We start from the raw sequence: 57,671 nt of genomic DNA, 5'->3' as shown, positions 1-57,671 counted from the left end.
CTGACAAGTACAATCATTTCTAATAATTCATCAATGCCTTCTCCTTTTAGTGCTGACACAGGGACAAAAATTGTATCTCCACCCCATGCTTCAGAGACAAGTCCATGATCTGTTAGCTCTTGCATCACACGATCAGGGTTCGCACTTGGCTTATCCATTTTATTCACAGCAACGATAATCGGAACCTCAGCAGCTTTCGCGTGGTTAATCGCTTCAACTGTTTGTGGCATAACACCGTCATCTGCTGCAACCACTAAGATAGTGATATCGGTTACTTGTGCACCACGAGCACGCATTGTTGTAAATGCAGCATGTCCAGGTGTATCCAGGAATGTTATTTTCTTGTCTTTGGATACAATTTGGTATGCACCAATATGCTGTGTAATGCCTCCAGCTTCTCCTGCAGTTACTTTCGTATGACGAATTGAATCAAGAAGTGTTGTTTTACCATGGTCAACGTGACCCATAATTGTCACTATAGCAGGACGGATTTCTAAATCACTCTCATTCACTTCTTCTTCATACTTTTCAAATTCAGTTACCTCAAAGACAATTTCTTCTTCAACTTCTACGCCATATTCCCCAGCAATTAATTCAATTGTATCTTTATCAAGATCTTGATTAATTGTCGCCATGACGCCTAATAAAAGAAGCTTTTTTATGATCTCAGAAGGTTCTTTACCAAGCTTGCCAGCTAGTTCTCCAACGGACAGACTATCTGTGAAAGTAATTTTGCTTGGAAGTTCCTTTTTGGGTTGCGGTGGTGGAGTAAATTGTTGATTTTGCTGCCCGCCTTTGTTTCTTTTATTATTCTTTTTATTTTGAGTGTTATTATTTTTGTTGTTACCCCTATTTTGGTTAAAGGGTTTTTGTTGAGATGGTGAAGATTGTTTTTTATTCGAGTTATTTGTTGTAGTTGTTGCTTGGTTAGTTGCTTGATTAGTTGTTTGTTTAGTCACAGTAACCTCATCTTTTCTCTCTCCGGTTTGGGGCTTACTTTGAATACTTGTTTGCTTTTGAACAGTTCTTGGCTGCTCTTTTGTAGTATTCTCTTTTTTCTCTTGGTTATTTTGTGTTTTAAATTTACCGTTTAATTTTACGATTACAGAATCTTCAATTGTTGACATGTGATTACTCACTTCAACATTCATTTCCTGTAAAGTAGTTATTACCGCTTTGCTTGATACATTATATTGTTTTGCGTATTCATATACTCTCATTTTTGTCATGCATTCACCCCCAAGAAAATTAATCGAGCATGGTTTTTAGCTTTGCAGCAAAACCTGAATCTGTAATAGCTACAACCACTCTTGCATCCTTCCCTATTGCATGACCAAGTAAGAAGCGGTCTTGCACAGTTACAACTGGCACTTTATAAGTTCGGCACTTATCTTGAACCTTTTTAGTTGTATTTGCGGATGCATCTTGAGATAGAAGAACGAGTTTAGCGCGAACCTGTCGTACTTCCTTTATGACGAGTTCTTCACCAGAAACTATTTTTCGTGCTCGATTTGCTAAGCCTAATAATGACATCCATTGCTTTTGCTGATCCATACGTATTATTATTTCTCCTTCTCAGCCAATAAAAGCAATTCTTCATAAATTGGATCTTGAATTTTTACTTTTAAGTGATTGGCAAGAATGTTTTTCTTTTTTGCTTGTAGAATACATTCTTTTTCTAACGTGATATAAGCACCGCGTCCATTTAGCTTGCCAGTTAAATCAATTGAAACTTCTCCTTCATTGCTACGCACAATTCGAACAAGTTCCTTTTTTGGCTTCATTTCACCTGTTGCAATGCACTTTCTTAATGGTATCTTTTTGCGATTAATCAATTGAATTCACCTCTTACTCACTAAAATGTGAATCAATTTTTAAAAGCGGTTCATCTACTTCATCATCTTCACTTATTGATGCAGCAAGCGGATAAATCCCTGCCTTTTCAGCATCAGATTCACTTTTAATATCTATTTTCCAACCTGTTAATTTTGCGGCGAGACGAGCATTTTGACCTCTTTTTCCAATCGCTAGTGAAAGCTGATAGTCTGGAACAATAACAGTCGTTGCCTTGTCTGCTTCATTTACTAAAACATCGACTACTTTAGAAGGGCTAAGGGCATTTGCTACAAACTCAACAGGATCCTGAGACCAACGAACAATGTCAATTTTTTCACCTTTTAATTCATTGACAATAGCTTGGACACGTTGACCTTTTGGACCAACACATGAACCTATCGGATCAACTTCAGTGTTGTCTGAATGAACTGAGATTTTCGAACGATCCCCTGCTTCTCGGGATACAGATTTAATTTCTACCGTACCATCGTAAATTTCAGGTACTTCAATTTCGAATAATCGTTTTAAAAGACCTGGATGTGTTCTAGAAACGAATATTTGTGGACCCTTTGTTGTTTTCTCTACTTTTGTAATGAAAACTTTGATACGATCATGAGGTTTGTACTGCTCGTTAGGCATTTGCTCACTAACTGGAAGTAGAGCCTCAATTTTCCCTAAGCTTACGTATATAAATTTAGAATCAATACGCTGAACAATTCCGGTCATTATATCTTCTTCACGATCGATGAATTCACTGTAAATAACACCGCGCTCAGCTTCACGAACTCGTTGAGTGACAACTTGTTTTGCAGTTTGTGCAGCAATACGACCGAAGTCTTTGGGTGTTACTTCAATTTCTACCACATCGTTTACAGAATAGTTCGGGTTAATTCTATGAGCTTCTTCAATTGAAAGTTCCAACCTTGGGTCATAGACATCATCGACTACATCTTTTCTTGCGTAAACACGCATTGTTCCAGTATCACGATTTAAATCGACTCGAACATTTTGAGCTTGATTAAAATTGCGTTTATACGCAGATATTAATGCAGCCTCAATAGCTTCAATAATAATATCTTTACTAATGCCTTTCTCTTTTTCAAGAATTGACAAGGCATCTAAAAGTTCACTACTCATTTTAACGGCTTCCCCCTTATAAATAGGCTATTTTCGCGACATATTGATTCGTCAAAACATACGAAAAGAGCTAAAAAACGAAGTAAATCAATTAAAAAGTAACGGCTAAGCGTGCATTTGCTACTTTCTCATAAGGTATTTCCACTACTTTTTTTCTCGTCTTAATCGTTACAGTGACCGTAACGGTTTGACCATCAAAATCAGTTAGTAAACCTTCAAATACTTTTTCTCCGCCTATTGGTTCGTATGTTTTAATATTTACATGTTTTCCAATAGCCTTTGTAAAGTCCGTTTCTTTCTTTAGTGGTCTTTCTGCACCTGGAGATGAAACCTCTAAGAAGTAGTTATGAGTAATCGGATCTAACTCATCTAGCTTTTCACTTAATCGTTCACTTACAATTCCACACTCTTCAATATCAACGCCATTCGAAGAATCTATGAAAACGCGCAGAAACCAGTTCTTTCCTTCTTTAACGTATTCAATATCTACTAATTCCAAATTCATCTCATTTACAATTGGCATCAATAATTGTTCTACGATTTCCGTCACTTTTTTGCTCATTCTCTTCCTCCTTGTGAACAGAGCCAAGTCGACACCCTTACTAAGAAAACTAGTTACTAGTTACAAAAAACCTACCTATAGGATTGGTCATTTTTTCTCTTGAAAGGAAAATTCACTTACTGCTGAAAAACCCTGCCTTGTGAGCAGGGATTTTTGTATGTAAAACAACACTATCCGAACTCTTCTTAGAGGACCCAATACAATACGAAAGAGTGGGTTTCCCCACTCTCTTCCTCTGCTATCGTTAGCATTTCCAATATGAGCATAACATAACCCGTTTTTTATTGCAACAACCTCAGCATTTGAGCGGCTAATGGATCAGTCACTCCTTGATCACTTTAATGAATTGATTACACTTAAGGAATTAGACCCTTTATTTTAAAATAAAGAAAGCTGATTTTGATCTGGTAAAGATTCTAAGCATCCATGATTATCTAGATACTCAATTATCGTTTTTGAAACTTTTCCTCGTTGTTGAAGGTCTTCTTTTGATAAAAACTCACCATTTTCTCTTGCTTTTAAAATGTTTATTGCTGCGTTTGTACCAAGTCCAGGAATGGAATTGAATGGTGGAATAAGCGACTTTCCATCGATAATAAATTCGCTAGCACTCGAACGATAAAGATCTACCTTACCAAATGAGTAGCCACGTTCACACATTTCAAGCGCTAATTCTAACACAGTTAACAAGTTCTTTTCTTTCGTTGATGCTTCTAACCCTTTTAAATTGATTTCATCGATTTTTGCTTTGATTGCAGTTGAACCCTTTACCATTGAGTCAATATCAAAATCATCTGCTCTTACCGTGAAATATGCCGCATAGTATAAAAGGGCGTGATGAACTTTGAAGTAAGCGATTCTTACTGCCATTAACACATATGCAGCAGCATGTGCTTTTGGAAACATGTACTTTATTTTCAGACAAGAATCGATGTACCAATTCGGAACTCCTTGTTTCTTCATTTCCTCTTCCATTTCGTCTGTTAATCCTTTACCTTTACGAACAGATTCCATGATTTTAAATGCAAAGGATGGTTCTAACCCTTGATAGATTAAATAGACCATAATATCATCACGACAACCAATTACTTCGCTCAGAGTGCACGTACTATTGTGGATGAGTTGTTGAGCATTTCCGAGCCATACATCGGTACCATGTGATAGACCAGATATTTGAACAAGCTCTGAAAATGAAGTTGGTTTCGTATCCTCTAGCATTTGTCGTACAAAGCGAGTACCAAATTCAGGGATACCAAGAGTTCCAGTTTTACACATGATTTGTTCTTCTGTTACACCTAATGATTCTGGACCACTAAAGATTTTCATCACTTCTGGATCATCAGTTGGAATCGTCTTCGGGTCAATTCCACTTAAATCTTGAAGCATTCTGATGACTGTTGGATCATCGTGTCCTAGTATATCTAATTTAAGCAAGTTATCATGGATTGAGTGGAAGTCAAAGTGAGTTGTTTTCCACTCTGATGTTTTGTCATCCGCCGGAAATTGAATCGGTGTAAAATCATAAATATCCATGTAATCAGGTACAACGATAATTCCACCTGGATGTTGGCCGGTTGTACGTTTAACACCTGTACAGCCTTGCACTAGTCGGTCAACTTCAGCATTTCGCATCACTATGTTGTTGTCGTTTGCATAGCCTTTCACATATCCGTAAGCCGTTTTCTCAGCAACAGTTCCGATTGTTCCTGCTCGAAAAACATTATCTTCTCCAAATAATACTTTTGTGTAATTATGGGCTTTTGGTTGATATTCACCTGAAAAGTTCAAATCGATATCTGGTACTTTATCCCCTTTAAACCCAAGAAACGTTTCAAATGGAATATCATGTCCATCTTTTACATATTTGGCTCCACAATTCGGACAGGTTTTATTCGGTAAATCAAATCCAGACCCTACCGATCCATCATCAAAGAATTCTGAGTGTTTACATTCCGGACAAACATAGTGTGGAGGCAGTGGATTTACCTCTGTAATTTCAGTCATTGTCGCAACCAAGGAAGATCCTACAGAACCACGTGACCCTACGAGGTACCCATCATCTAGTGATTTTTTAACTAGCTTATGAGAGATAAGATAGATAACAGCAAATCCGTGACCTATAATACTTTTTAACTCTTTCTCTAATCTTGCTTCAACTAATTCTGGTATCTGCTCGCCATAAATACTTCTTACCCGGGCATAGCTCATCTCACGAACCTCTTCATCTGCTCCTTCAATTTTCGGAGTATAAAGGTCGTCTTTGATCGGCTTTACATCGTCAACCATTTCAGCAATTTTATTTGTATTCGTTATAACAAGCTCTTTTGCTTTTTCTGGACCTAAAAACGAGAAACATTTAAGCATCTCATCAGTAGTTCTAAAATGAACATCTGGAAGCTCATGACGATTTAACGGATTAGCTCCACCTTGGGATCTAACTAGAATCTTCCGGTAAATTTTATCTTGAGGATTAAAGTAATGGACATTCCCAGTAGCTACGACTGGTTTCTCAAGCTTTTCCCCTAGTTTCGCAATGTTACTTACAATTTCCTCTAACGCGTTATTATCTTTAATATAATCCAAGTCTATAAGGTGCTTGTAGACTTCTGGTGGATGAACCTCTAAGTAATCATAGAATGCAGCAATCTCTTCAACTTCCTCAGGAGATTTTTGCATCATTCCTTGAAAAACCTCACCTTTGTCACAAGCAGAGCCGACAATAATTCCTTCTCGGTATTTTTTTAGCTGTGAGCGTGGAATTCGCGGTACTCGATAAAAATAATTCATATGTGAGATTGATACAATTTTAAAGATGTTTTTTAACCCAATTTCATTTTGTGCAAGCAATGTCACGTGATAAGGACGTGAACGTTGGTACGCATTTCCTTTTCCCATGTTGTCATTCAGTTGATCATGGTACTCAATTTCTTTTTCGCTTGATTCCTTTAACATTTTAATGAGCAAATACCCTGTTGCTTCAGCATCGTAAATTGCACGGTGATGCTGTGTTAATTCAATATCAAACTTTTTACAAAGTGTATTTAAACGATGATTTTTCATGTCTGGATATAAAAAGCGACCTAATTCAAGTGTATCAATAACAGGGTTGGCTGCTTTTGGGGCACTTAGTTGTTTTTTATAGCCTACATTTAAAAAGCCCATATCAAAGCTAGCGTTGTGAGAGACTAAAATATCATTTGCTATCCACTCACGGAAGTCAAGAAGAACAGCATCAATGTTTGGTGCATTCCTCACCATATCATCTGTAATTCCTGTTAAGTCAATCGTTGTTGCTGAAAGCGGATGATGTGGATTTGCAAATGACTCGAAGCGGTCAATGATTTCATTCCCGCGAATTTTCACAGCAGCTAGCTCAATAATTGAGTCGTAAACCGCAGATAAACCGGTTGTTTCAACGTCAAAAACAACATAAGTTTCCTCCGGTAAATATCTATGTGCATCATTATAGGCAATTGGAACACCATCATCGACTAAATTTGCCTCTAACCCGAACAACACTTTTACACCATGTTTTTTTCCTGCAGAATAAGCTTCAGGAAATGATTGTGCACCAGCATGATCTGTAAGAGCAATTGCAGGGTGTCCCCATTTTGCTGCTTGTTCAATATATCGACTTACCGAAGTAACTGCGTCCATTTGACTCATTGGCGAGTGCAAATGTAGTTCGACACGTTTTTCCCCAATAGGAGCAGTGTCTAGACGCTCCTTTACTTTTACTTCATTGATGTCATTGGCAATCATCACAAGATCTCGCACAAAGGTATCGTTTTGAATGCTTCCTCTGACCTTCAGCCACATGCCTTTTTTTACAGCTTGTAAAAGGATTGCATCATCTTTATCTCGAGCAAACATTTTCACCATGATTGAACTTGTATAGTCAGTTACTTTAAATGTTAGAAGTGTTCTCCCACTTCTAAGTTCTCGTGTCTCAGCATCAAATACATATCCTTGAATAGTTGTCTTTCGTTCTTCATCTTCAATAGATACCAGTGTACGAACTTCTTCGTCACTCTTGATCGTATAGCCAATTGTAACTGGTCCAGAAAATTCACGGCTATCGCTACCTTCTTTATCTTTTTTCTCCATTTCGGTAACGGCAAGCAACGCTTTTTGTTGATCTTCTTGAAGTTTTTGTTCATTAAATCTCTGAATTTCTTCATTCGATATATTCACTATTGTGTCAAGCTGTATGATTGGAAAACCGAATTTTTGCAGTGATCCTTGAAGCATAGCCGTATATTTTTTCTTGATAGTCATTGATTCAGTGTCATTTCTCGTTTTAACGATCACTTTTAAACCCTTTAAAGTAGGACGCTGTTCATTTAGCAGTGCTAAAATAGGTGGTGATACTCCATCGATCTCTTCGATGCAAAGAGACCAGTAATCACATATTAGTTTTTCGTCGAAGGATTGATCTGAAACTTCTATTGAAAAAGATACATTTGCTATATGAGAAAATTGACTCACTAATTTACTTTGAAATAATTGATATACCTCGAAAGGAAGAATTTTCTCAAATTTAAACTTAAAATCCCAATTTTTTGATTGTTTTGAGACAATTAATTTTGAAATGGTTGCATTACGAAAGTAACCGACAACCTCATCTTCTGTTAACTTTATCTGCTGGAGCAAGAGTTGAAATCTCTCTAATTGACTATTTACTATTTCCATATCATCGTGCCCCTCTCCGCAAGGTCAGGTCATAACATAAGGTACCTCAGAGGACTGAGGTACCTTATGTTTGTCTATTGATTCTATGATAACACGTTTTTAGACTTCTATATATTCTTTTTAGTTACCAAGTATTAGCTCTAGTTGACTTTCTAACTCATTCAGTGAAATTTCCATGCTTTCACCTGTTTTTCTAACCTTTAGTTCAACAATTCCTTCGTCCGCTCGTTTACCGATTGTAATTCGGATCGGTAGACCGATTAAATCAGAATCTGCAAACTTGACTCCAACACGCTCTTGACGATCATCTAATAACACGTCATACCCTTTTTCCATAAGTTGCTGATACAGGTTTTCTGCAAGGTCTTTTTGTGCATCATTTTTAATATTTACTGGTACAAGATGTATATCAAATGGGGCAACAGATTTAGGCCATACGATGCCATTTTCATCATGATGTTGTTCAATTATAGCTGCGAGAGTTCTAGAAACCCCTATCCCATAGCAACCCATAATCATTGATTGTGACCGGCCATTTTCATCTAAGAAGGTTGCGTTCATCGCATCTGAATATCTCGTTCCTAATTTAAACACATGTCCTACTTCAATTCCCCGTGCAAAAGTGATTACGCCTTCACCGTCTGGAGAAGGATCTCCTTCTTGTATAAAGCGAAGATCAGCAAACTGCGAAATCCGTCCATCACGCTCAAGCGTAACACCTTTATAGTGATAGTCTTCTTGATTAGCCCCACATACACCGTTTACAACTGCTGAAGTTGCGTAATCGGCAATGATCTCTACATCTTCTGCAACGTTTAATGGGCCTATGAATCCAGGAAGACATCCAACTGTATTTTTTGTTTCTTCTGCTGAAGCTAGTTCAACAACCGTTACATTTAATAGATTTTTTACTTTAATATCATTTACTTCATGATCACCGCGAACGAGAACTAACACAAATCGATCATCTACTTTAAATAGTAAGGATTTAATGCATTTTTCTTTCGAGACTTGTAAGAAAGCAGAGATTTCTTCAATTGTTTTTTGCTGAGGCGTTTCAATTTTTTCTAATTCATTTAAGCTCTCTGTACTTCTTTCATACTTCGATAATACTGGTGCCATTTCAATGTTTGCAGCATATTGAGATGTATCAGAGTAAGCTATTGTATCTTCACCGACGTCAGATAAGACCATAAATTCATGTGTATCTTTCCCACCCATTGCACCTGAGTCAGCAATAACTGCACGAAAATCAAGTCCACATCGAGTAAATGTATTATGGTATGCCTGAAACATTTTTTCGTATACTTCGTCTAAGCTTGCATGTGAGGCATGAAAGGAATAAGCATCCTTCATAATAAACTCACGGCCCCGTAACACACCGAATCGTGGGCGTTTTTCATCTCGAAACTTTGATTGAATTTGGTATAACGTCAATGGTAACCGCTTGTACGACTTTATTTCATCCCGAACGATACTAGTAATCATCTCTTCGTGAGTTGCTCCTAATGCAAATTCACGTCCGTGACGATCTTTCAATCGCATTAACTCAGATCCATACGAATACCAACGACCAGATTCCTGCCATAGCTCTGCTTGTTGAAGTGCTGGCATTAATAATTCCACTGCACCTGCACTGTTCATTTCTTCTCTAACAATTTGTTCTATTTTCTTTAGCACTTTTTGTGCTAGAGGTAAATAACTGTAAACACCACTAGCGCTTTGGCGTACGAAGCCAGCACGGAGCATTAACTGGTGACTCTTTACTTCTGCATCTGCTGGTACTTCTCTTAATGTAGGAATAAACGTCATACTTTGTTTCATCACGAGCACCTCAATTTTTTTATCTCGGTCATTTTAATGAAGATGACCGCTTCCTGAAAGGATAAGTTACACTAACTTTTATAAAAAGATTCGTTGAATGTCATTCCATGTTACGACAAGCATTAATAACATTAACAATGCAAAGCCAACAAAATGGACAAGCCCTTCCTTTTGTCGATCAATTGGTTTGCCACGTAATGCTTCAATAAGGAAGAATAACAAGCGGCCACCGTCGAGAGCAGGAATGGGAAGCATGTTCACAATCCCTAAATTGATACTTAAAATAGCAGCCCAACGCATTAAATTAACGACGCCCGAATCTGCCACTTGATCTGTTATATCATAGATACCAACAGGTCCTGAAAGCATATCGATTGAAAACTGACCCGTTACTAGCTGTCCAAGTCCAAATAAAATTTCTTTTGTCCAAGTGTAGGTTTCAACAAATCCATATTGTAGAGAACTAGAGAATGATTTATCAACAGGACCAAAAGCTCCTATTCGACCAATCGTAACTTCTCCTGCTTTGTTTGCCTCAGGAACGACTTCAAATTGAAGTGTTTCTCCAGCCCGATCAACAATAAATGTTAATTCTGTTTCTGGATTATCACGAATAATCTCCACCACTTCTAACCAACTTGAAGTGTCTTCCCCATCAATGGATAATACCGTGTCATTTTCTTGAAGACCTGCTTCTTTTGCTGCTCCGTCCTCTGTTAATTGTCCAAGTTTAGGGTCTTCAACAGGAGCACCTTGGATAAAGCCAAGGGCAAAAAGGATAACAAACGCTAACAAGAAATTCATCGCAGGCCCTGCAATAATCGCTGCAGTTCTCTGTCCTAATGTTTTTGATGAAAATTGGCGATTGTATGGAGCGATTTGAACTTCTTGACCATCTACCACAAAGAAAGAATGATCACTCACTTCAAATCGTTGCAAAACTTCATCTTCGCCTTGTTCATAGCCTGTAATATACATTTCGTGTTCAAGGTCAGCTTTTTCAACCTCAATAACTCTCGCTTGTGGGTATTTTTCTTTATTGTTCAAAATGACTTTTTCAACTTTATTTTCTTTATTAAGAAGTAGAGCGATATTATATCCTGGCTTTACTTCAATCATTTCAGGATCTTCTCCAGCCATTCTTACAAAACCACCGATTGGAAGAAGTCTTATCGTATAAACGGTCTCATCTTTTTTAAATGAAAATATTTTCGGTCCAAAGCCAATTGCAAACTCACGGCATAAAATCCCAGCGCGTTTAGCAAAAATTAAATGACCGAGTTCGTGAAAAAAAACAAGTGCTCCAAATATAATAACAAACGCTATCACTGTGTTCACATATATACCACCTTTATGAAATGAATGATTGAACGTATTTACGTGTGTCTTTATCAACTTCTTGAATAATATCTAAGCTAGGTTGACCAATCACCCGGTGGTTCGCCATTGCTCTTTCAATGAAGTCTTCAATTTGTAAAAACTTAATTTTCCCTTCTAAAAAGGCAGAAACAGCTTCTTCATTTGCTGCATTAAGAACCGTTGGCATTGTACCACCTATTTTACCTGAATCGAATGCGAATTGTAAGCAACGATAGCGTTCAAAATCAGCTTTTTCAAAATGCAACTTCCCTAATTCCCAAAGCTGTAATGATTTTCCTTGTGGTAATGGAAAGCGATCAGGATAGGATAGCGCATATTGAATTGGTACTCTCATGTCGGGTGTACCTAATTGAGCCATTACACTCCGATCACGAAACTCTACTAAGGAATGAATAATACTTTCTTTATGTAATAACACGTCAATATTTTCGTATGGCATATTAAACAGCCAATGGGCTTCAATTACTTCTAAACCCTTGTTCATCATTGTCGCTGAATCAATGGTGATTTTAGCACCCATTGACCAGTTAGGGTGATTAAGAGCTTGCTCAACAGTAACTTCAGTTAACTCAGCACGTTTTTTATCTCTAAAGCTGCCACCCGATGCCGTTATGATTAAACGCTCAATATTTCGAACGTTTTCTCCTTGTAAGCACTGAAAGATTGCTGAATGTTCACTATCAACCGGTAAAAGATCTACTCCATATTTTTTAGCATGTTCCGTAACTAAATGTCCAGCAGTAACGAGAGTCTCTTTGTTTGCAAGAGCAATCGTTTTTTTATTTTCGATCGCTTTTAACGTAGGAAGTAAACCTACACTTCCAACTACCGCATTAACAACGATTTCAACACCCTCATATGTAGCGGCATCAATTAATGCTTGTTCTCCAAAAGAAAAATGTACGTCCTGGCTAGAGTACTCTAATGCTAATTGTTCACATATTTCTTTATCCTGTACGGCGACAAACTTTGGTAGAAACTTATTAATTATCTTTTTTCCCTCATCAACATTTCGACCAAATGACATTGCAACTAACTCGAATTGATCAGGATGCCCGGCAATTACATCTATTGTTTGTAAACCAATTGAACCAGTTGCCCCTAACAAGCTAATTCTTTTCACAAATTCACTTCCAATCACTATTAAAAAAGTACGAGTAAGAAATGTAAAATCGGTAATACAAATAACAAGCTATCAAAGCGATCTAAAATCCCGCCATGTCCTGGTAATATTCTTCCTGAGTCTTTGACTTGATAATGGCGTTTTAGAGCAGATTCTACTAAATCACCAATTTGTCCAAAAACAGAAAGAACAATAGAAATTATTGTAATTTTAACGTAAGATTCATCAAATCCATTAAAAAATTCAAGTGCGATAAATTGAAACAACAGCGAGACAACAAGTGCAGATACTACCCCACCAATTGAGCCTTCAACTGTTTTGTTCGGACTAATTTCAGGCCATAATTTCCTTTTTCCCAATGATTTACCGATAAAATATGCTCCGGAATCGGTTGCCCAAATAATCAGTAGGGCATAAAACACCCACTCTATACCTAAGATTCTAGTTTCAATCAGATAATAAAAGCCTATTCCTATGTATATGGTTGATAGAATGACAAAACCGACATCATCAAAAGTGAAGCTATTCTTTGTGATAACGGTATATGTTAAAAAGAGCAAAAGAGCTAATAAGGCAATATCTAACTTTGAGAAATTAACATCATCTAATATTGTTATATAAAGTTTTGGAATTAATAGAACCCATAGCAATAATAAACTTGCAATTCCAGGAAAGCTAAAGAAAGAAATTCTTTTCATTTTTAATAGTTCATATAATGCTATCGATCCTAGCAAATATACAAATATAGTGAACGGTAAGTTACCGTAAATAACAAATGGAAGAAATAGAGCTACAGCAAGAACACCAGTTAATATTCGTTGTTTCATGTATGATTCATCACCTTTTAAACGCCACCAAATCTGCGTCCTCTTTGTTGAAATTCGTTAATAGCCTGTAAAAAATTCTTTTCACTAAAATCAGGCCACAATACTTCTGTAAACCAAAACTCTGTATAAGCTAGCTGCCAAAGCATAAAATTACTAAGTCTAATCTCACCACTCGTTCGAATTAATAAATCAGGATCTTTTAGTGAGTGTGTCATTAAATAAGTAGAGAATAACGTTTCGTCAATTTGATTTTCATGAATTTGTCCATTTTTCGCGTCTTGTACGAGCGTTTGAACAGCTCCAATTATCTCAGCCCTGCTCCCATAATTAAGAGCGAAGTTTAAAATAAGACCTGTGTTATCCTGCGTTTTCAAAATTGCTTTTTCGACAGCATTTAAAGTATGAACAGGGAGGCGAGTTTTGTCGCCCATAATACGAACCTGAACGTTCTCTTGAATCAATTCAGGTAAAAAGGTATTGAGAAATTCCTCTGGGAGCTTCATTAAATAATCTACTTCTGTTTTCGGTCTTTTCCAATTTTCTGTTGAAAAAGCATATAGCGTTAAAGCCCCCACACCAAGCTCATTTGCAAGCTTCGTCATTCTTCTAACAACCTTCATGCCTTCATGATGACCTGCAATACGAGGCAACGCACGTTTTTTTGCCCATCTACCGTTGCCATCCATAATAATTGCAATATGATACGGTATCACGCTTTTTAAAATTTCTTCTTTTGATAACACGTATTGATCTGAAGGTTTTGGACCACTCTTTAGTCTTTTGAGTAAGTTGAGCATGAGATTCCTCCATCACCCACTAATTCTAATCTCTTTTTTTAATAGGATGAAACATTTTTCAAAGGATAAAATATGTTCGGACATTAGACAGAAAAGTTAGCTGTAACTTTAAATGGTTTTAGCTTTTTTGTTAACAGTATTAACAAAAAAACCCCCTGTAAACGTTAGAGGGTCTTTTCTATCATACAAGACTATTGTACATAGTTTTGCATTAAACTTCCATTATTTCTTTTTCTTTATCCTTTGTTACATTTTCTACTTTTACGATATACTCATCTGTTAATTTTTGTACACTTTCAGTATTGTTTCTTAGTTCATCTTCTGTAATCTCACCGTTTTTTTCTAACTTTTTCAAGTCGTCATTTGCGTCCCGGCGAACATTTCGTACAACCACTTTTGCTTCTTCAGAATATTTTTTAACAAGCTTTACAAGATCCTTACGGCGTTCTTCAGTAAGTGCTGGAATTGCCAAACGAATTAATGTTCCATCATTTGAAGGAGATAACCCAAGGTCAGACTTTTGGATTGCTCTATCGATATCACTTAACACGGATTTGTCATAAGGTTGAATCACTAATAAACGAGCTTCCGGTGTACTAATTGATCCTAATTGATTAACAGGAGTCGGAGCACCATAGTAATCCACCATGATTTTATCTAAAAGTGAAGCACTTGCACGTCCTGCACGTACTGTTGCGAGCTCTCTGCTGTATGCTGATACTGCTTTTTCCATTTTTTCCTTCGCACTAACTATTACTTGTTTAGCCACAATTATTTCCCCCTTACAATCGTTCCGATATTTTCTCCAAGAACAACTCGCTTGATGTTGCCTTCCTCCATGACCGAGAAGACAATAAGTGGAATGTCATTATCCATACAAAGTGACGATGCAGTAGAATCCATAACTGCTAGGCCCTCTTTAAGTACATCTAAATAGGATAGTTCTTCATACTTCACTGCATTTTCATCAATTCTCGGATCAGCGCTATACACACCATCGACATTATTCTTTGCCATTAAAATTACGTCTGCTTCAATTTCAGCTGCACGTAAAGCGGCAGTTGTGTCTGTAGAGAAGTATGGGTTTCCTGTGCCTGCTGCAAAGATAACAACACGCTTTTTCTCTAGGTGACGAATTGCTTTTCTTCTTATGTATGGTTCTGCAACTTGTCGCATTTCAATTGAGGTTTGAACCCTTGTTTGTATGCCTTGTGTTTCTAAGCTATCTTGAAGAGCTAAAGAATTCATCACGGTTGCTAGCATTCCCATGTAATCTGCTGTAGCACGGTCCATGCCCATCTCGCTACCAATTTTCCCTCTCCAGATGTTTCCTCCGCCAACTACTACTGCGACCTCTACATCGAGTTCTGCGATTTCTTTTACTTGTTTTGCTACCGATTGAATAACAGTTGGATTAATCCCAAATCCATTATCACCTGCTAGTGCTTCTCCACTTAACTTTAATACGATGCGCTTGTATTTTGGATTGCTCATAATAACCTCCAAATCCTATTCTATATTGTAGTAAAACAAATACTACTTTTTAAAAAGAGGGAACACGAATTTGTGCTCCCTTATCTTGATGTGAACATTAAATTACCTTACTAGCCTTCCTACTCCTATATATAGGGTTAGGTTACACTTCTTAAAATGTAATTTGAGCTAGTGGTAAAATAACTTCATTATTTCTTCACTTGACTCATTACTTCTTCAGCAAAGTTATCTTGGCGTTTTTCAATACCCTCTCCAACTTCGTAGCGGATAAATGCTTTTACTGTTCCACCTTTAGATTCAACAAATTGCTTAACTTTTAAATCAGGGTTTTTAACGAAGCTTTGGTCAAGTAAGCAGATATCTTCAAAATACTTACTTAGACGTCCTTCAACCATTTTAGCGACGATTTTTTCAGGCTTACCTTCGTTAAGAGCTTGCTGAGTTAGTACTTCGCGTTCACGTGCAGTTTCTTCCTCGGACACTTCATCGCGTGAAACGTATTTAGGGTTTACTGCAGCAATATGCATTGCAACATCTTTCGCTGCAGCTTCATCTGTTGTACCTTCTAGAACAGTTAATGCACCGATACGTCCGCCCATGTGTAAATATGCGCCAAAAGCATCGCTATCTGTTTTAGAAACAATTGAGTAACGACGTAGTGTCAGTTTCTCTCCAATTTTCGCAATTGCTTCATTGATATACGTTTCAACAGTAGAACCATTGTCCATTGTTTGTGTAAGTGCCTCTTCGACATTTGCAGGTTTTTTAGATAATAGGTGAGCAGCTACTTCATTGATTAAAGTTTTGAAGCCTTCATTTTTTGCAACAAAGTCAGTTTCAGAATTAACTTCAAGGATAACCGCTTCGTTTCCTTCTACTGAAATTAAAGTTAAACCTTCAGCAGCAATACGGTCGCCTTTTTTGGCAGCCTTTGCAATCCCTTTTTCGCGAAGGTAGTCAATTGCATTCTCCATATCACCATTTGTTTCAGTAAGTGCTTTTTTACAATCCATCATTCCAGCACCAGTTTTTTCACGTAATTCTTTTACCATTTGTGCAGTAACAGCCATTAGAGTAATCCTCCTTTATTTTTATAAAACCTATGTAAGATAACTTAACTTTAAAAAAAGGTGATAAAAGGCCTTTCCCCCTTATCACCTCCCGTCTAAATTAAGCAGTAGTTGTTTCTTCACCTTGTTTAGATTCTAAAATTGCATCTGCCATTTTAGCAGTAAGAAGCTTAACAGCGCGAATTGCATCATCATTAGCAGGGATAACATAATCGATTTCATCTGGGTCACAGTTCGTATCAACGATACCTACGATAGGGATGTTAAGTTTACGTGCCTCAGCCACTGCAATACGTTCTTTACGTGGATCAATAATGAATAGTGCGTCTGGAAGTTTTTTCATATCTTTAACTCCGCCAAGGAATTTCTCAAGACGTTCTAATTCTTTTTTAAGTTGAACAACTTCTTTTTTAGGAAGTACTTCAAACGTTCCATCTTCTTGCATTCTTTCGATGTCTTTTAGACGTCTAACACGCTTTTGGATTGTTTCAAAGTTTGTTAACGTACCACCTAACCAACGTTGGTTAATGTAATACATTCCTGAACGCTCTGCTTCATCTTTCACAGAATCTTGAGCTTGCTTTTTCGTACCAACGAAAAGTACTTGACCTCCGTCAGCAGATAAATCTCTAACGAATTTATAAGCTTCCTCAACCTTTTTAACTGTCTTTTGAAGGTCGATAATATAGATTCCGTTACGCTCTGTAAAGATGTAACGTTTCATTTTTGGGTTCCAACGGCGTGTTTGGTGACCGAAGTGAACACCTGCTTCAAGTAGTTGTTTCATTGAAATTACTGACATTTGTTTGTTCCTCCTAATGGTTTCTTTTCTCCTCCGCTCATATCATCTTTAAAACAAAACTGTCACATGACAGCACCACTGCTTTAAATCTATGAACGTGTGTATTAACACCAAAAATTAATATAACATATTGATATACGACAATCAAGCTAGAATTGACTACTTATGACGAAATTTGAGAAGAAGATCAATTTCAGTTCTACCTTTGTTTAACTTTTTAGCAATTTGACCAACAGTATAACCATCTTTAAAAAGATTTATAGCCTCAATATCATATGGCAACTTGTTTTTTTGCGTTGAGGAGGAACTTGACTCATTTTTAATCTCGACAATATCTTTAACCTCTGGCATTCCAATTAAATGAGACGGTAACTCATCATATGCAATTGTTTCTTCGCTTTTTACTTTTTCAATTCCTTGTATTAAAGGGCTTACTTTTGAAACTGTCTTGCTCCTAGTCGTGTGTAGTTCCTTTTTAAATTCGTCAATCAGTTTCTGATTTTCATCTTTTACTTCAAGTAAGTACGAAGTTAAGGTATGTTCTGTCTCTTCATAGAGACTTTTTTGAGACTCAGTCAATTGTTTAATTGTCGAGTATTTCGTATAAAGAACAATAATAAAGTAAAAGGAAACTGCGTGAAGAACAATGCTTATAAATAATAATATGCTTGTCATAGACATCCTTCCTAATTCGAAAAAATCAATAAAGATTATTCAAACCTCACCTTAATGAATCACATTCTCTAAGATTTTTCTTAATTTAAATAACGCTTTAGAATGGATTTGTGAAATTCTTGATGTCGATAAATTCATAACTTTTCCAATTTCTGTTAATGTTAGTTCATCATGATAAAATAAACTAACGACAAGTTGTTCCTTTTCACTAAGTTGGGTAATAACTTCAGAAAGTTGTGAAATAAGCTCTACTTTGACCATTTTTTCTTCGGGGCTTACATGATTACTATCTTTTATAATAATTCCAATATTCTCCCCGTCCTCTTGATCATGAAGATGGTCATCAATTGAAAGAACATTTGCAAAAAAACCTTCATTGACTACACTGACCACTTCATCCTCTGGAATTCCCAGCTCATAAGCTATCTCGCTTGCGGACACATTACGTAGATAGTGCTGTTCTAGCTTTTCAATTGTTGCTTCTACTCGTTTCGCTTTTTCTCTAGAACTGCGTGGAAGCCAATCTTCTTTTCGAAGTCCATCAATAATGGCACCTCTTATCCGGAAAGAAGCATACGTTTCGAACTTCAAATCTCGATTCGGGTCAAACTTTTCCATTGCATCATATAAACCATACATTCCTAAGCTCATTAAATCGTCCTTACTAACCGATTTGGGCAATCCGACCGAAATTCGTTGTACGTGATAGGAAACGAGTGGCATGTATCGTTTGATGAGGGTATCACCTGCATGAGAGTCACGTGAATGTACCCATTTTTGCCAAATTAATTGTTCTTCTGAAGAAGATAACTGTGTCACAGTCGGCTCCCCCCTCTACATGATGTTTTCTATGGTTTTGTCTAAATGGTTTTCGTTCCTTGATTAACGGTTTTAATAACTAAATCACAAGTGCTAGGATCAAATTCAATTGTTCGTCCACTGCTACCACCGACATCTTCACTTACTAGTGGAATATGAAAAAGTTTTAATTGCTCTTTAATTGCTTCCACGTTTCTAGGACCTATCCTCATCAGGTCATTGGAAGTTTGAAATTGAAACATTTGAGCGCCACCTGCAATTTTTGCTTTTAGTGAATATTCTTTTGCACCAATGGTAACAACATCTTTAATTAGTTTCTTGACTGCTGTGTCTGCATATTTTGCATCATTAATGCTACCTATTTTCCCTAGTGTTGAATCTGGTAACATAATGTGTGCCAATCCAGCTATCTGTCGCAATTGATCATAAAGAATAAGACCTACACATGAACCTAATCCTGAAGTACGGATCCGCTCTGGAGCCTTAACCACATTTAAATCAGCTATACCAACCTTTACAACGTCCAATATCTCAAGCATCACTGTTTACTCCTAAAGCAGCAAACAGTATATCAAACGATTCAGGATCTGGTAGTAAAAAGAAATGCCCTTTTACTGATACATTTTCTGACTGATCTTCTTCCTTAATAGCTGTATCTATGATGATTGCGTAGTCACTTACTTGAGATAACTCAATCAATCCATGACTAATAACTGCTCCAAACATGTCAATTGATAAAGCAGGGACAGAAGGGTATAAATCCAACTTCGTTAAGTCTGACAATGATGACAAATAAGAACCAGTTAAAATATTACCTAATTCTTGAAATGCTGAAAGTCCAATTTCCAGAAACGGAGGCTGTTTAAGAGAAAAGTCTTCATCGGCAATTAGTTGTTTAACAAAACGCTCTGCTTGTTCGACAGCTAATACGAAAAATAATGATCCCGGTACGTCACCTTCTATTCTTAGAAAAACACTAGCTACAACAACTTCTGGGCCACCTAACCATTCTGTAAGTTCGTTAAAGGAAACCAATTTAACATCAGGAACTGTCATATCAATTTTCTTATTTAATAGTTTCGATAAAGCTGTTGCTGAATGACCAGCACCGATGTTGCCGATCTCCTTAAGAATATCCATGTGCCGTGCGGTGATACCACTTAAGTAATCCATTTAAGTACCTCTATATCGTTTGAAGCGAACGCGCTTCTTCAGAGTTCAATACACTTTCTAATTCAAGCATGATAATTAATCGTTTATCCAGTTTTGCTACACCTTGAATATATTCTACTTCAATAGATCCAACTACTTCTGGAGCAGGTTCAATAAGATCCTTTTCAATATCAAGTACATCGTTTGCTGCATCAACAATTAAGCCTGCTTCGATTTTATTAATCGTAACAATGATTATTCTAGTACTCTCATTGTATCCAATTTCTTCAAGACCAAATCTCTTTCTTAAATCTAAAATTGGCGTTACAACACCTCTTAAATTGATCACTCCTTTAATAAAAGAAGCAGTTCGAGGTACCCGTGTAACATGTTGAATTTTTTCAATTGAACGAACTTGTTGAACTGGTATACCATATTCCTCATTTTTTAATTGAAAAACGATGACCTTAACGTCAGATGTTATATACTCACTCATTATGGAAACCTCCTTCATTTTTACAATCTACGTCCGTTCTTATTTAATTAACGAATTGCAATCAATGATTAAAGCAACTTGTCCATCTCCGAGAATTGTCGCCCCAGAAATAGCAAATACTGTAGTTAAATAATTGCCAAGTGATTTAAGGACAATTTCTTGTTGACCAATAAAGGAGTCGACAACCATTGCCGCCATTTTTTCTCCTTTTCGGACGATAACCAAAGAAATATATTCTTCGTTTTCGACCTCTGTTGGAACTTCAAAAATATCTTTTAAGTTTACTAGAGGGACAATTTTCCCTCTAAAATCAATCACTTTTTGATTGTGTGCGTGAAGGATTTCTTCTTTTTTTATAACGGCTGTTTCTATAATTGATGATAATGGGATTGCGAATTTTTCCTTTTGTAGTTCTACCAGCATCACAGAAATAATTGAAAGTGTTAATGGAAGTTGGATAGAGAAAAGTGAGCCCTTTCCTTCTTGAGCATCAATTGACACTGTTCCACCAAGTGATTCAATCGTACTTTTAACAACATCAAGACCTACTCCACGACCAGAAATATCTGAAATTTGATCGGCCGTTGAAAAACCGGAAGAGAAAATTAACTCATACACTTGTTTATCTGTTAACGTAGATGCTAATTGCTCTGTCACGACACCACGCTCAATTGCTTTTTTTAGAACACGGTCACGACTAATTCCTGCCCCATCATCCTCAATTTCAATAAACACATGATTTCCACTATGATAAGCACTTAAAACAACATTTCCTTGTTCAGGCTTACCCTTCTTCAAGCGATCTTGTGGCATCTCAACTCCATGATCGATTGCATTTCTTAGTAAATGAACGAGTGGGTCACCTATCTCATCAATAACTGTCCGGTCTAGTTCAGTGTCAGCTCCAATAATATCAAGATTAATTTTTTTGTTAAGGTCTTTTGCAAGTTGACGAATCATTCGAGGGAAACGGTTAAATACCGTTTCGACTGGAACCATTCGCATATTCAAAATAATAGTTTGTAAATCACCCGAAATTCTCGACATTCTTTCAACGGTTTCATCGAGTTCACTATTGTTCAGCTCTTTTGAAATTTGCTCAAGTCGTCCTCGATCAATGACTAGTTCTTCAAAAAGGTTCATTAAAATATCTAAGCGTTCGATGTTAACACGTATCGTCTTAGAGCTTGTTGCTACATTTTGCTTAGGGGAAGCCTTTGCAGACGGATCCACTGCTACTGAAGCAGCTACTTCTTGTTTAGTCTCTTCAATTATGTTAACAGCTTCTGTTTCCGATTCTACAGATCGTTGCTTGGAAGACTTCAGTTGTTCAAGATTCAATGGATTAACACTAACACTATCAATCTCTGAAACTTTTAGAACACGACTTTTTATGTCGTCAGTGCTTTCTTTTGAAATCACTGCAACTGTAAACTGTGAATCAAATTTTTCCTCTTCTAGTAAATCAACAGAAGGCACTGCCTTTATTACTTCTCCGATCTGCTCTAGAATTTCAAATACCATAAACACACGTGCTGCCTTTAAAAGACAGTCCTCACGAAGGGCAATTTTAATTTCATATGAATGAAAGCCTTGTTCTTTTGACTGCTGAATGACTGTATACTCGAAGTCATCATATTCATGAATCGTTTGCATTGTGGTTTCATTATTAAAAGTTGGTGGTTCACTACTAGTAACTGAGGTAAGTTCCTCACCGTTTTCAATTTTTTTCAATTGAGCTACAACCGGTGAGACATCCTTTTTACCGTCTCCACCTTCTGCAATAGACAAGACCATTTCTTCAAGAAGATCAATAGATGCAAAAACAACGTCTAAGATCGTAGGCGTTACCATTAGCTTTTCATTACGAATGGCATCAAGTACATTTTCCATTTGGTGTGTTAGACTTGCTAAATCTTCATAACCCATTGTTGCGCTCATACCTTTTAATGTATGTGCAGAACGAAAGATATCATTAACTATTGATAAATCACTTGGGTTTTTTTCTAGATCTAGTATTTTTTCATTACACGCTTGAAGATGTTCTTTACTTTCTTCAATAAAGATCTCTAAATACTGATTCATATCCATTGTGTCACGCCCTTATTTTTGTATGTAGTTTAAAACAGACATTGCAATGTTTTGTACATCTTCTACAGTGTCAACGAGATTTGTAGCCATTGCTGATTTAGGCATTCCAAACACCACAGAGGTGTGAGCAGATTCGGATATCGCTTTTACATTAGCTGTGGATTTAAGTTTTTTTAATCCTGATGTACCGTCAGAACCCATACCTGTCATAATGACCGCAACCTTTTGATAATCTACTAATTCTGACATTGATTCGAACAGCACATCCACTGAGGGACGGTGACCATTTCGTATAGCTGATTGATCGATCTTAACAACAAGTTTTGTTCCTAGCTTGATGACTTTTAAATGCGAGCCACCTGGCGCAATATAGGCAACACCCTTTTTAACAATTTCACCGTCTTCTGCTTCCTTCACTTCTATTTCTGATACTGAATTTAGTCGAACAGCTAGTGATTGTGTAAAGCCAGGGGGCATATGCTGAACGATAAATATTGGACCATCTAAGTCTTTTGGAAATTTAGGTAGTACTTGTTGTAACGCTCTAGGACCTCCTGTAGAGGTTCCTATACATATTAAAAATGGTTTTTTATTATTTAATTCGATTTTACTAGTTCTTTTATCCTTATATGTGTCTATTTTACTATATTCAGGTTGTAATGGTGCAGTCTTTTTTTGTGGATCAACCTGGTGCATTTTTCTTATATTAGCTGATTTGGCTGAAATTACTTTTTGCTTTAGTTCCTCTTTTATCACATGAAGATCAAGCGAAATTGCACCAGAAGGCTTGGTGATAAAATCGACTGCTCCGTATTGAAGAGATAAAATTGTATTTTCTGCACCTTCTTGCGTCGTACTAGACAACATAATCACCGGTCGTGGAAATCTCTCCATAATTTCTTTTAGCGCTTCCAAACCATTCATAACCGGCATTTCAATATCTAGTGTGACAACATCTGGTTGAAGTGTCGCAATCTTTTTTAGAGCATCTTCACCATTTCTCGCCGTTGCAATGACTTCTAGTTGTTTATCCTCGCTGAGAAAATCGGCAATTAATTTTCTCATGAAAGCAGAATCATCAACGACGAGTATTTTAATCTTACTCATCATTTTTACCTACCTTTCATGAAGAAGCTTTTTAGCTTGGTGATAAAGGCTTTTTGCTCTATATTGCTTGAACTTGTTGACTTACTTTTCAGATAATCACTTGTAAGGTTAATCAGCGCTTTACTCGCTTGTGAATTTGGTTGATAGAGTAAAAATGGCGTTTGATGAATAACAGCTTTCATGATGCTAGGGTCATCAGGAATTGTACCTAATAGTGGTATATCCCTACTTAGAAATTGTTTTATTGTTAGTGATAGACGTTGGTAGGTTGATTCCCCAACTTTTCGATCGTAGGATCGATTCACAACGATGGAAAATGGAATTGAATCGTTATTGATACAAATATATTTAATCGCTGCATACGCATCTGTAAGCGATGTTGGCTCAGGAGTTGTAATAGCGATGATTTCATCAACTGATAATATGAATCTTAGGGCATCCTCTGAAATACCTGCTCCCATATCAAAAATGACATAGTCATAATGATGAAAAACCCGCTCTAGCTGTGAAGCAAAATGTTGAAATTTAGATTCACTCAGCTTGAATAGATTCGTTAACCCTGTGCCACCTGAAATATAATCCAAGCCGCTCGGGCCCTTAGTTATAATATCTGCTATCGAGAGCTGTTGTTCTAAAAAATCAACGATTGTGTGTTGAGAGCTAGATCCAATGAGAATCTCAATGTTCCCCATCCCTATATCTAAATCAAATAGTAAAACACGATGGTTTTCTTTTAAAAGAGCAAGGGAAAAGTTTAGAGAAAAATTTGATTTTCCTACTCCGCCTTTGCCACTCGTAACAGCGATGGTGTGTGCCTGTTTAGGTTGATTATGACGCATATTTAATTGTTCTCTTAGACGTGCCGCTTGATCTGTCATCATTACCTACCTCAATATCTCATCTATAATTCGTTCACTAGTTGAATGTTGAATATCATCCGGGACATTTTGGCCATGAGTTGTATAGGCAATTCCTTTCTTCGTTTTAACCATTAAATCAAGCAGCGCTCCTTTTGTAGCTGTTTCATCAAGTTTTGTAATAATCAGTTTATCGACGTGTAGTAATGAGAACTGTTCGTATACTGCAAGCATATCCTCGAGTTTAGAAGTGGCCGCTAAAACTAAAAACGTTTCCATTTCCTGGTCAAAATCAATAATTGATTGCAAATCTTTCACATACTGTAAGTTGCGAAAGTTACGACCAGCAGTATCGATATACACATGATCAAAATGTTGAAGTTTCTGCTTTGCTTCCTTAAAGTCTTCGATGTTGTAACAAACTTCAATAGGTGCATCTAATATTTTTGCATATGTTTTTAACTGATCGATTGCAGCAATTCTGTAAGTATCAGTTGTTATAAATGCAACACTCTTTTTTTGTTGAAGCATACACTCCGCAGCTAGCTTGGCGAGTGTGGTCGTCTTCCCTACCCCCGTAGGTCCTATCACATTAATGATTTTTTTTTGTAGGAAATTCCTGTAAAGGCAAGCTGCTGGATTTGATTTACTAAAATCTCTTTAAGATTCTTCTCTACTTCTTCATTAGCAAGATTCCCATTGGAACAATACCACCGCTCTAACAATTCTGCTGTGACGATCCCTCTTATTAAAGCACTAACACCTTTTTGAATAAGTTGTTCGTGAATCCTTTTAATTGGTTCTGGATAAAAGTTTTCTTGTTCATTTGCAGTAATCGATTGAATAAGGCCTTTTAGTTCTTTTAATTCATTCAGTAACACTGGTTGGTTTACTAAAAGGTTACTTTGACCTGTAATCTGGCCTTCTAGATTCTGTAGTGGTGTTCGTTTTTCCCTTGGAAGTTCTTGTTTTTGTGTTAGTGGGCGTGATGGGACATCAGGGTCCATAGCAGCAATTACTTCTATTTTTTTCTTGGTAAAAAGACCTATAAAGCCACCTGTATAAATTACTTTTGAATTTAAAATGACCGCATCATTACCAAGCTCAGATCGAATTTTTTTCATCGCTTCTTGCATGTTTAAAGCAATATATTTCTTTACCTTCATATCACATTCACCACCCCGACACTCTGAACTTCAACATTTGCTTCTAATTCGTTATAAGACAAAACTGGTAGTTGCGGGAAGTACCGATCTGTTAACTGTCGAACGTACATTCTAACCGCTGGTGAACATAACAGAATTGGAGTTTGTTCTTGGATAGAAAGCTGTTCAACTTCCTTTGCAATTGCTTCTATAATCGTTTGTGATAATTCTGGATCAATTGATAAGTAGTTTCCATGATCAGTTTGTTGAACTCCATCTGCAACTGCTTTTTCAACTTTTCCAGATAATGTAATGACCTTTAGAGTTTGATTTGCGCTTGCATACTGACTCGTAATTTGTTTCGCAAGTGCTTGTCTCACATATTCACCTAAAAGCTCGGTATCTGAACTCATTTTTCCGAAATCAGCCAGCGTTTCAAAAATCACCGGTAAATTTCGTATTGAAACCTTTTCTCGTAATAATTTTGAAAGGACCTTTTGAATTTCACCAATTCCCAGAGGGGTAGGTGTCACTTCATCAACTAAGATCGGATATGATTCTTTTAGATGATCAATAAGTTGTTTTGTTTCCTGTCTTCCCAACAATTCATGCGCATGCTGTTTAATCATTTCTGTAATATGTGTCGATACGACGGATGGTGGATCAACTACTGTGTATCCAAACATTTCTGCAGAATCTTTCATTTCTTCTGTAATCCACTTAGCCGGCAACCCGAATGATGGCTCAATTGTGTCGATACCTTCAATTGAATCGTCTTCAATACCTGGTGCCATTGCTAAATAATGATCAAGTAAAATTTCTCCTCGAGCCATTTCATTGCCTTTAATCTTTAGACGGTACTCATTCGGTTGTAACTGTATATTATCTCGTATCCTAACGACTGGGATAACTAACCCCATTTCAATCGCAAGTTGTCTTCGAATCATGACAATCCGATCGAGAAGGTCACCACCTTGATTAGTGTCCGCAAGAGGGATTAAACCGTATCCAAACTCAAACTCAATTGGATCTACATTTAAAAGATTAACGACACTTTCTGGACTCTTCATTTCATCCATTTCAATTTCTTCTTCGATTTCTTCTTCATTTTGATCTTGTTGATTTTTTGATTTTGAAATCCTATATGCTCCAAAAGCCATAATGCCTGCGATTGGAAGTGTGATAAAAAGACCAATTGGAGTAAATAGACCTAATAAAAAAATAGTTCCTGCTGCAACGTAAAGCATTGATGGGTAAGCGAATAATTGATCGGTAATATCTGATCCTAGATTTCCTTCAGATGCAGCCCTTGTCACAACAATACCAGTTGCAGTGGATATTAATAAGGCTGGTATTTGACTAACGATTCCATCCCCAACTGTTAACATCGTGAAGTGGCCAGCCGCTTCACCAAAGCCCATTCCCATTTGCATCATTCCTATTATGATGCCAAACATCATATTAATTAGCACAATAATTACGCCTGCAATGGCATCTCCTTTTACAAATTTACTTGCACCGTCCATGGCACCATAAAAATCGGCTTCTCTTGATACTTTTTCACGTCTTTCACGTGCTTGATGTTCTGAAATCACTCCTGCATTCAGGTCAGCATCAATACTCATTTGTTTTCCTGGCATTGCATCCAAAGTAAAACGAGCTGCTACTTCTGAAACACGTTCAGATCCTTTTGTTATTACGATGAATTGAATAATGATAAGGATGATGAAAACAACAAAACCAACTAACACATTGCCTCCAGTTACAAAGGTGCCAAATGTTTCTACTACTTTCCCCGCATCTCCCTCAGACAGAATTGCACGAGTTGTTGATACATTTAACCCAAGTCGAAATAATGTTAGTAATAGAATTAATGAGGGGAAAATTGCAAAATCCAATGGTTCTTTCATATTCATAGATGTAAGAATAACCAATAAAGCAAGAGATATATTGATAATGATAAGAAAGCTAAGTAACCAATGTGGAAATGGTATAATAAGCATCGCTACAATGAGAATGACGCTTAGTAATACGGATAAATCTCTTGCTGCCATGATTTTTTTCTCTCCTTAACACTTTCAATTCTCGTAATCTTAACTCTTACTTTGTATTCAACCTGTATACATACGCTAAAATTTCAGCCACTGTTTTAAAATATTCTTCTGGAACAGCATGTCCTATTTCGACTTGATCATATAGTGCTCTAGCTAAAGGTCTATTTTCTACCGTAATAATATTATTTACTCTTGCAATCTCTTTAATTTTTTGTGCAACTAAATCTACACCTTTGGCAACGATATATGGGGCATCACTTTTCTCTTCATCATATTTAAGAGCGATTGCAAAGTGAGTTGGGTTTGTGATGATAACATCTGCATTTGGTACTTCCTGCATCATGCGTCTCATCGCCATTTCACGTTGCTTTTGCTTAATTTTCGATTTTATTAGTGGATCGCCTTCAGACTTTTTGTATTCATCTTTAATGTCTTGTTTCGACATTCGAATATTTTTTTCAAAATCATATTTTTGATAGAGATAATCTAGTAATGATAAAAAAAGTAAAGCCGCTGAAGCAAATAATCCCATCTTAACAGTTAGTTGAGCAATATAGATAAGTGATTGTTCCACCGTTAAGTGGGACAACCTTAAGACCTTGTCCATATCTAACCAAAGAACTGCGAACGTGACTACACCAACAAATAATATCTTTAGCAATGATTTAAGTAGTTCAACAAGTGCACGAACGGAATAAATTCTTTTAAAGCCTTGTATCGGATTTACTTTATCTAGTTTCATTTGTACTGCTTCCGCAGAAAATAAAAAACCAACTTGTAAATAATTGCTTAAAACGCCAGCAATTAATGCAACTGCCATAATTGGTGCTAATAAAAAGGCCGAGTGATAAGACATCGTTATAAACAAGCTATGAACATTTTGCTGCGTTAAATCAATAAGCAAATAGTCTTGAAAGGTTGCTCTTAATAAGTTGACAATGCGCTCTCTCATAAATGAACCAATGAATAAAAATGAGAGAAAAACAGCTAGCAGGGTTAGAGCAGTATTCACATCAGCACTTTTTGCAACCTGTCCCTTTTTCCTTGAGTCTTGACGTTTACGAGGTGTTGCTTTTTCAGTTTTTTCACCAGAAAAGAACTGTAAATCAAGTCTAAGTTGGTTCATCCCTGAGTACCTCCAAACAACTCCATTAAGGATCGCATCGTGTAAGTCATCATTTCAAACAATTGTTCCATGAGAAGAAATAGAGCTCCCATAACTAAAATCAGCATAATGAAGCTGACTAAGATTTTAATAGGCACACCGACAACAAAGATGTTCAATTGCGGTACAGTTCTTGCAACAATACCTAAAGCAACATCTACAAGAAATAGTGAACCTACAACTGGAATCGACATCTGAAAAGCAATTATAAACATGGAATTAAAGGTTGTTACAATAAAATCCGCGATATTTTCATCACCAAACGGTAAAAACAGCTGATCGATTGGAACGTATTGATAGCTATAAAAGATCCCATCAAGCAGTAGATGATGAGCGTTTAAGCTAAGCATTAGCAACAGTGCAAAGGTATATAGAAATTGACCAATCAATGGACTTTGAGCACCTGTTTGCGGATCAAGTACATTAGCAATCGCAAATCCCATTTGAAAATCAATAAAGCTACCCGCAATTTGTACAGCGGTTAAAATGAAATATGCAGCAAACCCTAAAAGCAACCCCAAAATTGCTTCTTTTAATATGAGCATGACGTATTGTCCGTCAATTTCTATTACGGGTACTTCTAACGTAAAGAAAATGATCCAAGTGAGAAAAAAGGAGAAACCAATTTTATGTGTATTAGGAATGGTGCGGTAAGAAAATAATGGCAGTGTTACAAAAAATGCAGAAACCCTCATTAATACAAGTAAAAAAGCTGGAAAGTTCTCAAGAATACTTACCATTTGTTATCCCACAAACCTATTCAGATTACCTAAAATATCTTCCGCATATGAAAGCAAAGTTGTTAACATCCAGGGACCAAAGAAAATTAATCCAACTAGTACAGCAACAATTTTAGGGATGAAGGCTAATGTTTGCTCTTGAATTTGGGTGGTTGCTTGAAAAATACTGACGACAAGTCCGATCACTAGTGCTAAGAGCAAGAGTGGACCACAAATAATCAACGTTGTGTAGACTGCTTTTTCTGCTAATGATATGACAAACTCCGAACTCATTCTTTTTCACCCACTCTAAAAATCTGATAACATTTTATTAAAAGCTTTGAAGTAATGATTTCACAACTAAATACCAACCATCAACCAGAACAAATAACAAGATCTTAAATGGTAAGGAAATCATAACAGGTGGTAACATCATCATCCCCATTGACATCAGGACACTAGCCACAACCATGTCAATTACTAAAAAAGGAATAAATATCATAAATCCAATTTGAAAGGCAGTTTTAATCTCGCTTATTGCAAATGCTGGAACAAGTGCAGTTAGTGGAATATCTTGGACCGTTTCAGGTCTTTCAATTCCAGCGTAATTTAAAAATAATGCTAAGTCTTTTTGTCGAGTATGCTTACTCATAAATTCTTTAAATGGAATGGCCGCTCGTTCATAGGCTTCTTCTAATTGAATTTCTTCATTAAATAATGGCGTTAGTGCTTGTTCATTAACCTCTGTAAAGGTAGGAGCCATGATGAAAAAAGTCAAAAAAAGCGAAATACCGATTAGAATTTGATTCGGTGGCATTGATTGAGTTGCTAGAGATGTACGAACAAATGAAAGGACAATAATGATTCGTGTAAAGCAAGTCATTAAAATTAAGATGCTGGGCGCAATGGATAAAACTGTTAACAGCAGCAGTAATTGTACTGATGTACTTACATTTTCCGGATCGCTGCCATTAAAAAACTCCATAAATTCATTCATTCTTATTTAAACCCTTTCTCTTAAGATCCTCAAATTGTTCGCTACGTTCGTTTTTAATGTTGTTTAGCTGTTCCTTAAATGTTGTCGAAAACGTTGATGGTGAACCCGATTTTACATTTGGTGATTTTCTCAATAACTGCTGAGACACCTTTTGGAATACATCCATTGGTTCTATCGTTTGCTGATGTTTACGCTCATGCTCAACGAGAATTTTTTCACATTCATCTATGTCATCAATTTCTTTTAATAATTGAATGGTTTCACCTACACCGACAACTAATACTCTTTCCCCAACTTTAATCATTTGTACTGATTTATTAGGCCCAAGACTTGTACCGCCTATGTTTTCAATGTAGCGAAATTGTTGAAACAATCGATTCCGCTTTGTGACAAACTTTAGAAGAAAATAAATGAGAAACAGTACAAAAGCTAGCGCAAAGACCATCTTTATCATATCGCCTGCAGTTACAGACAGAGACTCATTGTTTTTCTCTACCTCTATTGGCTTGTCCTCAGGCACCGGTTCTTCTTCAGTCTCTTCCTTTTTTTCTTCATCCGGATTAAGCAGTTCATAAACACTTCCATTAGACTGCTCGGCTTTTACAGTTAATGAAAGGGGTGGAGCAAGAAATATACTTATGATGAACAGCAATAAGATGAGTCTTCTCTGAAGCAATGTATTTGCCACCTTTTAACTTAATGTTTTACCAATTGCCTCTAATACTCGGTCCGCTTGGAAAGGTTTTACAATAAAGTCTTTGGCTCCAGCTTGAATTGCATCAATAACCATTGATTGTTGACCCATCGCTGAACACATGATGACTTTTGCATTTGGGTTGATTTGTTTGATTGCTTTAAGTGATGCGATTCCATCCATCTCAGGCATTGTAATATCCATCGTTACAAGATCTGGTTGTGTTTCTTTATATTTTTCAACAGCTTGGGCTCCGTCAGCCGCTTCAGCTACTACTTCATATCCATTTTTTGTTAGTATATCTTTAATCATCATTCTCATAAATGCTGCATCGTCAACGATCATAATTTTGTGTGCCATTGTTTTTTTCCACTCCTATTAATTATCTTATTTTATTTAATCTTTCTTTTTGGCTTACGATATCTGTTACTCGAACACCGAAATTCTCATCGATGACCACAACCTCGCCTTTTGCAACAATTTTATTATTTACGAGAATATCAACAGGCTCGCCAGCCAGTTTATCCAATTCTATAATAGACCCTGAAGAAAGTTCTAATATTTCCTTAACTGATCGTTTCGTTCTTCCTAATTCAACGGTTACTTGCAGAGGTATATCTAATAACATATCTAAATTTTGAACGTCAGGTTGGTGATAATTAACAGGTTCAAAGTTAGAAAAATCTGCCGGCTTCACGTTAACTGACGGCTGCTCCGCAGGGGGATGCATATATTGTTGCCCAGGCATTGCATAACTTTGCGAATGTCCCATAGGCTGCTGATATTGATTTGTTTGTTGTTGATAAGCAATTGGTTCGTTATACACAGCTTGTTCGGTGGGTGGTGTATGAATTTCTTCTCTTACCGCTTCAGCCGTCGCAGCTATTTCAGGCTCTGGATTCATCAGTTCTCTAATTAGTTCCTGTGCAAAGTGTACAGGCAAAAGCTGCATGATATTTGAATCAATTAAGGTCCCAATTTTTAAGCGAAACGAAACCTTTAGGAATAAGTGATCTTCTGGTATTGCATCACTATCTTCACCTTCATTTGCATCAAGAAGCTCGACTCTAGGTGGTGAAATATCTACTTTTTTATTAAACACCGTTGACATTGAGGTTGCCGCAGAACCCATCATTTGGTTCATCGCCTCTTGAACAGCACTTATTTGAATTTCCCCTAGCATTTCATCAGGGTTCGTTCCGTCTCCACCAATCATTAAATCAGCAATTATCGCTGCGTCACTCTGCTTAATTACTAACAAATTACTCCCTGTAAAACCTTCTGTATAACTAACATTTATTGCGACATATGGATGTGGAAACTCATTTCTTAGTTTACTTTTAAGAACAATTGCCACACTGGGTGTTGTTATTTCTACTTTTTGATGTAACAACGTTGATAGAGCAGTTGCAGAGCTACCAAAGGATATATTCCCTATCTCACCAATTGCGTCTTGCTCCATCTCATTGAAGTAATCTTTAATTTTAGGTGTGTTTTCTTCTTCGGTAGATTGCTCCGAATGATCGTTACCTGTTCCCTTCAACAGAGCATCGATTTCGTCTTGTGATAACATATTGTTACTCACCATCTTCGTCACCTCTCGATAAGTGGTCAATAATTTGAACCGCTAATTTTTTGTTGATTTTACCTGGTTGTCCAGTGAATTTCGGTTTATCTCCTATTTTTACCACCAATGGTTTGTCGATGGATTTATCTAATTGAATAACATCACCTAACTGTAGCTGTAAGAAATCCTGTATCGAGATATCAGCTGTACCAAGTTCAGCAATAATTGGAAGCTCAGCACGACGAATTTGCTTTTGTAATGCCTCGATTTCATGTGGTTTAGGCTCTTTTCGATCAGATTGCATCCAATAATGTACGGACAATTTAGGAATGATGGGTTCGAGAACAACATGCGGAATACACAAGTTAATCATGCCACTCGTTTCACCAATTTGTGTATTCAATGAAATCACAATAACTGTTTCATTCGGCGATACCATTTGCAAAAATTGCGGATTCACTTCAAAATCAGTCATCATTGGTTCTACTTCAATAATTGAATTCCAAGCTTCTTGATAATTTTCTAGAGACTTTTCAAAAAGATTGGACATAATTTTATTTTCAATTTCAGTTAAATTTTCTATTTTATTCACACTTGTACCTAACCCACCAAGTACACGATCCAACATTGCATAAGCAATGTTTGGATTAACTTCCATTAATACGCGACCTTCGAGCGGTTGAACCTCAAAGACATTGAGCACAGTCATTTTAGGAATTGAACGAATAAATTCTTCATATGGTAATTGATCAACTGATGCGACATTAATGTGAATATACGTTCTTAGTTGTGCTGAGAAATAGGTCGTTAAAAGCCTAGCAAAGTTATCATGAATTCGTGTTAAGCTTCGAATTTGATCTTTAGAAAAACGAAGTGCTCTTTTGAAGTCATAAACTCTAACTTTTCTCTCTGCTTCTTCTTTTTTTAACTCATCTGCATCCATTTCTCCTGTTGAAATGGCCGATAGCAAGGCATCAATTTCACTTTGGGACATTATATCACTTGCCAATATCTTCACCTCCCGGAATTACATGTATGAAAAACTATTGAAGAATATAGGAAGTTGTGTAGACCTTCTCAACCTTACCTTCGTGCATTAATTTATTTGCTTCATTCTTTACAACTTCCTTTAGTTTGTCCATACCTTCTTTTCCTTCAAGCTGTTCAGATGTCATATTTGCAAGCTCAGAAATGATAATATCACGAACTTGAAATTCTCTTTTTTCAAGTTCTTCTTTTGCCTTTTTAGAATCAGTTTCTAATTTGAAAGCAAGGCGAACAATATTACCAGTTGCTAAATTTGTTGTAATTTCAGGTATATCAACAGATGCTTCAACAACTTCTTCAATTGAAGGAGTCTTATTCTCATCATCTGTATTTACAAATTTCATCACAACAAATAGAGCTGTTACACCAATCAGTGTAATGGATATGATGATAACGAGCATGATGCTTAAAAGCTTTTTATTCATCTTCCAGTACCTCCATGCTCTTTCGCGATGAAAGAACATTTATCTCTTGATAAAACTTTATTATTTTCTTACAAACCACACTCTCTGACTCTTTTACAACAAACTTTTTTCCATTAGATAGGGTAATCGTTGTATCAGGGAATGATTCAATCAATTCAATATGAACCGCATTTAAGTAAAATGATTTCCCATTTAATTTTGTCACTTTAATCATATTAACCAGGAGCCCACCCCTTGGAGTGAACTCCCTACCCCCTAACTTAACGTTTTAAGTTAACTAATTCTTGTAGAATTTCATCAGAAGTTGTGATGATTTTCGTATTTGATTGGAATCCACGTTGTGCGACGATCATTTCAGTGAATTCTTCCGACAGGTCCACATTGGACATTTCGAGTGTGCCGGCAACGATTGAAGCAGCACCCTCTGAACCTGGAGCCAATAATTCATCAAGTTGGATTCCATTATTGTTTCGGTCTAGTGAACCGGAGTTAGCTGATGCACGAAATAAATTACCTCCAACTTTTTCCATACCACCAGCATTTGCAAAGTTTGCAATTCGAATTTGACCTGCGATATTGAGTTCACCTTGGTTATTCACAAAAGATACAGTCCCATCTGGTCCTATACTGAAGCTTTTAGCTGTTAGTGGGATTTGAATTAATCCTGCATCACCGCTTAAACCATTAGTCCATTGTGGTTGTTGTAATTCTTCGGCTAAGTTTTCGAAATCGATTACTGTTCGACCAATTTTTTCTAAATCAAGCATATAGTTATCTAAATTAGACAATAAGTCATTCATTTGAGAGAGTTCAAGATCAGAAACACGCTCCTTTATATCTGTTACATCATCTGGAAAGGTATTTTCTAGTTGAAGTAGGGAAGTGGTAATTTCTCGGAATATTTGTCCAACTGGCTCTGCTGTATTAAAAGCATCTACTGCACCATTTAACGTTGATAAAGATGAATTAAAATTAATTAATTCTTCATCAAAACTCGCTGGATCAGTTACAGCTTTTTCATTAAATTGTGTCCAAATGGTTGTTAAAGCATCATGTGTACTTTCCATCGCAGCGTACATTGGTCCATCAGTTTCTGGGGATTCGTTCTTTTCCCAATTACTCTGAGCATCAGAATATTCGTTGTAAGCATCCATTAAGTTTTTCGCTTGAGTTGATATCCCTTTTAACGTATCGGTCATATCTTTAAAAGGGTTATTGAAATTATTTATTGCGTTTAGAGCGTTAATCGATTTTGTAACTGCAAGATCAGTAGGAACTGACTTTTCTCCAGATTCACCAACGATAAACATACCATCTGACGTTACAAGGTAACCTTTGTCATCTAAGTAGAAGTTTCCCGCTCTTGTGTAATTCATATCTAACGCATCATCAATTGCACCAAGAATACGATTATCTCCAATTTGATTGCCCCGATCTACATTTACTCTACCAGGGTCTTTTACTGTTGCTACTGGGAAGAAACCATCTCCTGCTAGAGCAAGATCTAAAGTACGTGATGTCGTTTGTGTTGAGCCTGTTGTATGAATCGTGTCGATTGAAGCAATTTGTGAGCCTAATCCTACTTGTTGTGAATTTGTTCCACCACGGAACTGTGTTGCAGCAGTTGCTACTGAGATTTGTTGGTTCACTAAATCTTTAAACGTGGTGCGTCCTTTTTTAAATCCATAAGTGTTTACATTAGCGATATTGTTACCAATTACATCTAATTTCACTTGAAAATTCTTCATTCCACTTATTCCTGCGTACATTGAACGTAACATTTAATTTTCTCTCCCTTTTCATGAATAAAATTTTTAATTTAATTGAACTTTGTTGCTTCTGTCATTCCACAACTATGGCTTCCTTTAAGGTCCAACCAAATTAGTCCATGATAATTGTTCCATTAATATTTGTGAATATTTGCGATTTCGCTTCGGATCGATTCATTGCGGTAATTACTGTATTGTTTCTTGCATTAATAATAAGTGCAGCCTCATTAACAAGGACAAGTGAATCATTTACACCCTTTTGGAGTGCTTCTTGCACTTTTTTCTCAATTAAAGCCCATTCATCCTTTGAAAAATTGATATCCCTTTCATGTAGCCTTGTCTGAGCGTGTTTACTAATTTTTAATTGTTGATCTTGAATCTCTGTTAAAACATTTTGAAAGGATGGTGAATCATCACTTTTTGCTTTGTTATTCTTGTTAATTAACTCAAGTGGGTGTTTTTGAATAGAGTCTATTCGAAAATTCATGTCATTCATCCTTTACTCAGCTTGGCTGATTTTAGAGATGAGGTCGGCTGAAATTTCTTTCCCATTATCAAGTTCCAGTAAAACTCCGGTGGTAGACTGTTTAATCGATTTAACTACACCAGTTTGAATAGTTTCAACTTGATCGTCTTGCTTTTCAGTCCACTCAACTTTTTTACCAATCATTTCAGAATACTTTAGGATCGATTCATGTCCAGATTGTGATTGTAGAAACTTTTCCATCATACTTGTCATGTTTGTCATTTGCTCTAATGAAGAAAAATTCGCCATTTGTGAAATGAATTCTTTGTCTTCCATTGGCTTTAATGGATCTTGATTTTGAAGCTGTGCAATTAGGATTTTTAAGAAGTCATCTTTTCCTAGGTTTGAATCTCCCGATGTTTTTGTGTTAGGTTTATTAGAAATAAATAAATTCGGATCGATTGTCGTGCTCATTTTCACCCTCCTTATACGGTTGTATTTAGCGCGACTTTCAGAGTGTCCGTAAACGATTGCTCTGAATCATCGTCTCTTTCTTGTTCAGATTCATTAAACTGTTTTTCTCGTTTTTCTTCTTTTGGTGCTTGATCTTTTAAACTATTAAATGGCTCAGAAAACACTTCAAAACGATCAATTTGTACATTAAGACTTGGAAGAGCTTGTCTTAATTGATGTAAGCTATGTTCAAGTAATTCTTTTGAAGATTGTGTAGATGCAATGATTTTTGCAACCATCTCTCCATTTTGTTGAATTAATCTTATCGTTAATGCCCCTAGATGCTCTGGGTTTAATTTAATAGTTAAACGATTCGTATTATTAGCTAGTTGTGCAAATTTGCTTTTTTTCATTGCTTCAAGTACTTGATTTGTGAATTCTTGTCTTAGAGCGGGATCTATTTTTTCTTTTGTGACCGTCAAAAATGATTCCTTAGAAACGAATTCATTTAATACAATTGTCGAATGATTCTCTTCCTTCTGACTTTGTTTTGGAAGATCAGATTCATTTAAACCTGATATAACATTGCTTAACATCTTTTGGAGAATGGTTATATCGATCACTTTACTATTTGAAGTAAATTCATGATCTACTGAATCATTTCCAAATCGTTCTTTAAGTTCTTTGGAGAAACTTTCAATTACCTTATTTAACAGTGGTGTGTCAGTCTTTTGCCTAATTAATTGGGAGACTACATTTGGTGACTCTTTTAATTGCTCTAAACTCTGCATGAGTATCGGAAACTCTTGCTTTGATGTATGTAGTACCTTTTCTACGAAAATAGTAGCTTCGAGTTTAGCTAAGTCTACTTCATTCATCATACCTAATCTTGGTAAAATGCTTTTAGGGTTCATTTGGCTATTTGTGAAACTTGGGAATTCCTGTTGAAGCAATCCGTTTAGGAGGTCCTTCATTACAGGTTCGTTTTGGATTGAGCCTTCGAAGATCCCACTCTCAACAGATAACTCATTTAGGATCTTTTCAATTTCCACTTTAATGTCTTTAAGAGACTGTGTTTCAATACTCTCGACTTTCATTTCGTTAGGCGACTCATTCAGTTGATTTAAACTCTGCATGGCGAGTAAGGGATACTCTTGCTTTGATGTTTGTAGTGCCTTTTCTTTCAAAATAGTAGTCTCGAGTTTAGCTATGTCTGTATCATTCATCGCACTTATACTTTGTAAAATGCTTTTAGGGTCCACTTGGCTATTGGCAAAACTTGAGAATTCATGTTGTAGCAATTCGTTAAGCTTTGGCATTACTTTACTAAAATCAGCCTTCGTTTGTTGCAAAAGTTTCTCCATACCAAGTAAAAGTGCAGTTGTTTCAATAATTGTTGATCCATCATCTAAGCTATTAAGGATTTCATCTAGGGAAAATGCTCCCTCAATCAAATCTAGTACTTCTGTTTTCAAGATAGCGGGCAATCCGTTTAAGAGGTCCATCATTACCGGATCGTTTTGGAATGAGCCTTCGAAAATTCCACTCTCAACAGATAATTCATTCAGGATCTCTTCAATGTCCACTTTAATGTCCTCAAGAGATTGCGTTTCAAAGCTTTCAACTTTTATGTCATCAACTTTTGGACTTTCTAGAGGTTTTTGTTGACTTGAAAGCATATCTTTAAATCTTGTAATTGATGTTTGGTGTTCTGTTGCTTTTAATTGGTTGGGACGAGAAGTCATCAGCATAATTGGCGCGACATTCATTCTTTCACCTCCCTTCTATTCAATTTGTTCTGCAAGCAACTTCGTATATTTAGCAGCATCTTCAGCTGTCATTTTTTCTAGAACAGCTGTAAGTTGGTCATCCTTAATTGATGTTAAAATCATCATCGCATCATCAGTATCTAATATTGGAATAATTTCTGCAGCTTTCTTAGATGACATCTCACCATAAATTTTAGCGATATCCTTACTGCTTGATTCTTTATTCGATTCTTCAAGTAACTTTATCTGTTCTTCTAGAGATTTCACTTCCTGATTTAACCGGCCAATTTCACTTTCCTTTAACGAAACGTCATTTTCTAGAGCACTGATGTCTGCATTTTGATTTGCAAGCGTTTTTTTCAAACCCGTTTGTTCTTGCTGTAGTTTTTCTGATACTTTTTGCACGTTCGTGTCACTATTTACTTTTTCTTCTTCAACTAGTTTATCTATGAATGGAAGAGTTGACGCAAAGTCTTTTGTTTTCCCTAAAGGATCAAATCCAGCCATTGTTAAGATGACAGAGACTAGGATTAGCGTAAATAAAACCGGTATAAATATGACAAAGAAAAACCATTGAAACTTACCGTAATCTCTCTCCGTTTTCTCCATTCGAATCTCACCTAATTTCTCGCGTTCATATAAGACTGGATGGATAGATCATCCATAAATTTGTTTTCTACTACTTTCAGATCATCTAAATATACGTTTAAATGCTTTTCCTTCATATTCTCGTACTTTTTAACCTCAATGTTTTTTTGCATAAGTTTTACTTGCATCTCGTTCATTTTATTACGTGTTAACATCACTAATTTTTGATAATGTGTGATGGTCTTTTCGATATTTGTGACGAATTGTTGAAAGTGTCGAATCTCTTGTACAGACATTCCACCGTTTAATTTGTTTAATGTAGAGGTTTCTAAAACTTCTTTTCTCTTTAAACAGTCATAAAGTTTCTCAGCCACTTGTTCAAAGTCTTGAACGGATTGGTTATAATCAGCAAGCGATTTTTCTTTTTCATTTTCTTTTAAATCTAGCACTTTTTGAAACCGATATTGATACCCCACTAAAACTCACCTTTTTCAATCAACTGATTTAATGCTACTATACTTTCTTCCATCGTCATTTTGTCATGCACTTCTTGTTTTAGGAACGAAATGATTTTTGGATAGAAGCGAATTGCTTCATCTATTTCTCGAGAAGACCCGCGCTTATATGCTCCGATGTTTATAAGATCTTCTGAATTTAAGTATGTTGATAGTAAGTCACGAAGCTTAGTTGCAGCGACACGATGTTCATCTGTAACAATTTGGTTCATAACACGGCTGATACTTTTTAAAACGTTAATTGCGGGAAATTGACCTTTATTAGCTAGTTGGCGATCAAGAACGATATGACCGTCGAGTATACCTCGAACAGTGTCTGCTATAGGTTCATTCATATCATCACCATCGACGAGTACCGTGTAAAAAGCGGTAATGGTTCCGTGTTCATTTGTACCGGTTCTTTCTAATAGCTTTGGCAAAATTGCAAAAACGGATGGCGTATATCCTTTAGTAGTTGGAGGTTCACCTACAGCAAGACCAATTTCACGTTGTGCCATAGCAACACGTGTAACAGAGTCCATCATGAACATGACATTTAGCCCTTTATCACGAAAATATTCTGCGACCGCTGTCGCTGTGTATGCAGCTTTTATCCTCATTAGTGCTGGCTGATCTGATGTAGCCACAATCACAATCGAACGTGCTAGTCCTTCTGGTCCGAGATCTTTTTCAATAAACTCGCGAACTTCCCGTCCACGCTCACCAACGAGAGCAATCACATTGATATCTGCATTCGTATTACGAGAAATCATTCCCATTAAGGTACTTTTACCGACTCCACTTCCTGCAAAAATACCAACACGCTGTCCTTTTCCAACTGTTAGTAAACTATCAATTACTCTTACACCAACCTCTATATTCTCTCGGATCGGTGGGCGTTTCATAGGATTTGGCGGAGATTGATCAGAAGGAACAGATGTTAACCCCTTTGGAAGACTAGATTCGTCTAAAGGGTGACCAAATGCATCAATCACTTTTCCAATTAAGTTAGAACCAACCTTAATTTTTAGTGAATCTTGGGTAGCCTCAACAATACTTCCTGGAGAGAGGTTCGTTACTTGTAAAAATGGCATTAGTAATACATTTTCATCTTTAAACCCGACCACTTCAGCTGGAATTTTTGTTGTTTTTTTTGAGCCTGTATAAATGTAACACAAGTCACCAATTGAGCTTTCTGGTCCCCTAGATTCAATCATTAATCCGACTACTCTTTTTACTTTTCCAAAACGTTTATATGAATCTAAGCCATCGATTTCGTGTATTAAGTCTGCAGCATTCATCCTGAATCAGTCCTCTCTGAGGATTAGCAATAGTTGATCCTTTAACTGTTGAAGCTGTGTATCAATACTTGCATCAATTCGTCCAAAAGGGGATTCGATATAGCAACTTTTTTCGTCCATCTCTTCGTCTGCATAAATGAGTAGATCTGATTCATTTGTTATTAATAATGTAAGCTCAGTTTTTTGAGACAATAGTAGCTGATAATTTATAGGATGAACATGAATTTTTATATCTACATATTCTTTTACTTCTTTTAGAGCTTTTTTTATAATCTCAGTAAAACGTTCTTGTGATTGGTCAATTTCAGATGCAAGGATTTTTTCAGCGAGTTTAACAGATAATGTAAGGATTGTTTCTTCAGCAGATTGGACTTTATCTTCGTAATCTTGTTTTGCTAAAGTCACAATCTTCCTAGATTCCTCTATAAATTCTACATGCATTCTTTCAGCTTCTTGCCTGCCTAGTTCTAATCCTTCTGCATACCCTTCTTGCTTAGCTTGTTCAATTATGAGTTCACGTTCCTCTTGCCAAGCCGCACGCTCTTGGTCAATGCTTCTCAATACTTCATCCAGTTGTTGATGTGAACGCTGGATTAATTCTTTTGCTTCGTTTTCAGCATTATGTATCACTTTTTGTGCACGGAGAGATACAGATGGATCAACAGTTTCTATGCTATCTTCTAGGAGATCGCGGACTGTATTAACTGAAATGGAAAACTTTTCTCGATCATTGCGGTTAGTAAATTGAGATTTAATTAACCTAGACAATGATGTCATCTCCTCCTCCACGAGCAATTACGATTTCACCAGCTTCTTCTAACCTACGGATAACGCTAACGATTCTAGATTGTGCTTCCTCTACATCGCGTAACCTTACCGGACCCATGTACTCCATTTCTTCTTTAAATGTATCGACCATACGCTTGGACATATTTTTATAGACGATTTCTTTCACTTCTTCACTTGCAACCTTTAGTGATAGCATTAAGTCATCATTTTCAACATCGCGGATTACACGTTGAATTGCTCGACTATCAAGCGTCACGATATCTTCAAAGACGAACATTCTTTTCTTAATTTCTTCTGCAAGTTCTGGGTCTTGAATTTCTAATGAGTCAAGAATTGTCTTCTCCGTACTACGATCTACTCCATTTAAAACCTCAACGACCGCTTCAATACCACCCGTTTGTGTATAATCCTGTGTGACTGTCGAAGAAAGCTTTCGTTCAAGTATCTGTTCTACCTCATTAATAATTTCAGGTGAAGTTCGATCCATGACAGCAATTCTTCTAGCAATATCTGCTTGTACCTCTTGTGGTAGTTCAGACAAAATCTGCCCAGATTGGGTTGGCTCTAGGTAAGATAGAATCAACGCAATCGTTTGTGGATGTTCTGTTTGAATAAAATTCAAAATTTGATTTGGATCTGCTTTTCTAGCAAAATCAAATGGTCTGACTTGCAATGATGACGTGAGTCGGTGAATGATATTTGTCGCACGCTCTTCACCTAGTGCCTTTTCAAGGACTTGTTTGGCATAGGCAATTCCACCTTGTGAGATAAAATCTTGAGCCATAGCTATATCGTGAAACTCCTCGATGATTTCTTCCTTTTTTTGTGCTTCAACTTTTCGAACGCCAGATATTTCTAACGTTAGTTTTTCAATTTCCTCTTCTGATAGATGCTTATAAACAGCTGCAGAGACATCAGGACCTAATGAGATTAAGAGGATAGCTGCCTTCTGTTTACCAGTTAATTTTTCTTGTATATCTCTTCTTGCCATACCTTTAGGTCCTCCTACTCTTCCGATATCCATGAGCGTAAAAGCTTCGCAAAGTCTTCTGGCTTTTCTTTCGCCATCGCTTCAAGCTGCTTTTTACGAACTGTTCCTTCTGTTTCTACTTCTTTATTAATATCTTGTACTCGTATTGGTTCATTTATTGTTAATTCTTCATCTTCAACAATTTCTTCTTCTTGCTTACGTTTACGGAATAATAAAACCAATAATAGAATTATGACAATTAGAAGGACACCGGCTACAACGTAAATCCAAATTGGAATTGTAGGTACCTCAGCCTCTTCAAATGTTTGTTTACCTGCGAAAGGTTGAACAGATACGACTATTTTTTCACCGATTTCGTCTTCAGTTAATGGCTCTTCATTAAAGCCCTTATCAATCGATGTACGAACAATTGTTGATAGAATTTGTTCGATGTCATCCTCTCTCTCCTGAGGGAAAGTAAGGGGATCTTCAGGATTTGGTGGTTCAACCATTACTTGAATTCCTAGATCACGTACTTTATAAGGACTTTCAACAATTTGTTTTTTTATTCGATTTACTTCATTGTTAACACGTTCTTCAATTCGCTCATAGTCCCCGTTACCCTCAGCGCCTGCAGCTTCATAATTTGGAATGTCATCTTCACCCGTACCAGTTAATCCACCTGCAGCTGCACCATCACCTGTAAAGGTTTCGGTAATCCTCTCCACGCTAACTGAAAGGCCTTCCATATTTTCCTCATCAACTGGCTCAACTAGGTTTTCTTCTCTGTTTTCTTGGGTAAAGTCTATATCAGTAGTGACTGAAACAACCACTTTGTCTTGCCCCATCATCGTTCCGAGCATTTTTTGGACTTCTCGTTGAATATCGCGTTCAATCTCATCTTTAATATCTTGTTGTGTTGAAAAACTCGCAACCGTTGCAGAATTTTCATCTTTATTTAAGTCATAATAATCAAAGTTTTGATCCATAATGACGATATTGTCAGTAGAAAGGTTTGGCACACTTTTTGACACCAAATGATAAAGTGCGTTTACCTTTGCTTGATCTAACTTGTGACCTGGCTTCAGATTCAAGACAATTGAAGCTGAAGAGCCTTCTGTTTTTTCACCAACAAAAACGGACTCTTGAGGTAAGTTAATCATGACGTTTGCATCGTTTACTCCTTCGATGCCTTTCATAAGATTAACTAATTCCGTTTGTGTTGCTTTAAGCTTTAATACGTCAAATTCATTATCAGTCATTCCGAAACCAGCATTTTCTCCAAAAAACGAGTAATCAATCGTTCCACTGTCTGGAACACCTTCTGCTGCAAGTTCTACTTTAAGCGTATCCACTTGCTCTGAAGGAACCATAATTGTTGCACCGTTATCTGCAATTTCAGACTGTATTCCTCTAGCATCTAACGTTTCTTTTATTTGGCCAGTTTCGAGAGGAGAAAGGTTTTTATATAAAGGAACCAAACTAGGTTTAGCAGCCCAAATTGAGATAAGAATAATGGCCACTATAAAGAGGGCAGCCCCACCAATTATTATTCCTCTTTGCAACTTTGTTCGGTTATTCCACATTTCTTTGGCCTTGTTTTTTGAGGCCATTAACTTTTCATTCATTCTTCGTAATCCCCCGGTTATGATGACATCAACATTACTTAGTTACCATGAACCGTTCTTAAGTGTCTAAGAACAAGTAGTAACGTAATCTAGACTTGCATTCTCATCATCTCTTGGTATGCTTCAATCGCTTTGTTGCGAACTTCGATTGCTGTAACCATCATTACGCTCGCTTTTTCAGCCGAGATCATTACGTCATGCAATTCGACATTTTTTCCGGAAGCAAGTGCATCAGTCATTTTATCTGACTCATTTTGAGCTGTGTTTACTTCATTAATTGATTGCTTTAGAATCTCTGAGAAACTTGTTTTTGGTTCACTTATGGGATTGCTGTTAGTTGTTTGAGGTAATGGTTGTCCAGGTTGTATTTGAAATGGAGTTACCCGGTTAATCATGACTGTTCACCTTACTTTCCAATTTCTAGAGCTTTCATTAACATGCTTTTTGAAGCATTAAACACGGTTACATTTGCTTCGTATGAACGGGTACTACTCATAATATCAACCATTTCTTTAAGAGGGTCAACATTTGGGAGAGATACATAGCCTTCTTCGTTGGCATCTGGATGTTCTGGATCAAATACTAACTTAAAGGGTGTTTCATCTTCTACAATCTTTGTTACCTTAACCCCGCCACCAACACCATGTCCATTGTCCATCGCTTTATTTAGATATGATGAGAACTCGGCACCTTGTGGTTGGGTTTCGACCATTTTGCGACGGTAAGGTTGCCACCCACCATCCACATACGATCCTCTAGTTGTATCAATATTAGCCATATTCGAAGAGATGACATCCATTCTAAGTCGTTGGGCAGTTAGTGCTGAGGCTGAAGTACTAAGATTTTGAAAAATTGCCATGTTTATCTACCACCCTGTATAACAGTTTTAAGCGATGTGTATTTCCCACTGATACGATCAACTAATGCGTTAAAGTGAATTTGGTTTTTAGCCATATTCGCCATCTCTTGGTCGATATCTACATTATTTCCGTTTTGTTGATAGGTAGAATTCGTTTTGGTATAAACATTGAACTGTGATTTTGTAGAAGAGAAGTCAACATGTCGATGATCTGATTTATATGCGTCTAACTTTTGCATTTCATTTGTAAGTGATTGACTAAACTTTACATCTTTAGCTTTGTAATTTGGTGTATCAACATTTGCTATGTTGTTTGCGATCGTTTTCTGTTTCATAGATGAATAATTAATTGCATTTTCTAATGAATTTAGTGTGTTCGAAAAAATTTTCAATGATATCCCCCATAAAATGAAATCTATTAACGAATCGTATTATGTCGAAATATGTTATTTTTATCTAATGTAATTGTAAGAAATAATAGTCTTAAAGTCTATTAAGACTTTGTAAAAAAAAGTCGGAAATTATATCTATTTTTATAACAGGACTATAGGACTATAAAAATAGACCTATATTTCAGAAGATTTCGTCGATTGTAATGGCGATTCTTGTCGTGTTTAGCGCAGGAAGTTCTAGTGTTTTTTTGCAATACCATCAAGTTATCATACTATAGATACAGAAAACATTGTTTATATTTTGGTAAAATTAAATTTTATACATTTTGCCGTTAACAATTGGCTTTACAATTCGACAAAAAAACACTTCAGATGTCTGAAGTGTTTTTTGTTTAATAAATTATTATATTTTTGAACTGTAAGGTAATGTTTTGACGTCCCCTATTGACGCACAGGATGTCGGGCTTTTGTAGCTAATTAGTTTGATTTCAGTTTTTCAAGTTCTAGTAAGAATTTATTGTTAAGAACTTTGATATATGTGCCTTTCATACCTAATGAGCGGGATTCAATAACTCCAGCACTTTCAAGTTTACGCAGTGCATTTACGATAACAGAACGTGTAATTCCAACGCGGTCTGCTATCTTACTTGCCACAAGCAGTCCTTCATTTCCGTTGAGTTCTTCAAAAATATGTTCAATTGCCTCTAATTCACTATATGACAATGAGCTAATTGCCATTTGAACAACAGCTTTGCTTCTAGCTTCATCTTCAATTTCTTCTGCTTTCTCTCGAAGAATTTCCATCCCTACAACCGTTGCACCGTACTCAGCTAAGATTAGATCGTCATCTTCAAATTGAGCTTGAATTCTTGCTAAAATTAATGTACCAAGTCTATCTCCACCACCGATAATTGGAACAATTGTCGTTAAACCCTCTTTAAACAATTCCCTGTTTTCAACTGGGAATGCCGTGTATTCACTGGAAAAATCCAAATTAGAAGAAGTTTCAGAAATGTTGAATAAGTTTTGTGTATATTCTTCTGGGAACTGACGATCTTCAAGCATTTTTACCATACGGTCGTTTTCAATCTTTTGATTTATTGCAAATCCTAAAAGTTTTCCTCGTCGACTTAATACGAAAATGTTAGCTTCAATCACATCACTAAGTGTTTCAGCCATTTCCTTGAAGTTAACTGGTTTACCAGCTGATTTTTGTAACAAAGCATTAATTTTACGTGTTTTTTGTAATAAAGCCATTGATTGGTTCCTCCTGTAACGTTTAAAACGTTTATAAGCTATTTTTTATAAAATAAATTGACTTAAATCTTTATTTTTAGCAATTTTATTGAGTTTTTCATCAACGTATTGCGGAGTAATCAAGATTTTATCTAAATTAATATCGGGTGCTTCAAATGACAAATCTTCTAAAAGACGCTCTAAGATCGTATGTAATCTTCGTGCTCCGATATTATCTGTATCTTGATTAACTTCAAAAGCTACTTCTGCGAGCTTACGAATAGCATCGTCAGAAAATTCAAGTTGTATACCTTCTGTAAACAATAATGCTTGATATTGTTTAATTAATGCATTATCAAGCTCCACTAAAATTCGAACAAAGTCTTCAACACTTAGCTTGGTTAGTTCAACACGGATTGGAAATCTACCTTGCAATTCTGGAATTAAATCAGATGGTTTGGCAATATGAAAAGCACCTGCTGCAACAAACAAAACATGATCTGTTTTAACAGGCCCATACTTAGTGACAACTGTTGAACCTTCAACTATTGGTAAAATATCGCGTTGGACTCCCTCTCGTGACACATCTGCTGAAGATCCACCATTAGATTTACTCGCAATTTTATCAATTTCATCTATAAAAATAATACCTGTTTGCTCAGCACGTCTAACCGCATCTTGTGTGACTTCATCCATATCAATCAGTTTTGCAGCCTCTTCGCTTGTAATTACTTTTCGTGCTTCTTTTACGGTTAACTTTCTTTTTTTCTTTTTCTTAGGCATCAAGTTACTAAAAGCATCTTGCATATTCATACCCATTTGTTCCATACCTGAACCTTGTAGCATATCAAACATTGAGGCTTGTTGTTCCTCAACTTCTACGTTCACATAGTGATCTTCAAGCTCACCTAATGCAAGTTGATGTGCAATCTTACGTCGTTTTTCTTCTACATTTACTTCTTCACTTGGTTCTTCTTGCTCTTGATTACCCTGGTTCCCACCAAAAAGCATTTCTAGTGGATTTTTGTAAGCTGTTTGCTTCTTTTTTCCCGGAACAAGAAGTTCTACGAGGCGTTTATTCGCATTTTCTTCAGCTAATCCTTTAACTTCAGACATTTTGTCTTCTTTTACGATTCGAACAGAAGTCTCTACTAAATCACGTACCATCGACTCAACATCTCTACCCACATATCCAACTTCTGTAAATTTTGTCGCTTCAACTTTGATAAAGGGTGCACCCACTAGTTTTGCAATTCTTCTTGCAATTTCTGTTTTTCCAACGCCTGTAGGACCGATCATTAAAATATTTTTAGGGACAATTTCTTCTCGAAGTTTTTCATCTAACATACTTCTACGATAACGATTGCGCAAAGCAACAGCCACTGCTTTTTTTGCATCTTTTTGCCCTACTATATATTGATCTAAACGTTCAACAATCTGTTTGGGTGTAAGTTCTTTATTCACCTTAATTGCCCCCTTAGTTAAAGTTCTTCGACAATAATATTATCATTTGTATAGACACAGATTTCTCCAGCAATTTTCAAAGCACCTTCCGCAATGTCCTTTGCCGAAAGATTATCTCCAGCGAAACGTTTCAACGCTCTTCCAGCAGATAATGCGTAGTTCCCACCCGATCCAATTGCTAAAATCCCATCATCAGGCTCAATAACTTCACCAGTTCCAGAGATAAGTAAAATATCCTCTTTGTTCATGACAATTAACATGGCTTCAAGCCTTCTTAATACCTTGTCACTTCGCCACTCTTTTGCTAACTCGACTGCTGCTCGTTGCAAGTTGCCATTGTATTCTTCGAGCCTGCTTTCAAACAGCTCAAATAAAGTAAAAGCGTCTGCAACAGATCCTGCAAAACCAGCCACAACTTTTCCATTGAATAGCTTTCGTACTTTTTTTGCTGTATGCTTCATCACTACAGCATTTCCGAACGTTACTTGGCCATCTCCAGCCATCGCACATCTGTCATTATGTTGAATAGCAAATATCGTTGTCGCATGAAATTGAGACATGTTTCTACCTCCCTAGTTTTAAAGGCTATGCTCGCGGGTGATGGGACATATAAATTTTCCTTAGGTGGTCTTTCGTTACATGTGTATAGATCTGTGTAGATGAAAGATGTTCGTGTCCTAATAATTCTTGCACACTTCTCATATCTGCTCCTGCGTTCAGCAAATGCGTTGCAAAGGTATGCCTAAACATATGAGGATTGATATGAATAATTGATGAAGTGTGTTTAATTAGCTCGTTAAGGACATGTCTAACTCCTCCCACAGTTAACGGCCCCCCACGATGATTAACAAAAAGTACAGAGTGTTCTTCACTAGGCTTAAGATGCTTTGTTAATTCATTTCTTCCTTCAGAAAGATATAATTCTAAAGCATCCTGTGCAAAGCTCCCAAATGGAACATATCTTTGCTTGCTACCCTTACCTTGAACAAGTACTGTGCCGATTGAAAAATCAAGATCAGCTTTGGTAATCTTACAACATTCACTTACTCGAATCCCAGCACCATACAAAACCTCTAGTATTGCTTGGTTTCTTTGACCAATAGGTGTTGAAAGATCTGAGACTGTAAAAAGCTTCTCAAGTTCTTCCTCATATAAGAATTGAGGAATTTTTTGTTCTTGTTTTGGCAATGAGACAAGCGCAAAAGGGTTTTCAGTGACAAGCTTTTCCCTTAGAAGAAATTTGTAAAGGCTTCGTAAAGATGAAATTTTTCTCGAAATTGATTTTCTAGCAAAATTTTTTTTATGTAACTGGGTTAAGTATAAACGGGTATCCGTGTACGTTACTTTCTCAACCTGATCAATTGCCTGCTCATTCATAAAGGAAAAAAAATCCTTTATATCAGTAACATAATTCACAATTGTATATTGTGAATAATTTTTTTCAATTTGTAAATATTCTACGAAGAAATTTAATGAATTCTTAACATTTCCCTGATTTTCCATGTTAACACCTCACAAGGGCTACTAAATGTTATCACACATTTAATAGCCCTTGCAAATGGTTTTTATAATTTTTTCGCAATTTTTTGAATTGTTTCTAAGGCTCTGTTAGCGAGCGTTTCATTCCGTTCTTTTTTGTTTTTGATACGAACTGGAAGGTCAGCGAATAAACCAAAATTTGCGTTCATCGGTTGAAAATTTTTACCATTAGTTGTTGTAATGTACCTAGCCATACTTCCGATAGCTGTTTCGTGAGGAAATTCAATTAACTCTTTTCCTAAAACGAGATGAGCCGCATTAATTCCAGCGAGAAGGCCTGATGCCGCTGATTCTACATAGCCCTCAACACCTGTCATTTGACCTGCAAAGAAAAGATCTGATCGATTTTTAGATTGATAAGTAGCATTTAATAGGTTTGGTGAATTAATGAAAGTATTTCTGTGCATTACACCATACCTGACAATCTCAGCGTTCTCTAGTCCAGGGATAAGAGAGATGACTTCTTTTTGTGGGCCCCATTTTAAATGTGTCTGAAAACCAACAATGTTGTAGAGTGTTCCTGCTGCATCATCCTGTCTAAGCTGAATAACAGCAAAAGGACGTTTATCTGTTTTCGGATCTTCCAGACCTACTGGTTTTAGAGGGCCGAATAACATTGTTTTTCTTCCTCTTTGAGCCATTACTTCAATTGGCATACAGCCTTCAAAAAAGATTTCTTTTTCGAATTCCTTTAACGGAACAGTTTCTGCAGAGATTAACGCCTCATAAAAACGATCAAATTCCTCTTCTGTCATTGGGCAGTTCAAATAAGCTGCTTCTCCCTTATCATAACGGGATTTCAAATAGACCTTGTTCATATCGATGCTATCTTTTTCAATAATTGGAGCTGCAGCATCGTAAAAATACAAGTACTCTTCACCTGTTAAGGTCTTTAGTTGCTCTGATAAGGATTTCGACGTTAAAGGTCCTGTCGCGATGATAGTTGGTCCTAAAGGAATTTCGACTACTTCTTCATTCAAAACCGTAACATTAGGATGTTCTTTTACTCGTTCTGTCACTTTGTCAGCGAACTCATGACGATCGACCGCTAACGCTCCACCTGCTGGAACTGCACAATCATCCGCAGATTTAATGATAACCGAATCAAGAATTCTCATTTCTTCCTTTAATACACCAACAGCATTCGTGAGGGTGTTTGCCCTTAGTGAATTGCTACATACTAGCTCAGCAAACTTGTCTGTATGGTGGGCAGGGGTTTTTTTCACTGGTCTCATTTCGTATAAATTAACTTTTACTCCTCTGTTAGCAAGCTGCCAAGCGGCTTCACTTCCCGCGAGTCCTGCTCCTATTACATTAACAACTTGTTCCTTCATTATCCATACCTCCATTACAAACATAAAGAAGGTGAGCGTGTATATGCTCACCCACAGACTGTTGACAACCGCACGCATTTTAATTGCTACCTATTTTACACTTTACCCACGATAGATAAATCCGCTCCTGAACTTGTAGCCCCTTTATGTTTTGTGCTATTTTTGTTGTTCCTCTTTATAATCACAGTTCATACACGAGACTTGTATACCTTTTTTTAATTTTTTCTCAACTAGCATTGTATCACACTTCGGGCAGTTTCTCGCAATTGGCTTATCCCAGGATAAAAAATCACACTGAGGAAATTGATCACAGCCATAAAAAATACGTTTTTTCTTAGATTTTCGTTCAACAATGTTACCATTCTCACATTTTGCGCATTTAACGCCAATGTCTTTTACAATTGGTTTCGTATTCCGACATTCAGGGAAATTTGAGCAAGCCATAAATTTACCAAATCTGCCCATCTTGAAGACCATTGCAGTTCCACACAGATCACAATCAACACCAGCAGGCTCATCTTTTATTTCAACTTCTTCCATCTCATTCTCAGCCTTTATAAGCCTAACAGCGAAATCCTTGTAAAAGTCATCTATGATTTGTACCCATTGAATTTGGCCATCTTCTACTTCATCTAAACTATTTTCCATATTTGCAGTAAATTCAACATTAATAATCTCAGGGAAAAATTCCCTAATTAACTCTAGAACAATATCGCCTAATTCTGTTGGAATGAACCTCTTATTATCTAGTGATACATAGCCGCGCTTTTGAATTGTATCTAATGTTGGCGCATAGGTTGAAGGTCTTCCAATCCCAGACTCTTCTAACGTTTTTACTAGACGTGCTTCCGTATATCTCGGTGGTGGCTGGGTGAAATGTTGAATCGGTTCAAGATCTTTTGAGAAAACTTCATCTCCCTCTTTTAAATCAGGGAGCATTTTGTCCTTCTCTTCAACTCCGTCATCATTGCCCTCAACGTACACCTTCATAAAACCAGGGAATTTGACTTTCGAGCCAGTCGCTCTAAATAATACGCCATTGTTAGTTAAATCTACGCTCATCGTATCTAACACAGCTGGTGCCATTTGACTTGATACAAATCGCTCCCATATTAGCTTGTACAGGCGTAATTGATCACGACTTAAATATTCTTTTACCGAACTTGGGTCACGAAGTGCCGATGTAGGTCTAATCGCTTCATGAGCATCTTGTGATTTTGGATTTTGTTTTATGCTCTTCTTCGGTCCTGCTGTGAATTCTTTACCAAATTGGTCCTCAATATATTGTAATACTTCCTGTGTCGCAGTATCTGATATTCGGGTTGAATCCGTTCTCATATAGGTAATTAAACCAACTGTTCCATCTTTTCCAAGGTCTATACCTTCATATAATTGCTGAGCAATCATCATTGTTTTCTTTGCTCGAAAGTTTAGTTTTCTAGCTGCTTCTTGTTGAAGAGTTGATGTTGTAAATGGGACGGCTGGATTTCTTTTTCGTTCTTTTTTTGTGACGTTCGAAACAATAAAGGTATTACCTTTAATATTCTTGAGTATTTTCTTTACCTCTTCTTCGTTGGGCAGAGGTGTTTTTTTTCCATCTATTCCGTAAAAAGATGCTTCAAATTCTTTTTGTCCTTTTAGGAAATGAGTTTCAATGGACCAGTATTCTTCTGGTAGAAAGTCTTTAATTTCTTTCTCACGGTCAATAATAAGTCGAACTGCAACCGATTGAACACGGCCTGCGCTTAATCCCTTTTTCACTTTTTTCCAAAGAATTGGACTTATTTTGTAGCCTACTAATCTGTCAAGAATTCGACGTGCCTGTTGTGCATCTACAAGATCCATGTTAATTGCGCGAGGATGTTTGAATGATTCCTTAATAGCATCTTTTGTAATTTCATTAAAAACAACGCGGCAATCTGAGTGGACATCTATATCGAGACTATGCGCTAAATGCCATGCAATTGCTTCCCCTTCGCGATCCGGGTCAGCTGCGAGGAAAATTTTTTTTGCTTTTTTAGCTGCAGTCTTTAATTCCTTTAATACACTACCTTTTCCTCTAATTGTAATGTACTTAGGTTCGAAGTTATGATCAACATCGACTCCAATTTGACTTTTAGGCAAATCGCGAATATGCCCCATTGAAGCCTTTACTTTATATTTTTTTCCTAAATATCGCTCAATTGTTTTAGCCTTTGCTGGCGATTCAACAATCACTAAATAGTCCGACATGCTAATTTTCCTCCCTAAGAGGTATTCTCTCTCTTTTCATTTCTCAAGTATAGTTGTACTCTACAGGTTTAGATAATGTATGTAAATGGAATGTTCTTAATCTAAATCTCCACTATTATTAAATATTTCCATGCAATTTGTCAAACTGTATTTGAATAATTCTTATAACCTGAGGGATTATCAACGTCTGTGATTTCAACTTTTTTGGTCACACAGAGTATAATTCTTCGGTAATATGGGATGAGCACGTAATCAGTTTTGCCCCTTGTTGAATGAGTCCATTAGTTCCAGTACTATTGCTTTCAAAAATAGAGCCTGGTACAGAAAAAACTCCTCGGTTTTGTTCTAAAGCAAGCTGTGCAGTAATAAGAGAACCACTTCTTTCTTTAGCTTCAACAACGATTGTTCCTTGACTGAGTCCACTAATAATTCGGTTTCTCATTGGAAAATGCCATTTTTGAGGAAGTGAGTTTGGTGGATATTCTGAGAGGATAAGGTTAGAAGGCATCATCATCAGAGCTAATGTTTTGTTCTCTTTAGGATACAGGTGGTTAAAACCTCCACCGATCACCGCAATTGTGTATCCATTGTTGTTTAGCGCTGTTCGATGTGCACATGCATCGATTCCTTTAGCAAGTCCACTAACGATAACCCAATTTTTTTGGATAAGTGGCTTTAATATGTGTTCAGTTACCTTTAGGCCATAGGTAGAAGGATTTCGAGTCCCGACAACACTGATTAATTGGTTATCTCTATTTAGCAATTCTCTATTTCCTTTGCAGAATAAGTATAAAGGAGGGTCAGCAATTTCCTTTAATAAATAAGGGTAGGTAGGATCTGAAATAGACAGAAAGAAGATATTATTCGTCTTATAATTCTGTTCTAACTTTTCAACGTTTACTTCACGAAAATCATAACGAAATGTATCGATCCTGTCTTGAGACATTTTAAAATAGTACTTATAGTCGCTGTCGTTTAGCTCATCAACAATCTTAAGCGTTGGGTCAACTTTGTAAAGTTTTAAAAGAGTTTGGCTAGTGAGTCCTCTGCAGTGTGCAAGTAGGAATACCTTCTTAGAAACGTCGTTCATTCGTTCCTCCTAATTAATATAGATAATTTTAAAGGAAGGAACAAAAAGGTCCCTTCCTTTAATAAATTAATGTGTTTTACATTTTTCTAGTAAGCCCTGTTCTTTTAATACAGAGATTAATGTTTCACCCATAACAGAAGGTGTCTCTGCAACTTTAATACCGCACTCATTCATTGTTTTCATCTTTTCTTCTGCAGTACCTTTACCACCAGAGATAATCGCTCCTGCATGGCCCATACGCTTTCCTGCAGGGGCTGTTTGACCACCTATAAAGCCTACAACAGGCTTAGTCATATTTGCTTTAACCCATTCAGCTGCTTCTTCTTCAGCAGTTCCACCGATCTCACCGATCATAATGACGGCATAAGTCTCTTCATCTTCATTGAAAGCTTTTAAAACATCGATGAAGTTTGTTCCATTTACAGGGTCTCCACCAATTCCAACAGCTGATGATTGACCAATTCCAGCTTGAGTTAACTGATGAACCGCTTCATAGGTTAAAGTTCCTGAACGGGAAACAACTCCAACATGACCTTTTCTGTGAATGTAACCAGGCATAATCCCGATTTTACATTCGTCAGGCGTAATAACACCTGGGCAGTTTGGTCCTACTAGGCGTGTGTTTTTCCCTTCCATGTAACGCTTCACTTTTACCATGTCCAGTACCGGAATATGCTCTGTAATACAGATGACGATGTCAAGCTCTGCATCTACACCTTCCATAATTGCATCTGCTGCAAACGCTGCAGGTACATAAATGACAGAGGCATTAGCACCAGTTGATTTCACAGCTTCTTCTACCGTGTTAAAAACTGGTAGACCTTCAACTTCAGATCCACCTTTACCAGGAGTAACTCCGCCGACAATTTGCGTACCATATTCTAGCATTTGTTTTGTATGAAATAACGCTGTAGAACCAGTAATACCTTGAACAATTACTTTTGTATCTTTATTAATAAATACACTCATTTTGTCCCTGCCTCCTTACCCTACTAATGAAACGATTTTTTGAGCGCCGTCAGCCATTGACTCTGCAGACGTAATATTTAAGCCAGAGTCGTTTAAAATTTTCTTACCTAAATCAACGTTCGTACCTTCTAAACGCACAACTAAAGGAATTGTTATTCCTACTTGTTTTGTAGCTTCTACAACACCTTCTGCAATGATGTCACATTTCATAATTCCACCAAAAATGTTAACGAAAATACCTTTAACGTTTTGATCAGATAGAATAATTTTAAACGCTTCTGTTACTTTTTCTGCAGTCGCGCTGCCCCCAACATCAAGGAAGTTTGCGGGATCTCCACCATAATGTTTAATAATATCCATTGTAGACATCGCAAGTCCTGCGCCATTAACCATACAACCAATATTTCCATCAAGAGAAATATAGCTTAAGTCATATTTAGATGCTTCAATTTCCTTCGCGTCTTCTTCATCTAAATCACGGTATTCGATGATATCTTTGTGACGGTATAATGCATTTGCATCAAAATTTAATTTTGCGTCAAGTGCCATTATTTTTCCATCACCGGTAACAACTAGTGGATTAATCTCGGCAATTGAGCAATCCTTATCAACAAAAACTTGGTATAAGCCCATCATGAATTTAACAGCTTGTCCTACTAGTTCACGTGGAATATTGATATTAAATGCAATTCTTCGAGCTTGATAGCCTTGTAGCCCAACTGCTGGATCAATTACTTCTTTAAAGATTTTTTCAGGTGAATTTTCTGCGACTTCTTCAATCTCAGTTCCACCTTCTTCAGACGCCATTAACACAACGCTTGAAGTTGCACTGTCTAATACTAAACCAATATAATATTCTTTCTTAATGTCACAACCCTCTTCAATAAGTAAGCGTTTTACTTCCTTACCTTCTGGGCCTGTTTGGTGTGTTACAAGCGTTTTCCCTAAAATTTCTCCTGCATATGCACGAGCTTCATCTAGATTTTTCGCTACTTTAACCCCACCTGCTTTACCGCGTCCACCTGCATGTATCTGTGCTTTAACAACTACAACCTCTGTTCCAAGTTCTTTGGCAGCTTCAACTGCTTCATCTACAGAAAAAGCTACACGTCCATTCGGTACTAAAACCCCATACTTTCTAAGGAGTTCTTTACCTTGGTACTCATGGATATTCATCTTCCATCCTCCTACCTATGTACGTAATAAAAAAAATACTGCGCTTTCATTTTATTAGATAGTTGCTACCTTGTCTACCATTCAACACAAAATAGTATTATCCTTCATAAAATTCATAATTTTTATTTTTCTAGGAATATAAAAAATGAGATTAGTATTGGAGGGTAAAAAACCAAGATTGGTGCCAGACACCCGTTCACTTTACTGAGTATGCGTATTATTTCATATCTCGATCGATACGATAAACGAAAGCAAAAATCTCTGCGACAGCCTCGTAGAGTTCCTCGGGAATTTGTTGATGAATGTCTAGTTTTGACAGAACTTCTATGAGTGATGCATCTTCTTGTATTGCTACATTATTTTTTTTTGCTGCTTCAATAATGTTTTCTGCAATGAGTCCTTTTCCTTTTGCGATAACTTTTGGGGCTTGATCAAGATCGTTGGTATATTTTAAGGCAATTGCTTGATTTCTTTTCGTTTCTTTTTTCATATCCTTATATCAACTCCGATGTATTTGGAAGTTGGTGTCGTAAAAAGTGATTTTTGAATTTTGGAAGAAGGTCTCGTTTCTTCTTGAAATGGTTTCACTTTGATTGCTG

General features: G+C 36.7%; 60 protein-coding genes (2 of these 60 running past the window's edge). All 60 read right to left on the bottom strand.

Annotated features, from left to right (window positions below):
- Window positions 1-1,229, bottom strand: partial view of a translation initiation factor IF-2 gene (gene infB, locus ACFFIX_RS07730; protein ID WP_378932227.1) — the 5' portion only. It extends 1,012 nt beyond the left edge of the window; 1,229 of the gene's 2,241 nt are visible here — the first part of the coding sequence; it begins with the start codon at window positions 1,227-1,229; the stop codon falls past the left edge of the window.
- A 19-nt stretch (window positions 1,230-1,248) separates the two neighbouring features.
- Window positions 1,249-1,554 (bottom strand): YlxQ family RNA-binding protein, encoded by a 306-nt coding sequence (locus ACFFIX_RS07725; protein WP_378932225.1) that lies wholly within the window; start codon window positions 1,552-1,554, stop codon window positions 1,249-1,251.
- Window positions 1,555-1,562: 8 nt separating this feature from the next.
- Window positions 1,563-1,835, bottom strand: a complete 273-nt coding sequence (rnpM, locus tag ACFFIX_RS07720) for an RNase P modulator RnpM (protein ID WP_378932223.1) — start codon at window positions 1,833-1,835, stop codon at window positions 1,563-1,565.
- A 13-nt stretch (window positions 1,836-1,848) separates the two neighbouring features.
- Complete coding sequence (gene nusA / locus ACFFIX_RS07715) at window positions 1,849-2,973, bottom strand: transcription termination factor NusA (RefSeq protein ID WP_378932221.1); 1,125 nt, start codon at window positions 2,971-2,973, stop codon at window positions 1,849-1,851.
- A 91-nt stretch (window positions 2,974-3,064) separates the two neighbouring features.
- Window positions 3,065-3,535, bottom strand: coding sequence for a ribosome maturation factor RimP (rimP, locus tag ACFFIX_RS07710; RefSeq protein ID WP_378932220.1), 471 nt, complete (start codon window positions 3,533-3,535; stop codon window positions 3,065-3,067).
- A 378-nt stretch (window positions 3,536-3,913) separates the two neighbouring features.
- Window positions 3,914-8,227, bottom strand: a complete 4,314-nt coding sequence (locus ACFFIX_RS07705) for a PolC-type DNA polymerase III (RefSeq protein WP_378932218.1) — start codon at window positions 8,225-8,227, stop codon at window positions 3,914-3,916.
- 120 nt (window positions 8,228-8,347) lie between these two features.
- Window positions 8,348-10,051, bottom strand: coding sequence for a proline--tRNA ligase (locus ACFFIX_RS07700; RefSeq protein ID WP_378932216.1), 1,704 nt, complete (start codon window positions 10,049-10,051; stop codon window positions 8,348-8,350).
- 78 nt (window positions 10,052-10,129) lie between these two features.
- Window positions 10,130-11,389: an RIP metalloprotease RseP gene (gene rseP, locus ACFFIX_RS07695; protein WP_378932214.1), complete on the bottom strand. Its 1,260-nt coding sequence runs from the start codon at window positions 11,387-11,389 to the stop codon at window positions 10,130-10,132.
- 13 nt (window positions 11,390-11,402) lie between these two features.
- Window positions 11,403-12,554, bottom strand: a complete 1,152-nt coding sequence (gene dxr, locus ACFFIX_RS07690; protein ID WP_378932212.1) for a 1-deoxy-D-xylulose-5-phosphate reductoisomerase — start codon at window positions 12,552-12,554, stop codon at window positions 11,403-11,405.
- 20 nt (window positions 12,555-12,574) lie between these two features.
- Entirely contained in the window at window positions 12,575-13,381 is an 807-nt protein-coding gene (locus tag ACFFIX_RS07685; RefSeq protein WP_378932210.1) for a phosphatidate cytidylyltransferase, read from the bottom strand.
- Between the two features lie 17 nt (window positions 13,382-13,398).
- The gene (gene uppS / locus ACFFIX_RS07680) at window positions 13,399-14,178 is read right to left on the bottom strand and encodes an undecaprenyl pyrophosphate synthase (RefSeq protein WP_378932209.1); all 780 of its coding nucleotides are present in this window, start codon (window positions 14,176-14,178) and stop codon (window positions 13,399-13,401) included.
- A gap of 211 nt (window positions 14,179-14,389) precedes the next feature.
- Complete coding sequence (gene frr, locus ACFFIX_RS07675; protein WP_378932429.1) at window positions 14,390-14,911, bottom strand: ribosome recycling factor; 522 nt, start codon at window positions 14,909-14,911, stop codon at window positions 14,390-14,392.
- A gap of 38 nt (window positions 14,912-14,949) precedes the next feature.
- Window positions 14,950-15,672 carry a UMP kinase gene (gene pyrH, locus ACFFIX_RS07670; protein WP_378932207.1) on the bottom strand — a complete coding sequence of 241 codons (723 nt, stop codon included), beginning with the start codon at window positions 15,670-15,672 and terminating at the stop codon, window positions 14,950-14,952.
- 188 nt (window positions 15,673-15,860) lie between these two features.
- On the bottom strand, window positions 15,861-16,742 hold the full coding sequence (gene tsf / locus ACFFIX_RS07665; RefSeq protein WP_378932205.1) for a translation elongation factor Ts: 882 nt from the start codon (window positions 16,740-16,742) through the stop codon (window positions 15,861-15,863).
- Between the two features lie 100 nt (window positions 16,743-16,842).
- Window positions 16,843-17,544: a 30S ribosomal protein S2 gene (gene rpsB, locus ACFFIX_RS07660; RefSeq protein ID WP_378932203.1), complete on the bottom strand. Its 702-nt coding sequence runs from the start codon at window positions 17,542-17,544 to the stop codon at window positions 16,843-16,845.
- A gap of 159 nt (window positions 17,545-17,703) precedes the next feature.
- The gene (locus ACFFIX_RS07655) at window positions 17,704-18,219 is read right to left on the bottom strand and encodes a hypothetical protein (protein WP_378932201.1); all 516 of its coding nucleotides are present in this window, start codon (window positions 18,217-18,219) and stop codon (window positions 17,704-17,706) included.
- A 51-nt stretch (window positions 18,220-18,270) separates the two neighbouring features.
- Window positions 18,271-19,038, bottom strand: coding sequence for a FliA/WhiG family RNA polymerase sigma factor (locus ACFFIX_RS07650; protein WP_378932200.1), 768 nt, complete (start codon window positions 19,036-19,038; stop codon window positions 18,271-18,273).
- A gap of 41 nt (window positions 19,039-19,079) precedes the next feature.
- Window positions 19,080-19,577, bottom strand: a complete 498-nt coding sequence (locus ACFFIX_RS07645) for a chemotaxis protein CheD (RefSeq protein ID WP_378932198.1) — start codon at window positions 19,575-19,577, stop codon at window positions 19,080-19,082.
- Window positions 19,570-20,211, bottom strand: a complete 642-nt coding sequence (locus ACFFIX_RS07640) for a chemotaxis protein CheC (RefSeq protein ID WP_378932196.1) — start codon at window positions 20,209-20,211, stop codon at window positions 19,570-19,572. The genes ACFFIX_RS07645 and ACFFIX_RS07640 overlap by 8 nt, the downstream gene beginning before the upstream one ends.
- Before the next feature lie 10 nt (window positions 20,212-20,221).
- Entirely contained in the window at window positions 20,222-20,686 is a 465-nt protein-coding gene (locus ACFFIX_RS07635; RefSeq protein WP_378932194.1) for a chemotaxis protein CheW, read from the bottom strand.
- Between the two features lie 39 nt (window positions 20,687-20,725).
- Window positions 20,726-22,777 carry a chemotaxis protein CheA gene (locus ACFFIX_RS07630; protein ID WP_378932192.1) on the bottom strand — a complete coding sequence of 684 codons (2,052 nt, stop codon included), beginning with the start codon at window positions 22,775-22,777 and terminating at the stop codon, window positions 20,726-20,728.
- A 12-nt stretch (window positions 22,778-22,789) separates the two neighbouring features.
- Window positions 22,790-23,884 (bottom strand): protein-glutamate methylesterase/protein-glutamine glutaminase, encoded by a 1,095-nt coding sequence (locus tag ACFFIX_RS07625; protein ID WP_378932191.1) that lies wholly within the window; start codon window positions 23,882-23,884, stop codon window positions 22,790-22,792.
- 5 nt (window positions 23,885-23,889) lie between these two features.
- Window positions 23,890-24,762 (bottom strand): MinD/ParA family protein, encoded by an 873-nt coding sequence (locus tag ACFFIX_RS07620; RefSeq protein ID WP_378932189.1) that lies wholly within the window; start codon window positions 24,760-24,762, stop codon window positions 23,890-23,892.
- A 6-nt stretch (window positions 24,763-24,768) separates the two neighbouring features.
- Window positions 24,769-25,332 carry a flagellar biosynthesis protein FlhF gene (locus ACFFIX_RS07615; protein ID WP_378932187.1) on the bottom strand — a complete coding sequence of 188 codons (564 nt, stop codon included), beginning with the start codon at window positions 25,330-25,332 and terminating at the stop codon, window positions 24,769-24,771.
- Complete coding sequence (locus ACFFIX_RS07610) at window positions 25,329-25,907, bottom strand: hypothetical protein (RefSeq protein ID WP_378932185.1); 579 nt, start codon at window positions 25,905-25,907, stop codon at window positions 25,329-25,331. Before ACFFIX_RS07610 ends, ACFFIX_RS07615 begins: the two co-directional genes overlap by 4 nt.
- On the bottom strand, window positions 25,904-27,940 hold the full coding sequence (gene flhA, locus ACFFIX_RS07605; protein WP_378932183.1) for a flagellar biosynthesis protein FlhA: 2,037 nt from the start codon (window positions 27,938-27,940) through the stop codon (window positions 25,904-25,906). Before flhA ends, ACFFIX_RS07610 begins: the two co-directional genes overlap by 4 nt.
- 46 nt (window positions 27,941-27,986) lie before the next feature.
- The gene (gene flhB, locus ACFFIX_RS07600) at window positions 27,987-29,066 is read right to left on the bottom strand and encodes a flagellar biosynthesis protein FlhB (protein WP_378932181.1); all 1,080 of its coding nucleotides are present in this window, start codon (window positions 29,064-29,066) and stop codon (window positions 27,987-27,989) included.
- Entirely contained in the window at window positions 29,063-29,845 is a 783-nt protein-coding gene (gene fliR, locus ACFFIX_RS07595; protein WP_378932179.1) for a flagellar biosynthetic protein FliR, read from the bottom strand. The genes flhB and fliR overlap by 4 nt, the downstream gene beginning before the upstream one ends.
- A 3-nt stretch (window positions 29,846-29,848) precedes the next feature.
- Window positions 29,849-30,118 (bottom strand): flagellar biosynthesis protein FliQ, encoded by a 270-nt coding sequence (fliQ, locus tag ACFFIX_RS07590; protein WP_378932177.1) that lies wholly within the window; start codon window positions 30,116-30,118, stop codon window positions 29,849-29,851.
- A gap of 37 nt (window positions 30,119-30,155) precedes the next feature.
- Window positions 30,156-30,821: a flagellar type III secretion system pore protein FliP gene (gene fliP, locus ACFFIX_RS07585; RefSeq protein WP_378932175.1), complete on the bottom strand. Its 666-nt coding sequence runs from the start codon at window positions 30,819-30,821 to the stop codon at window positions 30,156-30,158.
- Window positions 30,814-31,497, bottom strand: coding sequence for a flagellar biosynthetic protein FliO (fliO, locus tag ACFFIX_RS07580; protein WP_378932173.1), 684 nt, complete (start codon window positions 31,495-31,497; stop codon window positions 30,814-30,816). The genes fliP and fliO overlap by 8 nt, the downstream gene beginning before the upstream one ends.
- 15 nt (window positions 31,498-31,512) lie before the next feature.
- A complete protein-coding gene (gene cheY / locus ACFFIX_RS07575; protein WP_378932172.1) occupies window positions 31,513-31,875 on the bottom strand; it encodes a chemotaxis protein CheY in 363 nt (120 codons plus the stop codon).
- Window positions 31,876-31,897: 22 nt separating this feature from the next.
- Window positions 31,898-33,103, bottom strand: coding sequence for a flagellar motor switch phosphatase FliY (gene fliY / locus ACFFIX_RS07570; RefSeq protein WP_378932170.1), 1,206 nt, complete (start codon window positions 33,101-33,103; stop codon window positions 31,898-31,900).
- A complete protein-coding gene (fliM, locus tag ACFFIX_RS07565) occupies window positions 33,093-34,091 on the bottom strand; it encodes a flagellar motor switch protein FliM (RefSeq protein WP_378932168.1) in 999 nt (332 codons plus the stop codon). The genes fliY and fliM overlap by 11 nt, the downstream gene beginning before the upstream one ends.
- Window positions 34,092-34,125: 34 nt before the next feature.
- Window positions 34,126-34,554, bottom strand: a complete 429-nt coding sequence (gene fliL / locus ACFFIX_RS07560; RefSeq protein WP_378932166.1) for a flagellar basal body-associated protein FliL — start codon at window positions 34,552-34,554, stop codon at window positions 34,126-34,128.
- The gene (locus ACFFIX_RS07555) at window positions 34,547-34,768 is read right to left on the bottom strand and encodes a flagellar FlbD family protein (RefSeq protein WP_378932164.1); all 222 of its coding nucleotides are present in this window, start codon (window positions 34,766-34,768) and stop codon (window positions 34,547-34,549) included. The genes fliL and ACFFIX_RS07555 overlap by 8 nt, the downstream gene beginning before the upstream one ends.
- Before the next feature lie 46 nt (window positions 34,769-34,814).
- Window positions 34,815-36,335 (bottom strand): flagellar hook-basal body complex protein, encoded by a 1,521-nt coding sequence (locus ACFFIX_RS07550; RefSeq protein WP_378932162.1) that lies wholly within the window; start codon window positions 36,333-36,335, stop codon window positions 34,815-34,817.
- Between the two features lie 100 nt (window positions 36,336-36,435).
- A complete protein-coding gene (locus ACFFIX_RS07545; protein ID WP_378932161.1) occupies window positions 36,436-36,810 on the bottom strand; it encodes a TIGR02530 family flagellar biosynthesis protein in 375 nt (124 codons plus the stop codon).
- Window positions 36,811-36,822: 12 nt separating this feature from the next.
- Window positions 36,823-37,263, bottom strand: coding sequence for a flagellar hook assembly protein FlgD (gene flgD / locus ACFFIX_RS07540; RefSeq protein WP_378932159.1), 441 nt, complete (start codon window positions 37,261-37,263; stop codon window positions 36,823-36,825).
- An 11-nt stretch (window positions 37,264-37,274) separates the two neighbouring features.
- Window positions 37,275-39,011: a flagellar hook-length control protein FliK gene (locus ACFFIX_RS07535; protein WP_378932157.1), complete on the bottom strand. Its 1,737-nt coding sequence runs from the start codon at window positions 39,009-39,011 to the stop codon at window positions 37,275-37,277.
- A 15-nt stretch (window positions 39,012-39,026) separates the two neighbouring features.
- Window positions 39,027-39,620, bottom strand: coding sequence for a MotE family protein (locus ACFFIX_RS07530; protein WP_378932155.1), 594 nt, complete (start codon window positions 39,618-39,620; stop codon window positions 39,027-39,029).
- Between the two features lie 11 nt (window positions 39,621-39,631).
- Window positions 39,632-40,075 (bottom strand): flagellar export protein FliJ, encoded by a 444-nt coding sequence (gene fliJ, locus ACFFIX_RS07525; protein WP_378932153.1) that lies wholly within the window; start codon window positions 40,073-40,075, stop codon window positions 39,632-39,634.
- Window positions 40,075-41,394: a flagellar protein export ATPase FliI gene (gene fliI, locus ACFFIX_RS07520; protein ID WP_378932151.1), complete on the bottom strand. Its 1,320-nt coding sequence runs from the start codon at window positions 41,392-41,394 to the stop codon at window positions 40,075-40,077. Before fliI ends, fliJ begins: the two co-directional genes overlap by 1 nt.
- 6 nt (window positions 41,395-41,400) lie before the next feature.
- On the bottom strand, window positions 41,401-42,162 hold the full coding sequence (gene fliH / locus ACFFIX_RS07515) for a flagellar assembly protein FliH (protein ID WP_378932149.1): 762 nt from the start codon (window positions 42,160-42,162) through the stop codon (window positions 41,401-41,403).
- Entirely contained in the window at window positions 42,155-43,174 is a 1,020-nt protein-coding gene (gene fliG / locus ACFFIX_RS07510) for a flagellar motor switch protein FliG (RefSeq protein WP_378932147.1), read from the bottom strand. Before fliG ends, fliH begins: the two co-directional genes overlap by 8 nt.
- A gap of 14 nt (window positions 43,175-43,188) precedes the next feature.
- A complete protein-coding gene (gene fliF, locus ACFFIX_RS07505; RefSeq protein WP_378932145.1) occupies window positions 43,189-44,781 on the bottom strand; it encodes a flagellar basal-body MS-ring/collar protein FliF in 1,593 nt (530 codons plus the stop codon).
- 89 nt (window positions 44,782-44,870) lie between these two features.
- Window positions 44,871-45,176: a flagellar hook-basal body complex protein FliE gene (gene fliE, locus ACFFIX_RS07500; RefSeq protein WP_378932143.1), complete on the bottom strand. Its 306-nt coding sequence runs from the start codon at window positions 45,174-45,176 to the stop codon at window positions 44,871-44,873.
- A gap of 11 nt (window positions 45,177-45,187) precedes the next feature.
- Window positions 45,188-45,640, bottom strand: coding sequence for a flagellar basal body rod protein FlgC (gene flgC / locus ACFFIX_RS07495; protein WP_378932141.1), 453 nt, complete (start codon window positions 45,638-45,640; stop codon window positions 45,188-45,190).
- Between the two features lie 2 nt (window positions 45,641-45,642).
- Window positions 45,643-46,032 carry a flagellar basal body rod protein FlgB gene (flgB, locus tag ACFFIX_RS07490; protein ID WP_378932139.1) on the bottom strand — a complete coding sequence of 130 codons (390 nt, stop codon included), beginning with the start codon at window positions 46,030-46,032 and terminating at the stop codon, window positions 45,643-45,645.
- A 477-nt stretch (window positions 46,033-46,509) separates the two neighbouring features.
- Window positions 46,510-47,289, bottom strand: a complete 780-nt coding sequence (gene codY, locus ACFFIX_RS07485) for a GTP-sensing pleiotropic transcriptional regulator CodY (RefSeq protein ID WP_378932137.1) — start codon at window positions 47,287-47,289, stop codon at window positions 46,510-46,512.
- Between the two features lie 45 nt (window positions 47,290-47,334).
- The gene (gene hslU, locus ACFFIX_RS07480; protein ID WP_378932136.1) at window positions 47,335-48,732 is read right to left on the bottom strand and encodes an ATP-dependent protease ATPase subunit HslU; all 1,398 of its coding nucleotides are present in this window, start codon (window positions 48,730-48,732) and stop codon (window positions 47,335-47,337) included.
- 17 nt (window positions 48,733-48,749) lie between these two features.
- On the bottom strand, window positions 48,750-49,292 hold the full coding sequence (gene hslV, locus ACFFIX_RS07475; protein WP_378932134.1) for an ATP-dependent protease subunit HslV: 543 nt from the start codon (window positions 49,290-49,292) through the stop codon (window positions 48,750-48,752).
- Window positions 49,293-49,317: 25 nt separating this feature from the next.
- A complete protein-coding gene (gene xerC, locus ACFFIX_RS07470; protein WP_378932132.1) occupies window positions 49,318-50,235 on the bottom strand; it encodes a tyrosine recombinase XerC in 918 nt (305 codons plus the stop codon).
- Window positions 50,236-50,297: 62 nt separating this feature from the next.
- Window positions 50,298-51,605, bottom strand: coding sequence for an FADH(2)-oxidizing methylenetetrahydrofolate--tRNA-(uracil(54)-C(5))-methyltransferase TrmFO (gene trmFO / locus ACFFIX_RS07465; RefSeq protein ID WP_378932130.1), 1,308 nt, complete (start codon window positions 51,603-51,605; stop codon window positions 50,298-50,300).
- Between the two features lie 156 nt (window positions 51,606-51,761).
- Complete coding sequence (topA, locus tag ACFFIX_RS07460) at window positions 51,762-53,837, bottom strand: type I DNA topoisomerase (RefSeq protein ID WP_378932128.1); 2,076 nt, start codon at window positions 53,835-53,837, stop codon at window positions 51,762-51,764.
- 208 nt (window positions 53,838-54,045) lie between these two features.
- On the bottom strand, window positions 54,046-54,927 hold the full coding sequence (dprA, locus tag ACFFIX_RS07455) for a DNA-processing protein DprA (RefSeq protein WP_378932126.1): 882 nt from the start codon (window positions 54,925-54,927) through the stop codon (window positions 54,046-54,048).
- Between the two features lie 66 nt (window positions 54,928-54,993).
- Entirely contained in the window at window positions 54,994-55,896 is a 903-nt protein-coding gene (gene sucD / locus ACFFIX_RS07450; protein ID WP_378932124.1) for a succinate--CoA ligase subunit alpha, read from the bottom strand.
- Window positions 55,897-55,911: 15 nt separating this feature from the next.
- On the bottom strand, window positions 55,912-57,072 hold the full coding sequence (sucC, locus tag ACFFIX_RS07445) for an ADP-forming succinate--CoA ligase subunit beta (protein ID WP_378932123.1): 1,161 nt from the start codon (window positions 57,070-57,072) through the stop codon (window positions 55,912-55,914).
- A 217-nt stretch (window positions 57,073-57,289) separates the two neighbouring features.
- Window positions 57,290-57,562 carry an EscU/YscU/HrcU family type III secretion system export apparatus switch protein gene (locus ACFFIX_RS07440; protein WP_378932121.1) on the bottom strand — a complete coding sequence of 91 codons (273 nt, stop codon included), beginning with the start codon at window positions 57,560-57,562 and terminating at the stop codon, window positions 57,290-57,292.
- Window positions 57,559-57,671, bottom strand: the final stretch of a protein-coding gene (locus tag ACFFIX_RS07435; protein ID WP_378932119.1) for a hypothetical protein. The gene runs 1,546 nt beyond the window's last position; only the last 113 of its 1,659 coding nucleotides appear in the window; the start codon falls outside the window, past its right edge; the stop codon is at window positions 57,559-57,561. The genes ACFFIX_RS07440 and ACFFIX_RS07435 overlap by 4 nt, the downstream gene beginning before the upstream one ends.

Source organism: Metabacillus herbersteinensis (genome assembly GCF_042433335.1).
Taxonomy (GTDB): Bacteria; Bacillota; Bacilli; order Bacillales; family Bacillaceae; genus Metabacillus; species Metabacillus herbersteinensis.
The sequence above is the reverse complement of the archived record's forward strand: the minus strand, read 5'-3'. Positions and strand labels throughout refer to the sequence as shown.

Coding starts and splice junctions, on each gene's coding strand:
- uppS (WP_378932209.1), bottom strand. CDS start 14,178: ATGCTCAACTTACTCAAAAGACTAAAGAGTGGTCCAAAACCTTCAGAT.
- frr (WP_378932429.1), bottom strand. CDS start 14,911: ATGGAAAAAGCAGTATCAGCATACAGCAGAGAGCTCGCAACAGTACGT.
- rpsB (WP_378932203.1), bottom strand. CDS start 17,544: ATGTCAGTAATTTCAATGAAACAACTACTTGAAGCAGGTGTTCACTTC.
- fliI (WP_378932151.1), bottom strand. CDS start 41,394: ATGAATGCTGCAGACTTAATACACGAAATCGATGGCTTAGATTCATAT.
- flgC (WP_378932141.1), bottom strand. CDS start 45,640: ATGGCAATTTTTCAAAATCTTAGTACTTCAGCCTCAGCACTAACTGCC.
- ACFFIX_RS07635 (WP_378932194.1), bottom strand. CDS start 20,686: ATGAGTGAGTATATAACATCTGACGTTAAGGTCATCGTTTTTCAATTA.
- fliE (WP_378932143.1), bottom strand. CDS start 45,176: ATGATTAACCGGGTAACTCCATTTCAAATACAACCTGGACAACCATTA.
- fliR (WP_378932179.1), bottom strand. CDS start 29,845: ATGGTAAGTATTCTTGAGAACTTTCCAGCTTTTTTACTTGTATTAATG.
- sucD (WP_378932124.1), bottom strand. CDS start 55,896: ATGAGTGTATTTATTAATAAAGATACAAAAGTAATTGTTCAAGGTATT.
- fliF (WP_378932145.1), bottom strand. CDS start 44,781: ATGAATGAAAAGTTAATGGCCTCAAAAAACAAGGCCAAAGAAATGTGG.
- ACFFIX_RS07640 (WP_378932196.1), bottom strand. CDS start 20,211: ATGGATTACTTAAGTGGTATCACCGCACGGCACATGGATATTCTTAAG.
- codY (WP_378932137.1), bottom strand. CDS start 47,289: ATGGCTTTATTACAAAAAACACGTAAAATTAATGCTTTGTTACAAAAA.
- sucC (WP_378932123.1), bottom strand. CDS start 57,072: ATGAATATCCATGAGTACCAAGGTAAAGAACTCCTTAGAAAGTATGGG.
- ACFFIX_RS07700 (WP_378932216.1), bottom strand. CDS start 10,051: ATGAAACAAAGTATGACGTTTATTCCTACATTAAGAGAAGTACCAGCA.
- pyrH (WP_378932207.1), bottom strand. CDS start 15,672: ATGAGCAATCCAAAATACAAGCGCATCGTATTAAAGTTAAGTGGAGAA.
- ACFFIX_RS07440 (WP_378932121.1), bottom strand. CDS start 57,562: ATGAAAAAAGAAACGAAAAGAAATCAAGCAATTGCCTTAAAATATACC.
- ACFFIX_RS07550 (WP_378932162.1), bottom strand. CDS start 36,335: ATGTTACGTTCAATGTACGCAGGAATAAGTGGAATGAAGAATTTTCAA.
- fliG (WP_378932147.1), bottom strand. CDS start 43,174: ATGGCAAGAAGAGATATACAAGAAAAATTAACTGGTAAACAGAAGGCA.
- trmFO (WP_378932130.1), bottom strand. CDS start 51,605: ATGAAGGAACAAGTTGTTAATGTAATAGGAGCAGGACTCGCGGGAAGT.
- xerC (WP_378932132.1), bottom strand. CDS start 50,235: ATGGAAAATCAGGGAAATGTTAAGAATTCATTAAATTTCTTCGTAGAA.
- ACFFIX_RS07685 (WP_378932210.1), bottom strand. CDS start 13,381: ATGAAACAACGAATATTAACTGGTGTTCTTGCTGTAGCTCTATTTCTT.
- ACFFIX_RS07545 (WP_378932161.1), bottom strand. CDS start 36,810: ATGAATTTTCGAATAGACTCTATTCAAAAACACCCACTTGAGTTAATT.
- fliP (WP_378932175.1), bottom strand. CDS start 30,821: ATGAATGAATTTATGGAGTTTTTTAATGGCAGCGATCCGGAAAATGTA.
- ACFFIX_RS07530 (WP_378932155.1), bottom strand. CDS start 39,620: ATGGAGAAAACGGAGAGAGATTACGGTAAGTTTCAATGGTTTTTCTTT.
- nusA (WP_378932221.1), bottom strand. CDS start 2,973: ATGAGTAGTGAACTTTTAGATGCCTTGTCAATTCTTGAAAAAGAGAAA.
- tsf (WP_378932205.1), bottom strand. CDS start 16,742: ATGGCTGTTACTGCACAAATGGTAAAAGAATTACGTGAAAAAACTGGT.
- cheY (WP_378932172.1), bottom strand. CDS start 31,875: ATGGCACACAAAATTATGATCGTTGACGATGCAGCATTTATGAGAATG.
- flgD (WP_378932159.1), bottom strand. CDS start 37,263: ATGAGCACGACAATCGATCCGAATTTATTTATTTCTAATAAACCTAAC.
- ACFFIX_RS07555 (WP_378932164.1), bottom strand. CDS start 34,768: ATGATTAAAGTGACAAAATTAAATGGGAAATCATTTTACTTAAATGCG.
- fliY (WP_378932170.1), bottom strand. CDS start 33,103: ATGGTGAGTAACAATATGTTATCACAAGACGAAATCGATGCTCTGTTG.
- ACFFIX_RS07630 (WP_378932192.1), bottom strand. CDS start 22,777: ATGGATATGAATCAGTATTTAGAGATCTTTATTGAAGAAAGTAAAGAA.
- flhB (WP_378932181.1), bottom strand. CDS start 29,066: ATGAACCAACTTAGACTTGATTTACAGTTCTTTTCTGGTGAAAAAACT.
- ACFFIX_RS07645 (WP_378932198.1), bottom strand. CDS start 19,577: ATGCTTGAGATATTGGACGTTGTAAAGGTTGGTATAGCTGATTTAAAT.
- fliL (WP_378932166.1), bottom strand. CDS start 34,554: ATGAATAAAAAGCTTTTAAGCATCATGCTCGTTATCATCATATCCATT.
- rimP (WP_378932220.1), bottom strand. CDS start 3,535: ATGAGCAAAAAAGTGACGGAAATCGTAGAACAATTATTGATGCCAATT.
- ACFFIX_RS07620 (WP_378932189.1), bottom strand. CDS start 24,762: ATGACAGATCAAGCGGCACGTCTAAGAGAACAATTAAATATGCGTCAT.
- fliQ (WP_378932177.1), bottom strand. CDS start 30,118: ATGAGTTCGGAGTTTGTCATATCATTAGCAGAAAAAGCAGTCTACACA.
- ACFFIX_RS07705 (WP_378932218.1), bottom strand. CDS start 8,227: ATGGAAATAGTAAATAGTCAATTAGAGAGATTTCAACTCTTGCTCCAG.
- ACFFIX_RS07535 (WP_378932157.1), bottom strand. CDS start 39,011: ATGAATGTCGCGCCAATTATGCTGATGACTTCTCGTCCCAACCAATTA.
- dprA (WP_378932126.1), bottom strand. CDS start 54,927: ATGAACGACGTTTCTAAGAAGGTATTCCTACTTGCACACTGCAGAGGA.
- flhA (WP_378932183.1), bottom strand. CDS start 27,940: ATGGCAGCAAGAGATTTATCCGTATTACTAAGCGTCATTCTCATTGTA.
- ACFFIX_RS07610 (WP_378932185.1), bottom strand. CDS start 25,907: ATGAAGGTAAAGAAATATATTGCTTTAAACATGCAAGAAGCGATGAAA.
- ACFFIX_RS07725 (WP_378932225.1), bottom strand. CDS start 1,554: ATGGATCAGCAAAAGCAATGGATGTCATTATTAGGCTTAGCAAATCGA.
- hslV (WP_378932134.1), bottom strand. CDS start 49,292: ATGTCTCAATTTCATGCGACAACGATATTTGCTATTCAACATAATGAC.
- topA (WP_378932128.1), bottom strand. CDS start 53,837: ATGTCGGACTATTTAGTGATTGTTGAATCGCCAGCAAAGGCTAAAACA.
- ACFFIX_RS07625 (WP_378932191.1), bottom strand. CDS start 23,884: ATGAGTAAGATTAAAATACTCGTCGTTGATGATTCTGCTTTCATGAGA.
- ACFFIX_RS07655 (WP_378932201.1), bottom strand. CDS start 18,219: ATGACAAGCATATTATTATTTATAAGCATTGTTCTTCACGCAGTTTCC.